The organism is Nocardia sp. TBRC8007 (genome assembly GCF_056629435.1).
The window spans coordinates 57,672-114,574 of sequence record NZ_JBWSOR010000002.1 but is presented as its reverse complement, the minus strand read 5'-3'; the positions used below and the strand labels follow the sequence as shown (position 1 = coordinate 114,574).

General features: G+C 63.5%; 55 protein-coding genes, 2 tRNA genes and 1 pseudogene (2 of these 58 cut by a window edge). 19 read left to right on the top strand and 39 right to left on the bottom strand.

The genetic code is table 11. The features are described from left to right. On the top strand, positions 1-15 hold the final stretch of the coding sequence (gene rpmB, locus ACX4ZE_RS03170) for a 50S ribosomal protein L28 (RefSeq protein WP_459547281.1). Its footprint begins 177 nt before the window's first position; only the last 15 of its 192 coding nucleotides appear in the window; its start codon lies off the left edge, out of view; its stop codon occupies positions 13-15. 117 nt (positions 16-132) lie between these two features. Continuing rightward, on the top strand, positions 133-708 hold the full coding sequence (locus tag ACX4ZE_RS03165) for an N-acetyltransferase family protein (protein WP_480271750.1): 576 nt from the start codon (positions 133-135) through the stop codon (positions 706-708). Positions 709-811: 103 nt separating this feature from the next. Here the strand turns inward: ACX4ZE_RS03165 and ACX4ZE_RS03160 are convergent, their stop codons facing one another. The 4 genes from ACX4ZE_RS03160 to ACX4ZE_RS03145 all read right to left on the bottom strand — a co-directional run bounded on the left by ACX4ZE_RS03160 (position 812) and on the right by ACX4ZE_RS03145 (position 3,738). Next, positions 812-1,684 (bottom strand): alpha/beta fold hydrolase, encoded by an 873-nt coding sequence (locus ACX4ZE_RS03160; RefSeq protein WP_480271749.1) that lies wholly within the window; start codon positions 1,682-1,684, stop codon positions 812-814. Positions 1,685-1,742: 58 nt separating this feature from the next. Further along, entirely contained in the window at positions 1,743-1,982 is a 240-nt protein-coding gene (locus tag ACX4ZE_RS03155; RefSeq protein WP_480271748.1) for a hypothetical protein, read from the bottom strand. 62 nt (positions 1,983-2,044) lie between these two features. Then, positions 2,045-2,728, bottom strand: a complete 684-nt coding sequence (locus ACX4ZE_RS03150) for a uracil-DNA glycosylase (protein ID WP_480271747.1) — start codon at positions 2,726-2,728, stop codon at positions 2,045-2,047. An 11-nt stretch (positions 2,729-2,739) separates the two neighbouring features. Continuing rightward, positions 2,740-3,738, bottom strand: a complete 999-nt coding sequence (locus ACX4ZE_RS03145; protein WP_480271942.1) for a thiamine-phosphate kinase — start codon at positions 3,736-3,738, stop codon at positions 2,740-2,742. A 169-nt stretch (positions 3,739-3,907) separates the two neighbouring features. Here ACX4ZE_RS03145 and ACX4ZE_RS03140 point away from each other — a divergent pair, with 169 nt between their 5' ends. Further along, entirely contained in the window at positions 3,908-4,651 is a 744-nt protein-coding gene (locus ACX4ZE_RS03140) for a DUF3515 domain-containing protein (RefSeq protein ID WP_480271746.1), read from the top strand. A 26-nt stretch (positions 4,652-4,677) separates the two neighbouring features. Here the strand turns inward: ACX4ZE_RS03140 and ACX4ZE_RS03135 are convergent, their stop codons facing one another. Continuing rightward, entirely contained in the window at positions 4,678-5,790 is a 1,113-nt protein-coding gene (locus tag ACX4ZE_RS03135) for a D-alanine--D-alanine ligase family protein (RefSeq protein WP_480271745.1), read from the bottom strand. Between the two features lie 86 nt (positions 5,791-5,876). Further along, positions 5,877-6,872, bottom strand: coding sequence for an NAD(P)H-dependent glycerol-3-phosphate dehydrogenase (locus ACX4ZE_RS03130; protein WP_480271744.1), 996 nt, complete (start codon positions 6,870-6,872; stop codon positions 5,877-5,879). 31 nt (positions 6,873-6,903) lie between these two features. Between ACX4ZE_RS03130 and cofC the strand changes: the two genes are divergently transcribed. From cofC to ACX4ZE_RS03115, 3 genes are all read left to right on the top strand, one after another. Beyond that, positions 6,904-7,587: a 2-phospho-L-lactate guanylyltransferase gene (gene cofC / locus ACX4ZE_RS03125; protein ID WP_480271743.1), complete on the top strand. Its 684-nt coding sequence runs from the start codon at positions 6,904-6,906 to the stop codon at positions 7,585-7,587. Positions 7,588-7,679: 92 nt separating this feature from the next. Beyond that, on the top strand, positions 7,680-9,830 hold the full coding sequence (locus ACX4ZE_RS03120; RefSeq protein WP_480271941.1) for an RNA degradosome polyphosphate kinase: 2,151 nt from the start codon (positions 7,680-7,682) through the stop codon (positions 9,828-9,830). Further along, positions 9,827-10,777 (top strand): NUDIX hydrolase, encoded by a 951-nt coding sequence (locus ACX4ZE_RS03115; protein ID WP_480271742.1) that lies wholly within the window; start codon positions 9,827-9,829, stop codon positions 10,775-10,777. The genes ACX4ZE_RS03120 and ACX4ZE_RS03115 overlap by 4 nt, the downstream gene beginning before the upstream one ends. A gap of 206 nt (positions 10,778-10,983) precedes the next feature. Here the strand turns inward: ACX4ZE_RS03115 and ACX4ZE_RS03110 are convergent, their stop codons facing one another. The 3 genes from ACX4ZE_RS03110 to leuC form a co-directional block, all read right to left on the bottom strand. Further along, a complete protein-coding gene (locus tag ACX4ZE_RS03110; RefSeq protein ID WP_480271741.1) occupies positions 10,984-11,628 on the bottom strand; it encodes an HU family DNA-binding protein in 645 nt (214 codons plus the stop codon). Positions 11,629-11,792: 164 nt separating this feature from the next. Continuing rightward, the gene (leuD, locus tag ACX4ZE_RS03105) at positions 11,793-12,392 is read right to left on the bottom strand and encodes a 3-isopropylmalate dehydratase small subunit (RefSeq protein ID WP_480271740.1); all 600 of its coding nucleotides are present in this window, start codon (positions 12,390-12,392) and stop codon (positions 11,793-11,795) included. A gap of 38 nt (positions 12,393-12,430) precedes the next feature. Then, entirely contained in the window at positions 12,431-13,852 is a 1,422-nt protein-coding gene (gene leuC / locus ACX4ZE_RS03100; RefSeq protein WP_480271739.1) for a 3-isopropylmalate dehydratase large subunit, read from the bottom strand. 183 nt (positions 13,853-14,035) lie between these two features. Here leuC and ACX4ZE_RS03095 point away from each other — a divergent pair, with 183 nt between their 5' ends. Together ACX4ZE_RS03095 and ACX4ZE_RS03090 are read left to right on the top strand one after the other, a co-directional pair. Next, complete coding sequence (locus ACX4ZE_RS03095; protein ID WP_480271738.1) at positions 14,036-14,737, top strand: IclR family transcriptional regulator; 702 nt, start codon at positions 14,036-14,038, stop codon at positions 14,735-14,737. 34 nt (positions 14,738-14,771) lie between these two features. Further along, positions 14,772-15,287 (top strand): pyridoxamine 5'-phosphate oxidase family protein, encoded by a 516-nt coding sequence (locus ACX4ZE_RS03090; RefSeq protein ID WP_480271737.1) that lies wholly within the window; start codon positions 14,772-14,774, stop codon positions 15,285-15,287. A 96-nt stretch (positions 15,288-15,383) separates the two neighbouring features. On the opposite strand, the gene ACX4ZE_RS03085 is transcribed toward ACX4ZE_RS03090, so the two are convergent. From ACX4ZE_RS03085 to ACX4ZE_RS03070, 4 genes are all read right to left on the bottom strand, one after another. Further along, positions 15,384-15,456, bottom strand: a tRNA-Glu gene (locus ACX4ZE_RS03085). A 144-nt stretch (positions 15,457-15,600) separates the two neighbouring features. Further along, a tRNA-Gln gene (locus ACX4ZE_RS03080) sits at positions 15,601-15,672 on the bottom strand. A gap of 121 nt (positions 15,673-15,793) precedes the next feature. Next, positions 15,794-17,278 (bottom strand): glutamate--tRNA ligase, encoded by a 1,485-nt coding sequence (gltX, locus tag ACX4ZE_RS03075; protein WP_480271736.1) that lies wholly within the window; start codon positions 17,276-17,278, stop codon positions 15,794-15,796. Between the two features lie 13 nt (positions 17,279-17,291). Beyond that, entirely contained in the window at positions 17,292-18,065 is a 774-nt protein-coding gene (locus tag ACX4ZE_RS03070) for a fumarylacetoacetate hydrolase family protein (protein WP_480271735.1), read from the bottom strand. A gap of 202 nt (positions 18,066-18,267) precedes the next feature. Between ACX4ZE_RS03070 and ACX4ZE_RS03065 the strand changes: the two genes are divergently transcribed. Then, positions 18,268-19,461 (top strand): MFS transporter, encoded by a 1,194-nt coding sequence (locus ACX4ZE_RS03065; protein ID WP_480271734.1) that lies wholly within the window; start codon positions 18,268-18,270, stop codon positions 19,459-19,461. Positions 19,462-19,580: 119 nt separating this feature from the next. On the opposite strand, the gene ACX4ZE_RS03060 is transcribed toward ACX4ZE_RS03065, so the two are convergent. Both ACX4ZE_RS03060 and serA read right to left on the bottom strand, forming a co-directional pair. Then, a complete protein-coding gene (locus tag ACX4ZE_RS03060) occupies positions 19,581-20,588 on the bottom strand; it encodes a 3-isopropylmalate dehydrogenase (RefSeq protein WP_480271733.1) in 1,008 nt (335 codons plus the stop codon). Positions 20,589-20,601: 13 nt separating this feature from the next. Beyond that, entirely contained in the window at positions 20,602-22,200 is a 1,599-nt protein-coding gene (serA, locus tag ACX4ZE_RS03055) for a phosphoglycerate dehydrogenase (RefSeq protein ID WP_480271732.1), read from the bottom strand. Positions 22,201-22,380: 180 nt separating this feature from the next. Between serA and ACX4ZE_RS03050 the strand changes: the two genes are divergently transcribed. Further along, complete coding sequence (locus ACX4ZE_RS03050) at positions 22,381-22,578, top strand: hypothetical protein (RefSeq protein ID WP_480271731.1); 198 nt, start codon at positions 22,381-22,383, stop codon at positions 22,576-22,578. A 334-nt stretch (positions 22,579-22,912) separates the two neighbouring features. Further along, positions 22,913-23,788, top strand: coding sequence for a nucleotidyltransferase domain-containing protein (locus ACX4ZE_RS03045; RefSeq protein ID WP_480271730.1), 876 nt, complete (start codon positions 22,913-22,915; stop codon positions 23,786-23,788). A 117-nt stretch (positions 23,789-23,905) separates the two neighbouring features. Here ACX4ZE_RS03045 and ACX4ZE_RS03040 read toward each other — a convergent pair whose 3' ends face one another. The 10 genes and pseudogenes from ACX4ZE_RS03040 to ACX4ZE_RS02995 all read right to left on the bottom strand — a co-directional run bounded on the left by ACX4ZE_RS03040 (position 23,906) and on the right by ACX4ZE_RS02995 (position 29,471). Next, on the bottom strand, positions 23,906-24,109 hold the full coding sequence (locus ACX4ZE_RS03040) for a cold-shock protein (RefSeq protein WP_412802805.1): 204 nt from the start codon (positions 24,107-24,109) through the stop codon (positions 23,906-23,908). A gap of 410 nt (positions 24,110-24,519) precedes the next feature. Further along, positions 24,520-24,849: a hypothetical protein gene (locus ACX4ZE_RS03035; protein ID WP_480271970.1), complete on the bottom strand. Its 330-nt coding sequence runs from the start codon at positions 24,847-24,849 to the stop codon at positions 24,520-24,522. A gap of 37 nt (positions 24,850-24,886) precedes the next feature. Then, positions 24,887-25,012, bottom strand: a pseudogene (locus tag ACX4ZE_RS03030) (hypothetical protein); the annotation flags it as partial. After that, positions 24,958-25,176 (bottom strand): hypothetical protein, encoded by a 219-nt coding sequence (locus tag ACX4ZE_RS03025; RefSeq protein WP_480271969.1) that lies wholly within the window; start codon positions 25,174-25,176, stop codon positions 24,958-24,960. The gene ACX4ZE_RS03025 and the pseudogene ACX4ZE_RS03030, both read right to left, overlap by 55 nt. Before the next feature lie 156 nt (positions 25,177-25,332). Continuing rightward, complete coding sequence (locus ACX4ZE_RS03020; RefSeq protein WP_480271729.1) at positions 25,333-26,151, bottom strand: thiamine pyrophosphate-binding protein; 819 nt, start codon at positions 26,149-26,151, stop codon at positions 25,333-25,335. Between the two features lie 190 nt (positions 26,152-26,341). Then, positions 26,342-27,235 carry a 5-deoxy-glucuronate isomerase gene (gene iolB, locus ACX4ZE_RS03015; protein WP_480271728.1) on the bottom strand — a complete coding sequence of 298 codons (894 nt, stop codon included), beginning with the start codon at positions 27,233-27,235 and terminating at the stop codon, positions 26,342-26,344. Continuing rightward, complete coding sequence (locus tag ACX4ZE_RS03010) at positions 27,232-27,468, bottom strand: hypothetical protein (protein ID WP_480271727.1); 237 nt, start codon at positions 27,466-27,468, stop codon at positions 27,232-27,234. The genes iolB and ACX4ZE_RS03010 overlap by 4 nt, the downstream gene beginning before the upstream one ends. A 58-nt stretch (positions 27,469-27,526) precedes the next feature. Beyond that, the gene (locus ACX4ZE_RS03005) at positions 27,527-27,937 is read right to left on the bottom strand and encodes a PfkB family carbohydrate kinase (RefSeq protein ID WP_480271726.1); all 411 of its coding nucleotides are present in this window, start codon (positions 27,935-27,937) and stop codon (positions 27,527-27,529) included. Beyond that, entirely contained in the window at positions 27,903-28,352 is a 450-nt protein-coding gene (locus ACX4ZE_RS03000) for a PfkB family carbohydrate kinase (RefSeq protein WP_480271725.1), read from the bottom strand. The genes ACX4ZE_RS03005 and ACX4ZE_RS03000 overlap by 35 nt, the downstream gene beginning before the upstream one ends. 222 nt (positions 28,353-28,574) lie before the next feature. Further along, positions 28,575-29,471 carry a TIM barrel protein gene (locus ACX4ZE_RS02995; RefSeq protein ID WP_480271724.1) on the bottom strand — a complete coding sequence of 299 codons (897 nt, stop codon included), beginning with the start codon at positions 29,469-29,471 and terminating at the stop codon, positions 28,575-28,577. Positions 29,472-29,777: 306 nt separating this feature from the next. Between ACX4ZE_RS02995 and ACX4ZE_RS02990 the strand changes: the two genes are divergently transcribed. Continuing rightward, complete coding sequence (locus ACX4ZE_RS02990) at positions 29,778-30,845, top strand: Gfo/Idh/MocA family protein (protein ID WP_480271723.1); 1,068 nt, start codon at positions 29,778-29,780, stop codon at positions 30,843-30,845. 688 nt (positions 30,846-31,533) lie between these two features. Further along, on the top strand, positions 31,534-32,430 hold the full coding sequence (locus ACX4ZE_RS02985; protein ID WP_480271722.1) for an HNH endonuclease: 897 nt from the start codon (positions 31,534-31,536) through the stop codon (positions 32,428-32,430). A gap of 64 nt (positions 32,431-32,494) precedes the next feature. On the opposite strand, the gene ACX4ZE_RS02980 is transcribed toward ACX4ZE_RS02985, so the two are convergent. The 6 genes from ACX4ZE_RS02980 to ACX4ZE_RS02955 form a co-directional block, all read right to left on the bottom strand. Continuing rightward, a complete protein-coding gene (locus tag ACX4ZE_RS02980) occupies positions 32,495-33,484 on the bottom strand; it encodes a MerR family transcriptional regulator (protein WP_480271721.1) in 990 nt (329 codons plus the stop codon). A gap of 14 nt (positions 33,485-33,498) precedes the next feature. After that, on the bottom strand, positions 33,499-34,164 hold the full coding sequence (locus tag ACX4ZE_RS02975) for a HEAT repeat domain-containing protein (protein WP_480271720.1): 666 nt from the start codon (positions 34,162-34,164) through the stop codon (positions 33,499-33,501). 222 nt (positions 34,165-34,386) lie between these two features. Continuing rightward, positions 34,387-34,509 (bottom strand): hypothetical protein, encoded by a 123-nt coding sequence (locus tag ACX4ZE_RS02970; RefSeq protein WP_480271719.1) that lies wholly within the window; start codon positions 34,507-34,509, stop codon positions 34,387-34,389. A 186-nt stretch (positions 34,510-34,695) separates the two neighbouring features. Further along, the gene (gene ilvC, locus ACX4ZE_RS02965; protein ID WP_480271940.1) at positions 34,696-35,697 is read right to left on the bottom strand and encodes a ketol-acid reductoisomerase; all 1,002 of its coding nucleotides are present in this window, start codon (positions 35,695-35,697) and stop codon (positions 34,696-34,698) included. A gap of 196 nt (positions 35,698-35,893) precedes the next feature. After that, the gene (ilvN, locus tag ACX4ZE_RS02960) at positions 35,894-36,397 is read right to left on the bottom strand and encodes an acetolactate synthase small subunit (protein ID WP_480271718.1); all 504 of its coding nucleotides are present in this window, start codon (positions 36,395-36,397) and stop codon (positions 35,894-35,896) included. Next, positions 36,394-38,346, bottom strand: a complete 1,953-nt coding sequence (locus tag ACX4ZE_RS02955; protein WP_480271717.1) for an acetolactate synthase large subunit — start codon at positions 38,344-38,346, stop codon at positions 36,394-36,396. The genes ilvN and ACX4ZE_RS02955 overlap by 4 nt, the downstream gene beginning before the upstream one ends. A gap of 436 nt (positions 38,347-38,782) precedes the next feature. Here ACX4ZE_RS02955 and ACX4ZE_RS02950 point away from each other — a divergent pair, with 436 nt between their 5' ends. Then, positions 38,783-39,310: a PH domain-containing protein gene (locus tag ACX4ZE_RS02950; RefSeq protein WP_480271716.1), complete on the top strand. Its 528-nt coding sequence runs from the start codon at positions 38,783-38,785 to the stop codon at positions 39,308-39,310. Between the two features lie 364 nt (positions 39,311-39,674). Further along, the gene (gene ilvD, locus ACX4ZE_RS02945; protein ID WP_480271715.1) at positions 39,675-41,516 is read left to right on the top strand and encodes a dihydroxy-acid dehydratase; all 1,842 of its coding nucleotides are present in this window, start codon (positions 39,675-39,677) and stop codon (positions 41,514-41,516) included. A gap of 60 nt (positions 41,517-41,576) precedes the next feature. On the opposite strand, the gene ACX4ZE_RS02940 is transcribed toward ilvD, so the two are convergent. Continuing rightward, positions 41,577-42,518, bottom strand: coding sequence for a DoxX family protein (locus ACX4ZE_RS02940; protein ID WP_480271714.1), 942 nt, complete (start codon positions 42,516-42,518; stop codon positions 41,577-41,579). A 114-nt stretch (positions 42,519-42,632) separates the two neighbouring features. Here ACX4ZE_RS02940 and ACX4ZE_RS02935 point away from each other — a divergent pair, with 114 nt between their 5' ends. Continuing rightward, the gene (locus ACX4ZE_RS02935; protein ID WP_480271713.1) at positions 42,633-43,739 is read left to right on the top strand and encodes a PQQ-dependent sugar dehydrogenase; all 1,107 of its coding nucleotides are present in this window, start codon (positions 42,633-42,635) and stop codon (positions 43,737-43,739) included. Between the two features lie 19 nt (positions 43,740-43,758). Here ACX4ZE_RS02935 and gatB read toward each other — a convergent pair whose 3' ends face one another. The 7 genes from gatB to ACX4ZE_RS02900 all read right to left on the bottom strand — a co-directional run bounded on the left by gatB (position 43,759) and on the right by ACX4ZE_RS02900 (position 52,904). After that, positions 43,759-45,270 carry an Asp-tRNA(Asn)/Glu-tRNA(Gln) amidotransferase subunit GatB gene (gene gatB, locus ACX4ZE_RS02930; RefSeq protein WP_480271712.1) on the bottom strand — a complete coding sequence of 504 codons (1,512 nt, stop codon included), beginning with the start codon at positions 45,268-45,270 and terminating at the stop codon, positions 43,759-43,761. A 122-nt stretch (positions 45,271-45,392) separates the two neighbouring features. Continuing rightward, the gene (locus ACX4ZE_RS02925) at positions 45,393-46,769 is read right to left on the bottom strand and encodes an alpha/beta hydrolase family protein (protein WP_480271711.1); all 1,377 of its coding nucleotides are present in this window, start codon (positions 46,767-46,769) and stop codon (positions 45,393-45,395) included. 50 nt (positions 46,770-46,819) lie between these two features. Further along, a complete protein-coding gene (locus ACX4ZE_RS02920; RefSeq protein WP_480271710.1) occupies positions 46,820-47,854 on the bottom strand; it encodes an ATP-dependent 6-phosphofructokinase in 1,035 nt (344 codons plus the stop codon). A gap of 82 nt (positions 47,855-47,936) precedes the next feature. Further along, positions 47,937-48,794 carry a serine hydrolase gene (locus tag ACX4ZE_RS02915; RefSeq protein WP_480271709.1) on the bottom strand — a complete coding sequence of 286 codons (858 nt, stop codon included), beginning with the start codon at positions 48,792-48,794 and terminating at the stop codon, positions 47,937-47,939. Between the two features lie 169 nt (positions 48,795-48,963). Next, positions 48,964-50,835, bottom strand: a complete 1,872-nt coding sequence (locus ACX4ZE_RS02910; protein WP_480271708.1) for a serine/threonine-protein kinase — start codon at positions 50,833-50,835, stop codon at positions 48,964-48,966. Between the two features lie 69 nt (positions 50,836-50,904). After that, a complete protein-coding gene (locus ACX4ZE_RS02905; RefSeq protein ID WP_480271707.1) occupies positions 50,905-51,600 on the bottom strand; it encodes a response regulator in 696 nt (231 codons plus the stop codon). Beyond that, complete coding sequence (locus ACX4ZE_RS02900; RefSeq protein ID WP_480271706.1) at positions 51,597-52,904, bottom strand: sensor histidine kinase; 1,308 nt, start codon at positions 52,902-52,904, stop codon at positions 51,597-51,599. The genes ACX4ZE_RS02905 and ACX4ZE_RS02900 overlap by 4 nt, the downstream gene beginning before the upstream one ends. Before the next feature lie 530 nt (positions 52,905-53,434). Here ACX4ZE_RS02900 and ACX4ZE_RS02895 point away from each other — a divergent pair. The 3 genes from ACX4ZE_RS02895 to ACX4ZE_RS02885 form a co-directional block, all read left to right on the top strand. Next, positions 53,435-54,145: an ABC transporter ATP-binding protein gene (locus ACX4ZE_RS02895; RefSeq protein WP_480271705.1), complete on the top strand. Its 711-nt coding sequence runs from the start codon at positions 53,435-53,437 to the stop codon at positions 54,143-54,145. Continuing rightward, the gene (locus ACX4ZE_RS02890; RefSeq protein ID WP_480271704.1) at positions 54,142-56,628 is read left to right on the top strand and encodes an ABC transporter permease; all 2,487 of its coding nucleotides are present in this window, start codon (positions 54,142-54,144) and stop codon (positions 56,626-56,628) included. Before ACX4ZE_RS02895 ends, ACX4ZE_RS02890 begins: the two co-directional genes overlap by 4 nt. A gap of 220 nt (positions 56,629-56,848) precedes the next feature. Further along, positions 56,849-56,903: the 5' end (the start) of a serine hydrolase gene (locus ACX4ZE_RS02885; protein ID WP_480271703.1), read on the top strand. Its footprint extends 842 nt past the window's final position; the window shows 55 of its 897 coding nt (coding positions 1-55); it begins with the start codon at positions 56,849-56,851; its stop codon lies beyond the right edge, outside the window.

The window sequence follows — 56,903 nt, the reverse complement described above, 5'->3', positions numbered from 1 at the left end:
GTCGTCCGCGGCTGATCCCGCCCCAGCCGGTCGATACCACCGGCGTGCGCCCCGGCACCCGCGGCAGGTCAGTCGGGGCACCGCTACGACTGCGCTCATTCGACCGCGCTCGCCCGACGACCACGGTCACCAATGACCGCACATCCATGGCGCCTTCTACGTCCAGACGCCGAACACATACTCGGCCTCGCCGAGTGCCATATCGCGTGCTGGCGCGAAACCTACAGCGATCTGGTACCCAGGTATGTACTCGACGCGTTCGACATCGATCGCTGCGCCGAGCGGTGGGAACGCGATCGGGCGCGGCATCCCGGTCGCACGCATGTCGCGATCATCGACGACGTGGTAATCGGATTCGCGAGCACGCGTCCTTCCCCCGCCTCGTACGCGGTACCCTCGCCCGAGCTGCACGCTCTTTATGTGCGCTCCGTCTGGCATGGCAGCGGCGTCGCCGACGCCCTCATCCGCGCCGCGCTCGACCCAGCACTGCCGTACACCCTATGGGTATTCGAGCAGAATTCACGCGCCCAGGCGTTCTACCGTAGACACGGATTCGTTCCACTCGACGGCATGCGCAGAGTCGAGCCGTTCACCTCCCTGAGCGAGATACGCATGGCCCGCATACCGATGGCCCCTACAAAAAATCCTCCGGACAGTAGCCATGCGAGTGGCCGACCACGGCAATCACCACACAAGCCGGATAGGTGAAGACGATTGTCCGACAGTATCGCGCAGATCGCTCTCGCTACCGCCGGACAGAGGGGTATTCATATGGCGCAGGCCCGCCTGAGCCGGATTCGCCCAGTCCGGATCACTCTCGGATCGAGAGCACGAATCTCTCCACTACGTCGGTGAACGAGTCGTTGTCGTCACCAGCCGCGGTATGCGCGGCACCACCGATCTCTACGAGCTGGGCGTGCGGCACCAAGCGCTGGAATTCTTCGGCCCCTTCATCGCTCACCACATCTGAACGCATACCACGCACCAGCAACACCGGAATACGCAACAGACGAGCCGCATCTTCGGTCTGCTCGACTATCCCTGCCGGATTCTCCAGCCGGTCGTGGAGGTCACCGACCAGTCCCGGATCCCAGTGCCAGTACCACCGACCTTCGCGCTCACGCAAATTGCGCAGCAGGCCCTCGGTGTTCTTCGGCCGGGGGCGGTGCGGCAGGTACTCCGCCACCGCGTCGGCCGCTTGCTCGACTGTGTCGAAGCCGTCCCGATGTTTGGCCAGAAAGTCGATTACCCGGTGAACTCCTTTCTGCTCTGGTCGGGGGACGATATCGACGAGCACCAAAGCGCCGATCTTCTTCCCCTCGGGTTCCGCGGTGGCGAGCAATCCAGTGATGCCACCCATGCTGGCACCGACGATCACCGCGGGCGCGCCGAGCTGGTCCAGCACCAGTAGCAGATCCCGCACCATGGTCTGGCGCCGATAATCGCGATCGGGCGCCCACTGGCTGTCACCGTGACCACGCGCATCCAGCGTGACCACCCGCATCCCCGCCGCGCCCAGACGGGCTCCGGTCTGCTTCCACGAGTGTCGGTTTTGACCACCACCGTGGAGGAAAACGACGAGCTGGCCGTCGTCCGGTCCGAATTGATCGGCGGCCAGCTCGATGCCATCCGAGCCGTAGAGCAGAAGTCCCGTCGGTTCGAGAAGGTTGTTCGCGTCACTCATGGTTCGTAGGATCGCACAACACTGGATATCGCCGGCATAGGCCCGACGGACGGCAAGTTCAGCAGGAGAGGTTACCCACGAAGAACAGACATGCGATCTTGGCGTTCACTGTCGCGGAGAAAGTAGAGGAGCCGGTCGAGGTGTATACCTCGGAAACCGGGGCCGTCGTGGTTTCCGTGGCCGGCTCCAGCCGCAGCGGCTCCGCTGCGGCGACGGCGACGCCACTGGTGAGCGCAGCGCAAAGGGCCACAGTCACGGTAGTGCCGCGCAGCGCGCCACGGACGGTGGTGTTGTGCATAGAAAGTTTCCTCACTCGTTGTTTTCTTCGGTCACAGGCAGTCGATCACGCAGGCGACCGGCTCAAGGCAGCAGCCAGTCAACCGGTTCAGCCCCCAGTTCGTCCAGTAATTCGTTCACCCGCGAGAAGGGACGGGAGCCGAAGAACCCGCGTGAGGCGGACAACGGCGACGGGTGCGCGGACTCGACAACGGGAATCTCGGATTCGGCCAACAGAGGCTTCAAAGTCGCCGCATCCCTCCCCCACAAGATCGCCACCAAGGGCTCGTCCCTGGCTACCAGCGCGCGAATCGCCTGGTCGGTTACCACCTCCCACCCCTTGCCCCGATGCGAGGCCGGTTTGCCTGGCGAGACGGTGAGCACCCGGTTCAGCAGCAGCACACCCTGATCCGACCACGGACTCAAATCACCACAGGACGGTGTCGGGTGCCCCAGGTCCTTACTGTATTCGGCGAAAATATTGGCCAGGCTGCGTGGCACCGGAGACACTTCGGGTGCCACAGAGAAACTCAGGCCCATCGGATGACCGGGTGTGGGATACGGATCCTGACCGACAATGAGCACGCGCACCGTCTCGAATGGACGCTGAAAAGCCCGCAGGACGTTGTCACCAGAGGGCAGATAGCCGCGGCCCGCCGCGTTCTCGGCGCGCAAGAACTCACCCATCGCGGCGATCTGGTCCGACACCGGCTCCAGTGCCTTCGCCCATCCCGGATCCATGATTTCCGAAAGCGGTTTCGCGCCCATAACCGGACAACTTAGCCTGGTGCGCCGTCGACTGCCGAGTCCACCCCGCGGAAAGACTCCCACCCACCGTCCCCGGCTTGCGCCACTCCGTCGACAGTGACCCCGTGACCGGCCACGACACGTCCTACCACACGCCAACCAGCGGGCAACAGACAGTCCGGCGCCCACGTGCCCACGAAAGCATGATCCTCGCCTCCGGTCAGTATCCAGAGCATCGCATCGGACGCCAAAACAGTCGCGACATAATCCAGCGCCGGGTCGCGCAGTGCCGCCGAATCCAGATCGATAGCGACTCCGGAAGCCGCGGCGACATGTCCCAGATCTGCCAGCAGACCATCGGACACGTCGGTCAGCGCATGCAGCTTGATATCCAGTGCGCGGTGGCGCATCGAAAACTGCTGTACCGCGTCCAACACCGTAGCGTACGGTGGCCGTGGAACACGATGAGCGGCAAGCACTTCGGCGACCTCAGCTCCGGTCGCCCCGGTGGTGAAAGCGTCGAGTCCAGCGGCCGACCAACCGAGACGGCCCGCCACCGCGACGATATCGCCCACGCGCGCACCAGCTCTCGTGATCGGCGCACCACCGCTCAGCACGCCGAAGGCGGTAACGGAGATAATCAGATCACGGCTGTGCACGAGGTCGCCACCCGCAATGGACGCACCCACTCCGATCGCCTCGGCCCAAGCGCCGTCCATAAGACCGTCGACCAACTCGAGCGGCGTGTCGGCGGAACAGCCGAGTGCCACGACAAAAGCGGTCGGCGCCGCACCCATGGCGACCACATCAGCGGCGCTCTGTGCGATCGCCTTGCGACCGATGTCCTCGGGACCGGACCAGTCCAGTCGGAAATGCCTACCCTGAACGAGCATGTCGGTGGTGACCACGAAGCGGCCGTCAGGGGCCGCGACCAGCGCCGCGTCATCACCCGGACCGAGCAACACACCCGGCGCCTGCACCCTGCCCGCGTTGATGCGGTCGATCAGCGCGAACTCCCCCAGTTCGCGCACTGTCCTCTGGCCTTTGCCTGCGCTGATAACCGATCCTCTCCGGCGCGCTGTTTGCTGGAATGTGCCCGACGGTACCCTTTCCTGGAATACCAGAGCACCACCGGGCTGGTCCATCGTGCTTGCGCCACGCCGACCGGTACCGATGCGCGACCAGGAAGGACAGCTGACCATGGCAGCGGATCCAACGGACCGCGATTCGGCAGACCGCGAAGCCGAGCAGCCGGATGCCACAGAATCAGAGTCCGGCACCGGAGGTTCGGTCACGAAGGACGACACAACCGAGAGCGGTTCCATCGAGGCGAACACTGCGGACGACGACACCGCGAACTCGACAGCCGATCTGGACGAGGCAGCCAACTCGCTTGGATCGACCTCGGCGCCTACCTACCCCCCTGCTCTCATCGCCACCGCTGTAGCGCTTCCCATCGTCCTGGTCGTCGCGGTGCTCGTGGCCGCGGCGCTGGCCCACCGCGCACCTGTCGAGCGTGAGCCGTTGGTTCTCGGTTCTTTCCCTGCCCCGGCCGCGGAAAGCCCTGCCTGTATGAGTTTGCTGCCTGCCTTGCCCGCGAGTCTGGGCGAGTTCACCAAGTCGACGCTCGTCGAGCCCGCACCACCAGCCACCCGTGCATGGCAGCGCGCGGAAGGCGGTGATGCCATTGTCCTGCGCTGCGGAGTAGATCGGCCGCTGGAATTCAACCGCGCCTCACCTCTGCAGGTAGTGAACGGTGTCCAATGGTTCGAGGTCCGCGATCAGTCTCTCGGAGCGAGTACCTGGTTCGCCGTCGACCGGGGTACCTACATCGCCTTGACCGTCCCAAAAGGTTCGGGCCCGACCCCACTGCAAGAGGTCTCCGACACTATTACCGCCACTTTGTCCGCCCAGCCGATCACTCCGGGGCCGCTGCCCAACTGAGCCGACGGCCCGCGACAGCCGGGACCCTACCGCAGGCCGGTGCCGCGAGCGAGCGCGGTGTCGATGAGGGTGGAGATCAGCTCGGTCAAGCTGACGCCTGAGGCATCCCACGCGCGCGGGAACATGGAGATCGCGGTGAACCCTGGCATGGTGTTGATCTCGTTGATCACCGGCCCCTGCTCGGTGAGGAAGAAATCCACCCGCGCCAGCCCCTGACAGTCGAGGGCACGGAAGGCACGCATCGCCAGTTCTCTTACCTGGTCCGAGACTTCGTCGTCCAGTTTGGCCGGAACATCGAATTCACAGACGTCATCAAGGTACTTGGTATCGAAATCGTAGAAATCAGGCTGATCGGCATCGTTTTCCGGTATCCGGATCTCCGCGACCACGCTCGCCGAGATCCGTCCGTCGGGGAATTCCAGTACTCCGCATTCCACTTCGCGCCCGACGATGCCTGCCTCCACGATTACCTTCGGGTCGTGCACACGCGCTGCGGCGATCGCCGCGTCCAGCTCGCTCCAGTCAGTCACTTTGGTGATGCCGATCGATGATCCACCGCGTGCGGGCTTGACGAACACCGGCAGCCCCAAACGCTGCCGGTCTTCCTCGGCGAGAGTCGTGGTGCCCGCCCGCAGCACCGCCTGGGTACCGATCGGCAACCCTTCGGTGGCGAGTAACCTCTTGGTGAACTCTTTGTCCATGGCCGTCGCGCTGGCCAGCACCCCAGACCCGACATAAGGGATTCCGGCGGTCTCCAACATCCCCTGCACCGTGCCGTCCTCGCCGAACGGTCCATGGAGAAGAGGGAATACCACGTCGACCGTGCCGAGAGCGGTGCGCATATCCTTGATCTTCCCGTTCTCCAGTGCGATCAGCTCCCCCGCCCGGCTCGGATCCATAGCCAGGGTCAGTGTCACGCCATTGGCATCCACCGACGGCAAGGTGCGCTCGCGGATACCGCGTATAGCCGCATCCGAGGCGCCGAGCATCCAACTGCCTTCGGTAGTGATGCCGATAGGCACGCATTCATATCGCCGCGGATCCAGATTGCGCAATACGCTACCGGCCGACACGCAGGACACGGCGTGCTCATTACTGCGCCCGCCGAACAGCACAGCCACTCTGATCCGGTTCGTCATGTCCTGAACGTACCTGCTCCAGCAAGTAATCCCACCGCTGACGGTCCCGTTCCGGTAAAATACCGGCCCGTACCGCGCAGAGCCTTTCACTCCGGTTTGATTCGCCGCCCGAGCAGGTTACCGACGGCGCTGCGCACGGAAAGCCCTTCATGACAGACCTGATGCACCGAAGACGTCAGTGGCATCTCGACCCCATTGCGTTCGGCCAGCGCACGAATCGATGTGCAGGACTTCACACCTTCCGCCACCTGGCCATGAGTGGCCGATTGCGCGGCCTCCATCGACCCGCCCGCACCGAGTACATGGCCGAAAGACCGGTTACGCGACAGCGATGAGGTGCAGGTGGCGACCAGATCACCGACCCCGGCCAAACCAGCCAGTGTCACCGGCTCTGCGCCGAGGACCGAACCCAGCCGGATGATCTCGGCCAGTCCTCTGGTGATCAGACTGGCGATCGAATTGTCGCCCAAACCCATTCCCGAAGCGATACCGCAGGCGAGCGCGATCACGTTCTTACACGCGCCACCGATCTCACAGCCGATCACGTCGACGTTGGTATACGGCCGGAAGTATCCGGTCGCGCTGGCGTGTTGCACCGCGACCGCACGCTCGTTGTCGGAGCAGGCGATCACGGACGCCGCGGGCTGGCCTACCGCGATTTCGCGCGCCAGATTGGGCCCTGACAGTACCGCGATCCGGCTCTGGTCGGCACCGCTGACCTCTTCGATCACCTGGCTCATCCGCAGCAACGTCCCGGTCTCGATCCCCTTCGCCAGGCTCAGCAACGTGGCATCCGGACCGATCAGGCCCTTCCATTCCGCGAGGTTGCCACGCAGAGATTGGGACGGTACTGCGAGCACCACGATATCGGCGCCGTCCAGTGCCACCGCGGGATCGTGGGTGGCCGCGACCGGCGGCAGTGGAATATCGGACAGATAATCCGGATTGCGATGTTCGGTGGCCAGTACCGTGGCCACCTCTGGCCGTCTGGCCCAGATCGTGACTTCGGTTCCCGCGTCCGCCAACACCTTCGCAAACGCGGTACCCCACGATCCCGCACCCAGTACTGCCGCCCTCGTCATCAGCCCAATATGCCATGGAAGGATTGCCCACATGCGCCCGCACACCGTGCATGCCGTGATCGCGGTCAAGAGCCTCGATCAGGCCAAGAGCCGACTGGCCGAACACTTGTGTCCGGAACACCGGGCACAACTGGTGCTGGCCATGCTCGCCGACACCCTGACCGCCACCGCGGCGGTCGGTGAGATCGTATCGGTCACCGTGGTCACCCCCGACCCCGTAGTCGCCGAGACAGCGCACGTGCTTGGGGCCGACATCTATCCGGAACCGCGCGAGCAACACTCCGGCGGGCTCAACACCGCCTTGTCCGCCACCGCCGCCGCATTACGCGGCACCAAAGGCCCGATCGACCTGCTCGCCCTACAAGCCGATCTGCCCGCGCTACGACCGCATGAGTTGTCGGACATGCTCTCATGCGCCCCCCGCGGCCTGCGGTCCATCGTGGCCGACCATTCGGGGAGCGGCACCACAGCGCTTGTGGTACGCGACCCGATCGCTGTACTCGAACCACGCTTCGGCCCCGGCTCGGCTCGAAACCACATCGCCGCCGGTGCCATCGCACTCGCCGGGAACTGGCCGGGACTGCGTTCGGATGTCGATACTGCCGACGATCTGGATCGGGCGGTGATGCTCGGAACCGGCAGCGCCACCCGCGCCGTCCTGCGCGACATCGGTTGGCCGAACCACGCTCACGAACACATTCCACCAGCGTGTTAGCCGAACACTCCGGCTGCGCGCACCACCTGCCGATCCCGCCGCTGGGCTGCGCGCAAACCCGCCGGTAAGGGATGATCGTTGATGTGAGCGAGATGGATACCGTCAAGCAACAACCCTTGCTGCCCACACCGCCCCCGGCGGCGACACCTCTGTCCCCCGACTCCTCAGCGCCGAGGTTGCCCCACGATCGCTATCTCAATCGCGAATTGAGCTGGCTCGACTTCAACGCCCGTGTGCTGGCCCTCGCCGAGGACGCCTCGCTTCCGCTGCTGGAACGAGCGAAATTCCTCGCGATCTTCGCGTCGAACCTCGACGAGTTCTACATGGTGCGGGTGGCCGGCCTGAAGCGGCGCGCCGAGACCGGTCTGTTGGTGCGCTCGGCCGATGGTCGCTCCCCCAGCGAACAACTGGAGCTGATAGCGGCGCGCGCCCAGGAGATCGCCGTACGGCATGCCCGTGTTTTCCTCGACAACGTGCTCCCCGCGTTGACCGCCGAGGGCATCGCGATCATCGATTGGACCGATCTGGACGATGGCGAACGTCGGCGCCTCTCCGGATACTTCCAGGATCAGGTGTTCCCGGTGCTCACTCCGCTCGCGGTAGACCCGGCGCATCCTTTCCCCTACATCAGCGGACTGAGTCTCAACCTCGCGGTGACGGTGAAGGATTTCTCCACGGGAGGAGAGCATTTCGCCCGTGTCAAGGTACCCGACAACGTCGATAGGTTCGTCCGTATCCGCCGAACCGAATCCGGCTCCTCTATCGCCGCTTTCCTTCCGATGGAAGCACTCATCGCCGCGCATCTGGATCTGCTGTTCCCTGGGATGGAAGTGGTCGAGCACCACTCGTTCCGGATTACCCGCAACGCCGACTTCGAGGTCGACGAGGATCGCGACGAGGATCTGCTACAAGCCCTGGAGCGTGAGCTGGCCAGACGCCGGTTCGGTTCACCGGTGCGCTTGGAAGTTTCCGACGATATGACCGAGCACATGCTCGAGCTGCTCCTGCGTGAACTGGATGTCGATCCCGCAGATGTGATCCAGGTGCCCGGTCTACTCGACCTGTCCTGCCTCTGGCAGGTGTACGGCGTAGACCGACCGAATTCGAAGGATGCGCCGTACGTCCCCGCGACGCCGTCCGCGTTCGGTGAGGGCGAGATGCCGCGCAACGTGTTCGCGGCGCTGCGCGAGGGCGATGTACTCGTACATCATCCGTATGATTCGTTCTCCACCAGCGTGCAGCGGTTCATCGAACAAGCCGCCGCGGATCCGCAGGTGCTCGCGATCAAACAGACGCTGTATCGCACCTCCGGCGACTCCCCGATCGTCAATGCGCTCATTGACGCCGCCGAGGCGGGCAAACAAGTGGTCGCGCTGGTCGAGATCAAGGCGCGTTTCGACGAGCAGGCCAACATCAAATGGGCGCGTGCGCTGGAACAGGCCGGGGTACATGTGGTGTACGGGCTCATCGGCCTCAAAACCCACTGCAAGACCTGTCTGGTGGTGCGGCGGGAGGGCGCGACCATTCGCCGCTACTGTCACATCGGAACCGGTAACTACAACCCGAAGACCGCTCGCTTATACGAGGACGTGGGATTGCTCACCGCCGCACCCGAGATCGGTGCAGACCTGACCGACCTGTTCAATTCGTTGACCGGCTATTCGCGAAAGGAGAACTACCGCAATCTGCTCGTTGCCCCGCATAGCGTGCGCTCAGGCATCATCGAACGCATCCAGCGCGAAATCGAGCTGGCGGCCCAAGGGCACGATGCCCGAATACGGCTGAAGGCCAATGCGATCGTCGACGAGCAGATCATCGACGCGCTGTATCGGGCCTCGCAAGCAGGCGTACCGGTACGCATTGTGGTGCGCAGTATCTGCGGACTGCGCCCCGGTGTACCAGGTATGAGCGAGAACATCGAGGTCCGCTCGATCCTCGGACGCTTCCTGGAGCACTCACGCGTCCTACACTTCCAGGCACAGGGCGAGTACTGGATCGGCAGCGCCGACATGATGCACCGCAACCTCGACCGCAGAGTCGAGGTGATGGCCCAGGTGAAGGACGCACGGCTGACCGAGCGGCTCAACGACGTATTCGACTCCGCACTGTCTGCGACCACACGCTGCTGGGCACTGCAACCGGATGGCACTTGGCGGGCCGCACCAGATCCGACCGGGGACGGCGGCAAGATCAGAGACCACCAGGAGTTCCTGATGCGACTACGGAGACCCGATCAGCAGTGAAGGCCACGACTACAGGAAGTTCGGTCCAGGATCCCCGAGTCACCGCGAACATCCATGCCGCGGGTGCCGTACTGTGGCGCGCCTCCGCCCAAGGAATGATCGAGATCGCCGTCATCCACCGTCCCAAGTACGGAGACTGGTCGCTACCGAAGGGCAAACTCGACCCTGGTGAGACTCCAGTACTCGCCGGGGTCCGCGAGGTCCGTGAAGAGACCGGGCTACAGTGCAGACTCGGCCGCTACCTCGGCCACGTAACCTATCCGATTCCAGGCCATCGCAAGCTGAAACGCGTAGACTACTGGGCCGCCGAAGTAATGGACGGCGAATTCGCGACCAATTCCGAGGTAGACGAGCTCAGCTGGCATCCACTGGAACGGGTGATGGACGAGTTGTCGTATCCGATGGACCGGCAGGTAGTGCGGACTTTCGCACGTCTGCCCGCGGGCACGAGCACATTGCTGCTGGTGCGGCACGCCAAAGCCGGCCGCAGGGATCGCTTTCACGGGCCGGACGAGCGACGCCCGCTCGATCCCCAGGGCAAAGCACAGGCTCGGGCGCTGGTGTCGAATCTCCTCGCCTTCGGAGCCTCCGAAGTCTACTCGGCCGATCCGCTGCGATGCGTAGAAACGGTGACACCGCTGGCCGAGCAACTCGAAGTCGATATCGTCCTCGAACCGCTGTTCTCCGAAACCGGTTATGCCGCGGCCCCGGACAGTGCTCAGGAACGCTTACGAGAACTAGTATCGGACAAGAATGTTCGAACCATCTGCAGCCAGGGCAAAGTAATTCCAGATCTGCTGGGCAGACTGGCCGAACGCGACGGCGTCACTCTGCAGCCTGCGCGCAACCGTAAGGGAAGTGTGTGGGTGCTGTCGTTCATAGAGCAGCGATTAGTGGCCGCCGACCATCTTGACCGCTCACTGTCGATCTACGACGCGAATTCCTGACATCGGACAGCCTCACTGGGTGTCGATCTCGTGGCGTCGGCTTTTTTGAGCCTGCTACCGGGCGAGCGACAACCAGGCAAGCCTCGCGCAACCGAAAACGGCCCCGAGCGACTCTCGGGGCTCGTCTCGACGTTGAGGCGAATGGGCCCAATTTTCGGGCCGCGCATCCGGCAATGATCCAGCAGTGACCCGGCAGTGACTCGAATTCAGCGGGTGCGGCGACCCGAGGCTTTCTTAGCTGTCTTCTTGGCAGTCGTCTTCTTGGCCGCAGTCTTCTTGGCGGCAGCCTTCGTGGCTGCCGTGGATTTCGTGGCTGCCTTCTTGACCGGAGCCTTCTTCACAGGCGCCTTCTTGGCAGCCGCTGTCTTCTTGACCGCCGCCGTTTTCCTCGCTGTGGACTTGGCCGGCGCCTTGGCAGCAGCCTTACGGGCTGTAGTCTTGGCCGGCGCTTTGGTCGGGGTCGCCTTCTTGGCCGCCGCCTTCTTCGCGGCCGCCTTCTTGACCGTCGATTTCTTGGCAGCTACCGGCGCATTCACCCCACGCTTGACGGCGGGGCCGGTCGCGGCCAGTTTCTGCTTACCCGCGATGACCGCCTTGAACTGGGCACCGGGGCGAAATGCGGGCACCGAAGTAGGCTTTACCTTGACAGTTTCGCCGGTGCGCGGGTTCCTGGCCACCCGAGCCGCACGCTTACGCTGTTCGAACACACCGAATCCGGTGATTGTGACGCTCTGGCCCTTGTGTACCGCGCGCACAATGGTGTCGACCACGTGCTCAACTGCCGCGGTGGCCGTGCGCCTATCTGTACCCAACTTTTCGGTCAGAACGTCGATCAGTTCCGCCTTGTTCATTGAATCCTCCGCAGACTAATGGCCCGTCGTCGGACCGACTAGGTACCACGGTAAACCCCCTTTGGGCAAGAGTCTATGTGCCACGCCAAAATTCATGTGGTGTAGCACACGTCCAGCTACCGCTACTCAGAGCGTTCAGCTAACTGCCAGGGTGATTACCTCTGCTAAATATGCGCAGGCAGGGTGGCGGGTTTCCATGCCAGCCTTGCTCTTTCGAACCGGTTGATAGCGTCCTCCTGACGGAGTGTGAGCCCGATGTCGTCCAAACCCTCTAACAGGCGCCACCGGGTGTAGTCATCAATATCGAACGGCAACACAACGGTTCCAGCCGCTACCGTGCGCGCTCGGAGATCCACAACCAATTCCAAACCAGGCTGTTCCTCGAGCAACTTCCAGAGCATTTCGACATCGTTCTGTGACATCTGAGCGGTCACCAGCCCCCCCTTGCCGGCATTGCCGCGGAAGATGTCGGCGAACCGGGACGAGATAACTACTCGAAAGCCATAGTCCATCAGCGCCCACACGGCATGCTCACGCGAGGATCCGGTACCGAAATCCGGACCCGCCACCAGTACACTACCCCTGTTGTATGGCTCAGCGTTGAGAATGAATCCGGGATCCGTTCGCCATGCGGCGAACAACCCATCCTCGAATCCCGTACGAGTGACCCGCTTCAAGTAGACAGCGGGGATGATCTGATCGGTATCCACATTAGAACGGCGCAGCGGTACTCCGACGCCCTTGTGTACATCGAAGGCTTTCATAACGAATCTCCTGAGGTTGGTTGAGTGAATCGGGCCGATCAGTTCAGATCTGCGGGCGAGGAGAGAGTTCCACGGACCGCCGTCGCAGCTGCTACGAGGGGAGAAACCAGGTGCGTACGGCTGCCTTTACCCTGCCTGCCCTCGAAGTTGCGGTTCGATGTGGAAGCACAACGCCGGCCGGGCTCGAGCTGGTCTGGATTCATGCCCAGACACATTGAGCATCCCGCCTGTCGCCATTCGGCGCCGGCCGCGGTGAAAATCTCACCCAATCCTTCTTTTTCCGCTTGTGCGCGAACCCGCATCGAGCCCGGTACAACAAGCATTCGCACACCTTCAGCGATACGACGGCCCTTCAAAATCCCGGCCACCGCGCGTAAATCCTCAATGCGCCCGTTGGTGCACGAACCGACGAAAACGGTATCGATGGGTACTTGGCGAAGCGGAGTACCCGGCTCCAAATCCATGTAACGCAGCGCCTTCTCCGCGGCCTCACGAGCCACCTCGCCGGTGATACCAGCCGGATCGGGCACCACTCCGCCCAATGGAACGCCCTGCCCCGGGTTGGTACCCCAGGTGACGAAGGGAGTCAGCTCGGTGGCATCGATGTGCACCTCCGCGTCGAAAACCGCGTCCTCATCGGTCTTCAACGCATCCCAGGCCGCCACCGCGACATCCCAGTCGGCACCCCGCGGCGCGTGCGGACGTCCCGCGAGGAATTCATAAGTCGTCTCGTCCGGCGCGATCATGCCCGCCCGCGCACCTGCCTCGATGGACATGTTGCATATCGTCATTCGGGCCTCCATCGACATGGCGCGGATGGCCTCGCCCCGATACTCCAGGACATAGCCCTGGCCACCACCGGTGCCGATCTCGGCGATGACCGCCAGGATCAGGTCCTTACTCGTCACACCGGGAGGCATGGTGCCGTCCACCGTGATCGCCATAGTCTTGAACGGGCGCAGTGAGAGCGTCTGAGTGGCAAGCACATGCTCGACCTCGGAGGTGCCGATACCCATCGCCAACGCACCGAACGCGCCGTGCGTCGAGGTATGGCTGTCGCCACACACCACGGTCATACCAGGCTGGGTCAGACCGAGCTGCGGGCCGACCACGTGCACGATCCCCTGATCCAGATCACCCATAGGGTGCAGCCGCACCCCGAATTCCGCGCAATTGCGCCGCAGCGCCTCGACCTGGGTACGCGAAGTCGGATCGGTGATCGGTTTGTCGACATCGATCGTCGGAACGTTGTGATCCTCGGTCGCGATCGTGAGATCCGGCCTTCGTACCCGCCTCCCCGCGGCGCGCAGTCCATCGAAGGCCTGCGGACTGGTCACCTCGTGCACGAGGTGCAGGTCGATATAGATCAGGTCGGGTTCGCGCGAGGCACCCTCACCGGCTCCATAAGCGACGACGTGCTGGTCCCACACCTTCTCGGCCAGCGTGCGCGGTTCGGCCATGGTCGATCACCTTTCGGACGAAGCAGCTGTTGCGCGCTGGGCTGCGCCGCGGCAACGGCTACACAAATTGGGATAGTCGCATCCGGCCCTGATACCGAGAACCGGGATCCGCTGCGACAAGTTTCGCCACTACAAATTCCCGCACAGTAGAGTTCTCAGTATCTGAGACGCTAATATCGTTCTATGAGACAGTCTAGCGGCATCGGCGTTCTGGACAAAGCGGTGGCGGTCCTACATGCCGTCGCCGAGCATCCCTCCGGCCTCAACGAGCTGTGCGCCCGCACCGGCCTGCCTCGTGCCACCGCGCACCGTCTCGCCGTCGGCCTGGAGACGCATCGCCTGCTCACCCGCGACAGCAACGGGATGTGGCGTCCGGGACCCGCTCTCGCCGAGCTCGCGATCAGTGCCGATGACCCGCTGCTCGAAGCCGCGTCGATCGTTCTACCCCGCCTGCGTGAAATCACCGGTGAAAGCGTCCAGCTCTATCGTCGCGACGGTAACAGCCGTGTCTGCGTCGCGGCATTGGAACCCCAAGCCGGCCTGCGCGACACCGTCCCGGTCGGAGCACGGCTGCCGCTCACCGCGGGCTCAGCTGCCAAAGTCCTGCTGGCGTGGGCCGACCCGGAACTCCAGCGCACCCTCGTAGCCGAAGCGGTATTCGGCGAGCGCGCATTGGCCGAAGTGCGCAAGCGCGGCTGGGCACAGAGCGCCGCCGAACGCTCGGCAGGCGTGGCCAGCATTTCCGCGCCGGTGCGCGCCTGTGATGGCGCCGTGGTAGCGGCTGTATCGGTGTCCGGCCCGATCGACCGAATAGGCCGCAGGCCGGGCGCTCGTTGGGCGGCCGATCTGGTCGCAGCGGCCGAGGCTCTGCACAAGCGCCTGTAACAAGTTGTATTCCGACTCATTACAGTTATCCCCTATGGGAGTCAACCAGCGGGCGCAGATCGTCATGTCCGACACCGAAATCACCGAATTCTTGCAGCGCAGCCGGATCGCGACGCTGGCGACCATCGGCCAGAAGGGCATGCCACATCTGACCGCTATGTGGTATGCGCTCATTGATGGCGAGATCTGGTTCGAGACCAAAGCCAAGTCACAGAAGGCACTGAACCTACGCCGCGATCCTCGGGTCACCTGCATGGTCGAAGCTGGTGATACCTACGACCAGCTGCGGGGCGTGTCTATCGAGGGGCACGCCGAGATCGTCGAAGACTCCGAGAAATTGTTCGCGGTCGGTGTGAGCGTTTGGGAACGCTACACCGGCCCGTACAGCGAGGAGGTACGTCCGATGGTAGAGGCAATGCTGAACAAGCGGGTCGCCGTCCGTGTGGTGCCAGAGCGCTTGCGGAGTTGGGATCACCGCAAGTTGGGTCTTCCTCGCATGCCGCTGGGCGGAACCACGGCCCAGGCATTGGACGCCCCGGTATCGGACTGAGCAGAGTATCTCCGCTCCGGGCACCGACAGAGATCGACTACAGCGCGGCGAAAAGGCGAAGGTCCATGCTCCACGAGCATGGACCTTCGCCTCTAGTAGCCCCGACGGGATTCGAACCCGCGCTACCGCCTTGAGAGGGCGGCGTCCTAGGCCGCTAGACGACGGGGCCAGGACTGCTTCCCGCTATTGCGAGAACTCCGTGGTTGATCTTTCGATCAGGAGGCCCGGTCAGCTTAACCGACCGAGGCCCGGCGACCAAATCGCCGGATGCTGTAATGATCTCGGTCGCGAACCGAAGTCGAACAACATTCCGCTGGGGTACCAGGACTCGAACCTAGAATGGCTGAACCAGAATCAGCTGTGTTGCCAATTACACCATACCCCAGTGACCAGGCGTTTCCGCCTCGCGTCTGGATGACGCGAGGCCGTGCTCCGAGCCGAGAAGAAGAGTACCAAACAGCTACCGGTTTTTTGCAAATCGCCTGTTCAGCTCTGCATTTCTGCTACTAGGACGGCGCGTTCCCCGCTGGGGTCCATCCCAGCGCCGAGCGCAGCCGATCCATGGTGGCGTCACGACCGAGCAGTTCCAGTGACTCGTACAACGGCGGGCTTATGTGCGATCCGGTCACTGCGACCCGGATCGGCGCGAAAGCTTTGCGCGGTTTCAGACCCAAATCATCGATCAACACTCTTTTCAGCACTTCTTCGATCGCTACGGTGGTCCATTCCGATAACGACTCGAGTCCGGTAATAGCAGCTTGCAATACTTCGGTCGCGTCGGGACCGAGATTCTTGGCACCTGAAACGGGGTCTATGGCGAACTCGTCCGCGGGTGCAAACAAGAAACGCAGCAGTTCCCAGGCATCCGCTAACACGACAATCCTGGTCTGTACGAGCTCAGCCGCCGCAATGAAAACTTTCTCATCGATTTCGGCGCCGATCCAGCCATGCACGGTGAGATACTCCCGAAGCCGGTGTGCAAAATCACAGGGATCCAGCAAACGGATATGTTCAGCGTTCAGCGCATCCGCCTTCTTCTGATCGAATCGGGCCGGATTCGAATTCACCTTCGAGATATCGAAGGCCTCGACCATCTCCGCCATAGTGAATACGTCATGGTCGTCAGCGATGCTCCAGCCAAGCAGGGCGAGATAATTCAGCAAACCCTCAGGAATGAATCCGCGGTCACGATGGGCGAACAGGTTCGACTCCGGATCGCGCTTGGACAACTTCTTGTTGCCCTGCCCCATCACGAAGGGCAGATGGCCGAACTCCGGAGTGAAGTCGGTAACCCCGATCCTGCGCAGCGCGGCATACAACGCCAGCTGCCGTGGGGTCGACGAGAGCAGGTCCTCCCCCCGCAGAACGTGTGTGATCCGCATCAGCGCGTCGTCGACTGGGTTGACCAGGGTGTACAGCGGATCGCCGGTACTGCGGGTAAGCGCGAAGTCAGGGACGGTACCCGCTTTGAAAGTGGTTTCGCCGCGCACCAGATCATGCCAGGACAAGTCCTCATCCGGCATCCGCAACCGGATCACAGCGGGCCGCCCGGCGAACCGGTACGCCTCGATCTGCTCAGAAGTCAGGTCACGGTCGTAGTTGTCGTAGCCGAGCTTCGGATCACGGCCGGCGGCCCGATGACGGGCCTCGACTTCCTCCGGCGTGGAGAACGATTCATACGCCTCTCCAGCGTCCAGCAAACGCTGGATTACATCCAGATGCAGTTCTTTTCGCTGCGACTGTCGATACGGTTCATATGGCCCGCCGACTTCGGGACCTTCGTCCCATGTGAGGCCGAGCCAGCGCAATGCGTCGATAATCGCCCGGTAGGACTCCTCGGAATCGCGTGCGGCATCGGTGTCTTCGATACGAAAGACGAATGCGCCACCGTGATGGCGGGCGTAGGCCCAATTGAACAGCGCTGTACGGATCAAGCCTACATGCGGTGTTCCGGTCGGTGACGGGCAGAATCGGACCCGTACTTCAGTCATGGCTCTCTTTCGATCAGCGTTTGGCGGCAACAGGGTTGGTGAGAGTTCCGATGCCTTCGATAGTTACCGACACCCGCTGCCCATCACGCATCGGGCCGACACCCTCAGGAGTTCCGGTGAGAATGACATCACCGGGCAACAAAGTCATTACAGCGGTAACCCATTCGATGAGCTTCGGAATATCGTGTAGCAGAAGCGAAGTGCGACTGCGCTGACGCACCTCACCGTCGAGCTCGGTGACAATCTCCAGATCCGAAGGGTCGAGGGAGGTTTCGATCCACGGACCAAGTGGGCAGAACGTATCGTAACCTTTGGCCCTGGTCCATTGTCCGTCCATGCGCTGCTGATCACGGGCGGTCACGTCGTTGGCGATGGTATAGCCGAGCACCACATCCAGAGCACGAGCGGCAGGTACGTCTTTACACGGCCGACCGATGACGACCGCAAGCTCTCCTTCGTAATCGACCTGAATGGAGCTGGGCGGCAAGATAATCGGGGCATTCGGCCCGATTATCGCAGTGTTCGGCACAAGAAAGATCACCGGTTCGGCAGGCGCGGAAGCACCTGTCTCGGCGGCATGGGCCGCATAATTCTTGCCCACACAGATCACCTTGCTGGCCAGGATCGGCGCCAGCAGCCGGATGTCGGCCAGTGGCCAGCTTCGCCCGGTGAGCGTCGGTGCTCCGAACGGGTGTTCCGCGATCTCCTTGGCCACACTGTCACTTCCGTCGCCTTCGATACTGACGAAGGCGACTCCATCGGGACTGGCAACTCGACCTAGACGCATGCTCGGCAGTCTATCGACCCGCTGTCACCTGCCCGAACATGCCCAACCGAGAGGTGTGCGATTTGCGCGCCCCGCGGCAGTCCGCACTGTGAGCAGTCCGACATCAACGATCACCCCCCGCAGGCGTCCTAGCGATGTAGAGTAGGCATCTGGTTCACTAATTGAGATAAATTTCTCATATTATGAGATACGAGTGGTGTTGATGGCAACTGCGACACAGATCGACGAGGTGCGCCGGTGGTCCATACTCGGTGTCGGCGTCTTCACCCAGGCCACCAGCGCGGTCTTTGTTCACGGCGTGCCGTTCCTGCTGCCGGCGCTGACCGATCACGGTATGTCGCTTGCCACCGCAGGGCTGCTGGTTGCTATGCCGACCATCGGACTGGTTTGCACGCTGATCGGATGGGGTTATCTGGTCGACCGTGTCGGCGAGCGCAAAGTACTGGTCAGCGGCCCGTTACTGATGCTAACGGCGGGATGCGCCGCAGCGACCACCACTAACGACCTCGCTTTGGGTGCGTTGCTGTTCCTCGGCGGCATCGGGGCGGCGAGCACCAATGGCGCCGGCGGCCGGGTGATCGTCGGCTGGTTCCCACCGCACCGACGCGGGCTGGCGATGGGAATCCGGCAGACCGCGCAGCCACTGGGCGTAGGCATCGGCGCATTGGCGGTCCCGTCGGTCGCTGATGCCTGCGGCGTGCCCGCGGCTATTCTGGTCCCCGCGCTCATGGCCGGTGCGGCGACCGTCGGCTGCTCGGCCATCATCGTCGACCCACCGCGCCGTACAGGCTCCGTCACCGATCCGGCGTTGCTCGCCAACCCATATCGCACCGATGCCACGCTGTGGCGCATCCATCTGGTCTCGGTGCTGCTCATCGTACCGCAGGGCACCGTGTGGATCTTCGCACTGCTGTGGCTACAGCGTGATGTCGGCTGGTCCTCGGCCGCCGCAGGCGCTCTGGTAGCAGGCACTCAACTCCTCGGCGCGCTGGGCCGTATCGGGGCGGGCGTGTGGTCCGATCGGGTCGGCAGCCGTGTCGGTCCGCTGCGCACAGTCGCTCTTGCCGCTGCGCTGTCAATGGCGGCCCTGGCCTCGACCGCATGGACGCATTGGTGGTGGGCTGCGATTCCACTGCTGATCGCCGCATCCGTCATCACGGTCTCCGACAATGGACTTGCCTTTACCGCGATCGCCGAGATCTCGGGCCCATACTGGAGCGGACGCGGCCTCGGCATCCAGAACACCGGACAGAACCTGGCCATGGCCGCCATCCCGTCCGTGTTCGGCGCACTCGTCAGCGCAAGCGGCTTTCCCGTCGTCTTCCTGCTCGCGGCCTGCGCTGCCGCAACAGCGGTCCCCCTCGTCCCGCGCGACACTGAGCAGCGAGACCCATAACCGATCCGGCCGCACGCTTCGTCCGACCCATGCGGGTTTTCGTCCACACTGTGGCGTTGCGCGAGGGGAGGGAAAAGGTCCCGCTCCCGGTCGGGAGCGGACCTCGGTCGGCAGACGGATCAGACAGTGGCAGCGATACGGTCGCCTATCTCCATAGTCGACACGACACCGGAACGAGACGCGAGGTCCTTGGCGACAGCCGACTCGATGCGAGCGGCTGCTACGGCTTCACCGAGATGGTCGAGCAGCAGGGCGACCGAGAGGATCGCCGCGGTCGGGTCGGCTTTGGACTGGCCTGCGATGTCGGGCGCGCTGCCGTGCACCGGCTCGAACATACTCGGATTCGTCCTAGAGGCATCGATATTGCCGCTGGCGGCCAAGCCGATCCCACCGCTTACCGCGGCCGCGAGATCGGTGATGATATCGCCGAACAGATTGTCGGTGACGATCACGTCGAACCGGCCCGGATCATTCACCAGGTGGATGGTCGTTGCGTCGATGTGCTCATAAGCTGTTGTGACATCGGGGAATTCGGTCGCGATCTCGCTGACGGTACGCTGCCAGAGCGAGCCGGCATAGGTGAGCACGTTGGTCTTGTGCACCAACGTGAGGTGTTTGCGCCTGGCCTGCGCCGCGGCGAAGGCGTAACGCACTACGCGTTCGATACCGAAGCGGGTGTTGTTGCTTACCTCGGTCGCCACCTCATGCGGGGTATCCACGCGAATCGCGCCGCCGGTACCGGTATAGGGTCCCTCCGTACCCTCGCGCACCACGACGAGATCGATAGAGGGGTTGCCCGCCAGCGGGCCGGTCACACCGGGATACAACGTAGACGGTCGCAGGTTCACGTGATGGTCCAACGCGAACCGGGTCCGCAGCAACAGACCACGTTCGAGCACGCCGCTCGGCACCGAAGGATCACCGATCGCACCCAACAGGATCGCATCGTGCTGCTTCAGCTCGGGTAGCACCGAGTCCGGCAGAACCTCACCCGTCGCGTGGTAACGACGTGCACCGAGATCGTATTCGGTCTTCTCGATACCGGGCACGACCGCGTCGAGCACCTTGAGAGCTTCGGCGATGACCTCAGGCCCGATCCCATCGCCTGGGATGACAGCAAGTTTCATGACCCCGCTCCGATCAGACCAGATCGACCAGTACGACCTTGGCCGCACCGACCGACTCGACTATCGCGTTCTGCACGTCGGCGGGCACCACACGCGCGACCCGGAACACCACGGTCGCGCCTTCCTTGTTCACATCCTGAGTCAGCTGTGCCGCCAGGATATCGACCCCTGCCGCACCGAGCTCGGTGCCGATCTTGCCCAGCGCGCCCGGCTTGTCCTCGTAGTTCAGGATGGCCAGATTCAGGCCCTCGGCCCGCATATCGTAATTGCGGCCGTTGATATTGACGATCTTCTGTACCAGCCGCGGCTCGGTCAGCGTACCCGCCACGTTCAGAGTGCTTCCGTCGCCGAATACCGCGCGCAGGTCGACCACGCTGCGGTGGCTCGGGCTCTCCGACACCGTGGTGACCTCAGCGGTGATACCGCGCTCCTCCGCCAACGCAGGCGCATTGACAAAGGTGACCTGATCCTCGACATGCGCGGAGAAGATACCGCGCAGCGCGGCAAGTTCCAGCACCGCGACCTGGTGAGCGGCCAGTTCTCCACGTACCTGGACCTCAACACTGACCGGCAGCTCATTGGACAGCGCGCCGAGCAGAGCGCCCTGTTTACGCACGATATCCAGCCACGGCGCAACTTCTTCACCGACAGCGCCACCGGTGACGTTCACCGCTCCCGGCACGAACTCACCGGCCAAGGCCAGCAGCACCGACTTCGCCACATCGGTGCCCGCACGATCTTGGGCTTCGGTAGTGGAGGCACCCAGGTGTGGGGTCACTACGACTTGCGGCAAGTCGAACAGCGGGCTGTCGGTGCACGGCTCGGTCTCGAACACATCCAGGCCCGCTGCGCGTACGTGGCCGGATTCGATCGCCTCGGCCAGCGCGGCCTCGTCGACCAGACCGCCGCGGGCGGCGTTGACGATGATTACGCCCGGCTTGGTCTTGGCGATAGCCTCTTTGCCGATGAGGCCTTTGGTTTCCGGAGTCTTCGGCAGGTGGATCGAAATCAGGTCGGCGCGCTCGAGCAGCTCGTCGAGACTCATCAGCTCGATACCGAGCTGCGCGGCGCGTGCGGGCGACACGTACGGGTCGTAGGCGATCACCTTGGTCTCGAAAGCGGCCAAGCGCGCAGCGAACAGCTGGCCGATGCGGCCGAGACCGACGACCCCTACGGTCTTGCCGAAGATCTCCACACCGTTGAACTTGCCGCGCTGCCAGGTGCGCTCACGCAGGGTCGAGTCCGCGGCGGGGACCTGGCGCGCGGCGGCCAACAGCAGGGTGACCGCATGCTCGGCGGCGGTGTGGATATTGGAGGTCGGGGCGTTCACCACCATGACGCCGCGCTCGGTGGCGGCAGGCACATCGACATTGTCCAGGCCGACGCCGGCGCGGGCGACGATCTTCAGGTTCTTCCCTGCTTCCAGAACCTCGGCATCGACCGTGGTCGCCGAGCGCACGAGTAGTGCGTCGGCCTCGGGCACCGCGGCCAGCAGGGCCGACCTGTCGGGGCCGTCGACCCAGCGAACCTCGACGCCGTCACCGAGCGCGTCGACGGTCGACTGGGCGAGCTTGTCGGCGATCAGAACTATCGGGCGGCCTACTTGGCTCACGGGGGCTACTCCTGGGGAATGGGTGCGGCAATTACCGCCGACCAGCTTAGTGCGCGCGTTTCCCCCCTCGCCTACCACCTGTCCCCTCGCCTACCACCTGATAGTCGGCCGTCGTCAGTACAGCGACGGGCCCCCGCGCCAACTCAGCGCGAGGACCCGTCCTAACCACCCTGTCTATCGGTGGCGAATCTCTATGCCGGTCAGCCACCCATGGAGCCGGTCCAAAGAGAGCTGAGGGTACTGGCCAGAACTGTGCCGAGCGTGTTGAAAAGGCTGTTCATCGCGGTGCTGCCACTACCGGTGCCAGTGCCGGTGCCAGCGATAAAGGAGATCATGAAATACCTCTTCCACGAAAAGGGATCCAGTCGAAGTGACTGACATCGCGTACATGAGCATCGTAACCGATGCCGTTATTCAATCGGAATACTTCATAGCACAGAAAACACATGCATCGTTATAGCCCCACGAACCGAAACTGAGATTTATATATATAATTAATCCATACATAAGTGCAGCTCAAGACATATTTTTCAATCTGTCCCAGCACCGAAGAGCGAACATTGCTGAGAGAAGCATGAGAGAATTACATCATTTTACACAGCATGAACTTATTTGAACTGTGATGGAACTTCGGAACAATTCCGACATATCGGGTGATATCGGTCGTGTCCGAGCTTCGGTTCGGTCGAACCGAAAGGTGTCGCCGTACCGCATGAGCACCGCACTCGGCGACGACATAAAGCACCTGCGCCGCACTCGATCGGTGCCTACTATGACAGTCATGGCGGTTCGCGCGATTCCAGCTTCGATGGACCCGACCGTGGTCGGATCCATCGACCGTGAGCTGGATCGGCTCGAGCACGAGTTTCGAGTGTCGATCCGACTGGCAATCGAAAGCGGCAGCCGTGCGTGGGGCTTCCCCTCGCCGGACTCGGATTACGACTGTCGGTTCGTGTATGTCGCGGAGCTGGAGACCTACCTGTCTCCTTGGCGCACCCGCGACGTGCTGAATCCGACGATATCGGGCCTGATCGACGTGAACGGCTGGGACCTCGCCAAAGCACTGCGACTGCTGGTACAAGGCAACGCCGTGCTCTTGGAGTGGTTGATGTCGCCGATCATCTACCGCGACGACCCGGGGTTCCGTACTCGATTGCGTGAGGTGGCCGAGGAAGTCACCGATCGCAACAGGGTGGCTCGGCACTACCTGCATCTGAGCAACAAGCAGTGGACGCTGTTCAACCACTCCCGGTCGCTGAAAAAGGTATTTTACTCGCTGCGCCCGGCGATGGCGCTGCGGTGGTTGCGCGAGCACCCCGAAGCGACAGTGCCACCCATGCATCTACCGACGCTGATGCGGCAGTGCGAACTGCCTGCTGATCTATCGGCCGCGGTGACCGAGCTGACCGAATTGAAATCGCAGACCCGCGAGATGGGCAGCGGACCCGTACCCGATCCGATCGTCACGTTCATCGTTACCGAATTAGACTATGCCACAAGTACTTTCAACGAGTCCCAAGAACGGGATTGCGTACGAGCCCAAGCGATCGCCGCGGAGTTCTTCCGAGCCGAGGCACTGATGCACTAGGTCGTCAGCCCGCTCGGGCCGACCGAACCATGATCGTGGCGGCGGCGATGTTCACCGGACAGCAGGAAGGCCCCGCACTCGAACGAGTGCGGGACCTTCCGGAAAGCTGAGTCGCGACTAGATAACGCGAACGTCCTGAGCCTGGGGACCCTTCTGTCCCTGGCCGATCTCGAATTCCACGTGCTGCCCCTCATCGAGGGAGCGGAAACCCGAGCCGCTCACAGCCGAGTAGTGCACGAAGACGTCGGGCCCTCCGCCGTCCTGCGCTATGAAGCCGAAGCCCTTCTCGCTGTTGAACCACTTCACAATGCCTTGAGCCATTTCATACTTTCTGTAGACGAGCCAGGTCATGTCATCGAGCTGCCCTGGTCTCATTGATCAACGATGCCATGATCAGGCGAATAACTCACGTTCAGTATCCCCAACTGTGAGCTAACGCTCATATACACGAGCTACACCGATCCACCTCGCACTCTCGATCAGACCCTGATCCGGGTAATCTCTCCAGAACGAGCACTCGGCGCCACGCCTCTCATCAGATACGCCGTCGCCGCCCGACCGGCACACACCAGTGTATGGCAACCGCGCCGGGCATCATGGGCCCTTCTTCGACACGAATACCATTCCGTTGCCAGTCTTCGTGCTCACCAACGCCTGACAACTGGATATATCCTGATGCCTGCGCATCCTGTGCCGATGGACCGCTGGGAACGCTGTGCACAGAATTCTGTTCACTGCCGCAAGAAACGCACCTGACGTGACTTCGACTCCACATAGCCTGCTCGGCCTGGCAAATGCTCCGGAACACCGACCTCCCACCAAGCGCCGGCATCGGTCCACACCTGAGGCCTGGTCCGCACCACGAGCACAGCAGGACAGGACCCGACACTCGCCGCCGACTGTGCCCGGGCATAGGCGATACGGAATTCATCCAGATCGGAAGCGATGAAAACCGTACAGCCCAGGGCGGCCGCATGTGCCGCGAAATCGACACGAGGCGGATGCGTACGAGTAGCGAGTAGTACGACACTGCGCGTAGAAATTGTTGAACGAAGCGCCACCTTGCCCCTCTTGCAGGCGAGCGATCGCGGCATAGCCGTCGTCATCACAGACCACAGCGACGAACGGATGACCAGCGAAAGCCGCCGAGAACAATTCCGAATTCAGCATCAGATAAAAGCCGTCCCCGAGCAATGTCGTGACCACACCAGCTGTGTGTGCCATGGCCGCCCCCAGGCACCCGCGAGCTCATAGCCCATACAGGAAAAGCCGTAATCTACATCCATGGTGGGGGCGCCGCCCACCGCCCGCCAGCCACCGACGAGTTCTCCAGGAAGACCACCGGAAGCTGTCATCACGTAGTCATTCGGCCCGCTCAGCTCGTTCATGATACCGATGACCTGGGTATAGCTCGGTATACCCGGAGCCGGGCGTCGATGTAGGCGTCCCACGTGGCGCGCAACGTCACGGCACGAGCACTCCACCGGGGAGCGACGCACCATTGCCCGAGCTGCCCGTCCAGCTCGCGCACAGTGGCATCGGCATCACCGACCACCGCGCTTCACGGCGTCGAACCGTGCCGCGTTGATCATCACCAGGCGAACGTCCGGAACGAAGACAGTCCAGGACGTCGTGGTGAAGTCCTGTAATCTGGTCCCGATCGCGAGGACCAGATCGGCCTCGGCCACCATCGCATTCGCCGATGCCGAACCGGTGATGCCGAGTGACCCGGCATACAGCGGTTGTTCGTGCAGCGCCAGTGTATGGCCCGCAGTAGTCTCTACCATCGGAATGCCGTGGTGCTCAGCGAATTCCAGCACTGCGCGACCGGCACCCGAATAGCGGACACCGCCGCCGAGAATCAACAGCGGCCGATACGCGGCACGCAGCCCGGCGACAGCTGCGGCGAGCGCACGCTGATCGGGGCGCTGCCGGGTGAGAAGGTGCACAACCGGCGCGAAAAGCGTTTCAGGAAGGTCGTAGCTCTCGGCCTGGACGTCCTGAGGTAACGCGAGGACGACCGGCCCGCTGTCGGCCGGATCGGTGAGTACTCGAATCGCCTGGGGCAAACTGGAGAGCAATTGTTCCGGCCGGGTGATGCGGTCGAAGTATCGGCTCACGGCACCGAACGCGTCGTTCACTGTGACGGTCGCGTCGCCGAAGTGCTCGACCTGTTGCAAAACCGGGTCGGGCGCTCGTCCGGTGAAAGTGTCGCCGGGAAGTAGCAGTAGTGGAAGGCGATTGGCGTGCGCGACACCCGCGGCCGTGACCATGTTCAACACGCCAGGACCGATCGAGGAGGTCGCGACACCGACTTGACGTCGGTTCGTGACCTTGGCATAGCCGATGGCTGCCAGTACCATCCCCTCTTCGGTATGTCCGCGTCAGACCGGTAGCTCAGCGCGTCGTTCATGCAACGCGGTGCCGAGACCGAGCACGTTACCATGTCCGAAAATCGCGAAAACGGCTGGGAAAAAGGTACTTCGCGGCCGTCGAGCGTCTCCGAACGCTGTGCGACCAGCCAGGCCACCAGTGCCTGCGCCGCAGTCAGCTTCATCGGACCCGTCCTTCGTGCGTGGTGACCGGACATCGCGGATCGACAGGTTCGGCTTCCCAGCGGGCACGCACCCAGCTGTGTGCCGGGTCGTCACAGAACGCCATGGATCGCTCGGGCGCCGGACCAGCGAGCACATTGAGGTAGTACATGGGATAGCCGGGCGCGGCGATGCACGGCCCGTGGTAGCCATACGGAATCAGGAAGACGTCACCGTCGCCGACCATGACATTTTCGTCTACGGTACCATCGGCGGTGTAGGTCCGGTGCATGCCGAACCCGTCGCGCGACGGCGTGCTGCCGTCCCGCCCGGCGATACGAAAGTAGTAGATCTCCTCGTTGACGACCTCACAGTCACTAACCTCGTCATGTTTGTGCGGCGGATAGGATGACCAATTGCCATCCGGAGTGATCAGCTCGTAGGCATTGAGCCTGTCCGCGTGCTCCCACACGCCGGGTATCCCGAAGTTGGTGACCTGCCGTGTCGCGTTTCCCGCACCACGGACTTCGACCGGAACCTTTTCCGCAGGGCCGTATCTCGGCTCCAGCCGGTGCGCACACCGCGCCATCGGCAATGCCACCTCCAGGTCGGTGCCCTCGGCGACCAATTCCATCTCGGCGTCTCGGGGAACGTAGGCGAAATCCGTGACCCGGGTGAAGACCGACTCCCGGCCCGCCAATGCGAAAGTCGCGCCATCCACGCGCACTGTGCACGCACCCGACAATGGCAGCGCGAACGCTTCGAACTCGCCTGTCCGCACTGTCCGTGACATACCTGCGCCGATCCGCAGCACCCACAGCCCGGCATAGCTCCATCCGGCGTCCTCCGGAGTCAGCAGAACCGGGTCGCCGTTGCGGCGCAACGTTCCCGCAGGCCGGTGCAACCTCATCATGGGCATCGCCACCCACTACCGGCCACCGTGATCAACAGCTGTTCCAGCAGCTCGCGTCGCGCCAAACCACCGCGGAGAGCGTCGTAGGCAGGATGCTCGGCATCGGCAGGCGCACCAGTCTGTCCACCTGCCGTCAGATCCGAACCGCGCCCCCGCACGGCACAGCCCTGTTCGATCGCACAGCAGTCCATTGGGGGGACACGCAGCAGTCCACACGAGTGCTCGTCGGTCATATACACAGCAGGCCCTCCACTCCACATCGGGTCGTGCGCGGCCTCAGCCACACAGCAGTTACTCGATTTCCGCATCGGTAGGCATCGCATCCGCACAGGCGAGACGCGCGGCCACCAGCGCGCCCGCCGCATTCGCATAGGCGGCGACCCGCCTCAGGTCCCAGCCGGCAAGCAGTCCGTGGATCAGCGCACCACCGAAACCATCACCCGCGCCGAGACCGCAGACCACCTCGACACGGCACGACAGCATCGTCCAGCGCTCGGATTCGGTAGCCACCAACAACCCATCGGCTCCTTGTTTGATCACCGCGAGACGCACACCGTGGGCAAGCAGCCGGTCGGCTGCCGTGGCTGGGTCCGCGATACCCACCGCCACGTGGGCCTCGGTACGGTTGCCGACCACAACATTCACATAATCGAGCATCCAGCCGATCTCAGCTCGCGCGGTGCCCACGTCGGGCCAGAACATCGGCCGGTAGTCTAGATCGAGCACGGTGTGCCCGCACCGGGCACGCCGCAACAATATCTCGCGCTGGGTGGTTCGGCTCGGCGCTCACGCCGGTACCGGTGACCCAGAGCAGTGGCACGGTATTCACTACCTCCCAAGGAACATCCTCCATGGTGAGAGTGAGATCCGGCGCGATCGGCGCGCGGTAGAACAGCAACGGTGGGTCCGCAGGCGGAGTGAGCGCGCAGAATACCACGGGGGTCAGCAGTTTCGACGCAGTCGTGACATAGCTGGAGCAGACACCGTAAGCCTCTAACGCAGTGCGAACGAAGGCACCGAAACCATCCGGGCCCACTTTGGTCAGCAGTGCCGAGCGTCTGCCGAGCCTGGACGCAGCCACCGCGACATTGGTCGCGGTGCCGCCAAGGAACTTCACGAAACCTCACACCTGCGCCAGCGTGACCTCGCTTTGTTCCGGGTAAAGATCCACCCCGACCCGGCCGACTGTGAGAACCTCCAGATCGTTCACGAAACAACCTCCTGCACAGACGAATTCACGAAAAATCGGCAATCGTGACTTATATCGGCAGCTCTGCCGCCACGAGCCCGAGCCGGCGCGGCGGACCGTGGTCGCAGCGACATCGCTGTCATCGCGCCATCAACTCCCCGCCGTGGCGAATACGATGTCCGTGAGATAACGCATACTGCGTCCGGTATCTCGGCTCGACCGCCGCGCCGAGTCGGCCGGGTGCAGCATGGTGTCCTGCTCCAGCACATACCAGCCCCGATATCCCATGGTCAGCACACTGCGCATGAGCTCTGCGATATCGACATCGCCCGAGCCCAGCGGAACATACAGTCCTCGACGCACTGCCCCGTGATACTCCATAAACCCGCTACGCACTTGATCAACCAACACACCACGGACGTCTTTGAGATGAATATGCCCGATCCGCGCGGCATGCCGCCGCGCCAGCCGGACGGGATCGGTGCCGCCGACGACCAAGTGCCCGGTGTCCAAGCAGAGGTCGAGTTCGGAGTCTGCGAGGAATCGCTCGATCTGCGCCTCGGTCTCCACATGCGTACCCATATGCGCGTGCAGCACCGTGCGCAGACCGTACGCGGCGGCCACATCGCGGACCGCAGCAGCGGTATGGACCAAAATGCGCCATTCGGTGTCGGAGAGCCACGGCCGCGCATCATATCCACCGGATCCCGTCGCAGCGGCGAGCACGAGAACTTCCGCGCCGATGGCGGCCAACAGCGCGGCGCTGTCCTCGGCCTGCGCGATGGCCTGTCGCTGGTCCCGATGCAGCACGAAAGCGCGGAATCCGCCGACCGGCGTGAGTCCGAAGGCATCGAGTAATCGACGCAGTTCACCAGGGTCGCCCGGCAGATACCCCGGCAGACCGAGCTCGGTGGCGGACAAACCCAGCGCGGCGATTTCTGCCAGGACAGTGCGCGCATCGCGCATATGCCCCCAGCCCGGAACCTCGCAGACTCCCCAGAAGATCGGCGTGGCCGCGAGACACGGCTGGTAGCGGGTCAGCGGCACTTCTCCGACCTCCGCTGTCGAGGCGGCTCCAACTCATCGGAACGATCCAGCTATGGACTATGACCATCGCGTGTCAAGAACACGGCCATGCCAGATAATACCGCCGCTACCAGTATTTATTTCGATGAATATCAGAAATACCGATCGGTTGGATTGCCGAAAAGGCCAAGTCGGAGCGCTCTATTGCCCACGGCGCAGCGCGCTTATATCGTCCGACCAGCGGGCCAGGCGCACATCGAATGGAAGTGGCCTAGCGCGACCCACGATGGTAGGCGTCGCCGCGCCCGCAGGAGTATCCCGCTCATCGTGCGCAATTCATCCAAGGTCGGCGAGCACCCCAACCGGAATCGGAGTTTCCACCGCCACGACACCAGGGGAAGCCGATGTCATCCCACCGAGCCATCACTGTCGGCCTGGCAGGCACCGGCCGGATCGGAACCTTGCACGCTGAAAACCCTGACAAAGCTGCCTGCCGTAGCCACAGTCGTGGTCGCCGACGCCGACGCCGCCCGGGCCCGCGCTGTCGCTACCGACCTCGGCGCCGAATTCGCTCCCGACCTCGACGTCCTCTTCTCCTCCGGCCTCGACGGCTTGGTCATCGGCACCGGCACCGATTCCCACCCCGGACTCATCACCCGCGCTGTCGACGCCGAGATCCCAGTCTTCTGCGAGAAGCCGGTGGCCACCGATCTGGCAGGCACCCTCACCGTTATCGAGTACATCCAGAACTCCTCGATCCCAGTGCAAATCGGGTTCCAGCGGCGCTTTGTCACCGGCTATCGCACCGTCAGAGAAGCCATCTCCTCCGGTCAACTTGGGCAGCTGCACACGGTGCGCGCCACTACTTTGGACCCGGCTCCACCAACTGCCGAATACATCATGCAGTCCGGTGGGCTGTTCTGGGACTGCGGGGTGCACGATTTCGACATCATCCGGTGGGTGACGGGCCGGGAGGTCATCGAGGTCTGCGCTCTTGGAGCGAACAGAGAAGAGTCGCTCATCGCCGAGGCGGGCGATATCGATACCGCCGCGGTAGTGCTGCGGCTGAACGACGGGACGCCGGCTACCGTGTCGTTGACCCGGTACAACGGCGCGGGGTACGACGTGCGTTTGGAGGCATTGGGGTCCGAAGGGAATTCTATGCCGGATTGGATAGCGAGGCGCCGCTCGCCTCAGTCGGAGCCAGCCAGGCCGCAGCTACTCCCCCTGTCTATGCGGGCTTCCTGGAACGGTTTCGATCCGCTTACGCAGAGGAGTTGTCGACCTTTGTCACGGTTGTCACCGGCGAACTCGACAATCCTTGTAACCTCGTCGATGGCTTGGAGTCGTTCTACATCGCGGAGGCGTGTGAGCTGTCGCGCCGCGAGGGGCTGACGGTATCTCTCAGCGAAGTCCGACGCTGACAGCTTGTCATAGTGGCGTGTTCGCGCACCCGCGCCCCACCTCGTGGTGCGAGCAGGCGCCAACGGCCCTTGGCATCGGTGGTAGGTATGACTCCTCTGATGAAATAGGCCGGTACGACCACCGAATGACATCACACGAAAAATCACTCCACACTTCACAGATATGAGCTCGAAAGGACAGGTGCACAGGGGACTTCGAGAAGACAGATATCGAAGTAGTCGTCATCCGCGACCCGGACGGACCTGTCGATGTCCACATATTCATCGACGGTGTGGAGAGGGCAGTGTCCGAATTCCAGATCGACGCGGGTGCTGGATGGTCCTGGCCGGATTGGAAGCACTCCCAAGTTCAAAACCTCTTGGCTGCTTCATCTTCGGGAAGGCGAGCTATGCTCACCGCTTACGCCGAACTTCCTGGAGACAGCTACGTCGAGAACCGTAACAACGCCCTGCGGCTCGAATCCGACTCGCCCAGTTGACTGGAACGCTAGATGGACTGCGGCACAGTCCAAGCACGAGACACATGACCCTTCATGCTCGTCATTGCGTCCAGCCACGCGAAGCTGGCCACCTGCTCCAACTCTCTGGACGAAATAGCCACTTGGACAATGCGAATCGAAAGTTCAGTGACAATCAGCTGACCATGGCACACTCCATCCATGGAGAGCGAGGCGGAGCTAGAGCTACGCCAGATGATCTTCGATCATCTGGCGCGCAAGGTTGAAGAGAAGGGGTCGTTGACTCGCGAGGAGCTGACCGACTTCGAAGTCGGTGCTGAGACCTATCGGTTGATCGATCGCAATAAGGGGATCTGGAATCCTACTAAATTCGCGGCCACCTTGTCGATCCTCTCAAAGCCCGATAGCCCATACGAAGATACAGAATTCGGTGACTCGCTCTATTCCTATGCATACCGAGAAGGTAATGTCCAAGGTGACAATAAGAAGCTCCGGCGTGCCCATGAGTTAAAGATGCCCATTATCCTACTCCGATGGATCAAGATTGGTAAGACAATTCGCTACGTACCAGTATTTCCGGTCTACGTGATTGCGGACGATAAACAACACCAAAGATTCATCCTAGCATTGGACGACAGCTTCAGAGATGTTCCAAATATGTTGAATCTGAAGCCGATTGAACGAAAATATGCTCAACGACTCACCACGCAACGCCTGCATCAGCCAGAGTTCAGGGGTAGGGTTCTTCTTGCCTACGATCATCGTTGCGCAATATGCGATGTGGGTCATACACAACTGCTCGACGCCGCTCATATAGTCCCGGATGGCAGGGAAAACGGTACAGCGGATGTGACTAATGGATTGAGTCTCTGCAAAATCCACCATGCCGCCTACGATGCAAATCTGATCGGCATCTCACCCGAGTACACAATCCATGTCGGCGCAAAGCTGATGCATGATCGTCGCGAGGGACCGATGCTGCGACACGGACTGCAAGAAACAAACGGCCAGTACCTCTCCTTGCCACAACGGCGGCAAGACTGGCCCGCAACAGAACGGCTCGCGGAAAGATTCGCCGAGTTCAAGGCAGCCAGCTGATACTCGGACCGAGACCTCCCACCAAAACGCATGCGGACTTGCATAACTCGTTCCTCTAACAACCTTACCTGTGCAGAATCGCAGCCGCGGTCGCCGCGATCATCCGGTCTGCATCATCAGCCAGCTCTTCGAGCACCTCCCGAGTCGCAGCGCCCGGAAGCTCGGCGAGTGCCTGCGTGATCCGCAACCGCGGCGGGAGGTCGTCTGTGTGGTCGAGTTCGTCCCGCAGCACCCGGATGATGTCGACGGCAACGACCGCGTCCTCCGCCAGTAGTCCCAACGCTTCGGCGGCCTCCACATCGGACCGCCCCGCGACAACCATCTCGAGCAGTGTCGACATTGCCTCGGCGACTTGACGGGAGCCGAGCGCCAGGGCAGCACGGTCTCGCACGATCATGTCGCAGTCGTCGAGTGCCCGCCGCAGCAGCACCGTCGCTTCCGCGACTGGTACTGCCGCTATCGCGACAACCGCACGGCGCCGGACCTCGACCACCGCCGAATCCAGACCGACCGCCAGATCCGTCAACCCGGCGTCGCCCGTTCTCGCCAACGACCAGCGCAGCGCTCCAGCGACATTCGGGTCTTCTTCCGCTAGCACTGCCTCGACCAGAGCTTCGACGGGCAGTGCTGTGCTCTCGTGCTGTATCAGTACGGCTTGTTGCCTGCGAGCTCCGGATTCCGATTCGAGTGCGCGCAGCAGTATGACGATGCCCATGACGTCTTCCCACTGCGTCGGCGCGGCCGTATCGACACGCTCTAGTTTCCTGAGCAGTTCCTTCTCCGCGGCGAGCCGCGTTCGCGTGCGCCGGATGAGCTCTCCCACCAATGCCATCGGCACGAAGTCGGGCTCGTCCAGCACTCGCTTGGTTCCGTGCAACGAAAGCCCCAAGGTCCTGAGACACTCGACATGGAAGAGGCGGCGGATGTCGTCGGCGGAGTATTCACGGTAGCCACTGGATGTGCGGCCCGTCGGTTCCACCAGCCCCAACGCGTCGTAGTGGCGCAGCATGCGGGTGCTGACACCGGAACGCCGCGAGACCTCACCGATCAACATCCATCGTCTCCCTGCTATGCGTTCGAGCCGGTCACCGTGACCTGCTCGGCGATCTCGAACGGGAGGGTGAATCCGCTATCGGGGTCACGGCGGAGCCGCTCGGTGGCCTCCGCATGGGCGCGAACGCGGGGATCGGGGCTCACCATGGCAGCATCCAGAACCGGTGCGGCGGCCTCTCCGAGTGCCGCCAGCGCGCGGCTCAGGCTGAGTTGCGTATGGCGATCACCTCGTCCGAGGGCTAGCGCTATATCGACAGCGAGTTCACCCTCTTCACCGGGCGGCACGAGTACCGTAGCTGCCCGCCACGCGCTGCGCGCGACCTCGTCGTGTTCGGCGTGCAGCAACGTCGATACTGCGGGCCAGGCACTCCGGTCGCCGATCTTGGACAGGGTGTGCAACGCCTGACTGCGGGCCTGTGCCGTGTCCGACCCGAGCTCGGCTAACAGCCTCGGTACCGTGATCTCGGCAGGCATCCGGCACAACGCCCAGGTCAGCATGTCCAGGACGAAGAAGTCCGGTTCGACGGCGCACCGGGCGATGAGCGGCTCCACGAAACGTGGATCGCTCAGCGAGCCTGTCGAGAGCGCCGCTCGTAGCCGAGTCGACGAATCGGCACTGGCAAGAGCGTCGGCGAGACGAGCATCTGGCTCATCGTGGTTGATGGTATTCAGGACAACCACCTCCTTCGTCGACCACTCAACTCTTTGTCACAATGTCAAGGTCAAGCCGTGTGGTCGTGGCCGAGACACGCTGATCCGAAAACGAAGATGTACGCGGGCGACGAAGCTCTGCGCTCACGCGGGAAGCAACCCGGCAATGACCTCGGCGAGTTGTTTGACGTTGCGGCACTCATACATCGTGACGTGCTCGGCGTACACATGAGCGGCGGAGTCGCCGGTCGACTATGAGCGGGCAGCCTCCGGGTTGAGCCAATAGGTGTGCTCGGCGCGAGCGCGGATCGTTTCCAGAGCGGCGAGATTCGGGTCGGTACGGTTGGTGCGAGCATCGCCGAGGATGTCGGTCATTCGAGCGGAGTGATTTGGTGGCACCTGGAACGCTGTTCAGCAACCATTCGACTACCATCGATGATGGTCGTCTGACCGCGACACCGAGCAGCGCGCCAACCTACCGCCCTGGATTACTCGCCATGGAACGCCCGAAGGCCCGTCTATCTCTCGACGAACGGGCCTTCAGACGAATTCTGCTCCAGTTCAGGCGGTCTCGGTGATCGGCCGGTCGACCCAACTCATCAGGCCGCGCAGCTTGGCGCCGGTGACTTCGATCGGGTGCTCGGCGTTCTTCTTGCGCAGCGCCTCGAGTTCCTTGCCGCCGCCCTCGACATTGGCCACCAGGCGCTTGATGAAGCTGCCGTCCTGGATGTCCTTGAGAATGGCTTGCATGCGCTTCTTGGTGTCGGCATCGATGACCCGCGGTCCGGACAGGTAGCCGCCGAACTCGGCGGTGTCGGACACCGAGTAGTTCATCCGAGCGATACCGCCCTCGTACATCAGGTCGACGATCAGCTTGAGCTCGTGCAGCACCTCGAAGTAAGCCATCTCCGGCGCGTAACCGGCCTCGATCATGACCTCGAAACCGATCTTGACCAGTTCCTCGGTGCCACCGCAGAGCACAGCCTGCTCACCGAACAAGTCGGTCTCGGTCTCTTCCCTGAAGGTGGTCTTGATGACGCCCGCGCGAGCACCGCCGATGGCCTTGGCGTAAGACAGCGCCAGTGCCTGACCCTCGCCCTTCGGGTCCTGATCCACGGCGATCAGCGCCGGGACGCCCTTGCCGTCGACGAACTGGCGACGGACCAGATGTCCTGGGCCTTTCGGCGCGACCATACCGACGGTGACCGCGGCGGGCGGCTTGATCAGCCCGAAGTGGATGTTGAGGCCGTGGCCGAAGAACAGCGCGTCGCCGTCTTTCAGGTTCGGCTCGATGTCGTTGGTGAAGATCGATGCCTGCGCGGTGTCGGGCGCCAGCACCATGATGACGTCAGCCCAGGTCGAGACCTCGGCGGGAGTGCCGACGGTCAGACCCGCTTCTTCGGCCTTGGGCCGCGACTTCGAGCCCGCCGCGAGACCGACGCGCACCTCGACACCGGAGTCGCGCAAGCTCAGCGAGTGCGCATGGCCCTGGCTGCCGTAGCCGATGACAGCGACCTTGCGGCCCTGGATGATCGACAGGTCGGCATCGTCGTCATAGAACATCTCGACTGCCACTGTGGTTTCCTTCCGGAGTCATCCGACGCGAGCGGGGTCCACTCCCGCTCGCGCCCGTGTTGTATGAAACCGTCCCTTTGGACGGGACGGGGTTTCCCGCATAAGCGGGAGGCCATGTCTACCGCCGATCACAGCCAGCCTACGCGCCACTACCTCTGGGGCGGTCACGCCGAAGTCTTTCGCGTCATCGGGCAGCGGTAATGGACTTCGGTCCACGCCCTACCGCGACGACACCGGACTGCACGATCTCCCGGATACCGTAGGGCTCGAGCATCCGCAGCAGCGCGTCGAGCTTGGACCTGGTTCCGGTCGCCTCGACAGTGAGCGCATCGGGAGACACGTCGATGACCTTGGCGCGGAACAGCCCTACCGCCTCGATCACCTGGGTGCGCACGCTGGCATCGGCACGCACCTTGACCAAGATCAGTTCGCGAGCCACTGAACTGTCGGAGTCCTGCTCTACGATCTTGATGACGTTCACCAGCTTGTTGAGTTGCTTGGTGACCTGCTCGAGTGGCAGATCCTCGACAGTGACGACGATAGTCATGCGCGAGATCTCCGGCAGCTCGGTGCCTCCGACCGCCAGTGATTCGATGTTGAAGCCGCGGCGGGAGAACAATGCCGCGACCCGCGCCAACACGCCCGGTTTGTCCTCGACGAGAACGCTGAGGGTGTGGGTGGTGCTCATCCGTTGTTCACCTTGTCCTGTTCCTGTGACACCGCTTTTTCTTGTGACACCGCGGCGTGGATCGCCGAGGGTCCTTCGGCCTGCTCGTCCTCGTCGAACAGCGGGCGGATGCCACGAGCGGCCATGATCTCGTCGTTGCTGGTGCCCGCGGCGACCATCGGCCACACCTGAGCGTCCTTGCCGACGATGAAGTCGATTACCACAGGTCGATCATTGATGGCCTGGGCCTCACGGATGGCGGCCTCCACGTCCTCCTCGCGCTCGACTCGGATTCCGTGGCAGCCGAGGGCTTCGGCGAGCTTCACGAAGTCGGGGATGCGCAAGGTGTGCGTGCTCAGATCGGTGTTGGAGTAGCGCTCCTCGTAGAACAGGGTCTGCCACTGACGAACCATGCCGAGGTTGCCATTGTTGATCAGCGCGACTTTGATCGGCACGCCCTCGACCGCGCAAGTGGCCAGCTCCTGATTGGTCATCTGAAAGCACCCGTCGCCGTCGACCGCCCACACCTCTTTGTCCGGAACGCCCATCTTTGCGCCCATGGCGGCCGGAACCGCGTAGCCCATGGTGCCGAGGCCGCCGGAGTTCAGCCAGGTGCGCGGCTTCTCGTACTTGATGAACTGGGCAGCCCACATCTGGTGCTGACCCACTCCGGCACAGTAGACCGCATCGGGTCCGGCCAGCCGACCGAGCGCCTCGATGACGAATTCCGGCGACAAAGACCCGTCCGAAGGCGGAGTCCAGCCCAGCGGATAGGCCCCGCGCACATGGTCGAGGTAGGTCCACCATTCACTCAACGAGAGCATCGGAGCCACACCTGCCGAGGGATCGGCCTTCAGCGTCTCGATGAGCTCGGTGATCACCTCACGGCAGTCACCCACGATAGGAACATCAGCATGCCGGTTCTTGCCGATCTCGGCTGGGTCGATGTCGGCGTGGATGACCTTGGCACCGGGCGCGAAGGAGTCCAACTGACCTGTGACTCGATCGTCGAAGCGGGCGCCGAGGGTGATCAACAGGTCCGACTTCTGCAGCGCGCCGACAGCACCGACAGTGCCGTGCATGCCGGGCATCCCCATGTTCAGCTGATGGCTGTCGGGGAACGCTCCTCGCGCCATCAAAGTGGTGACCACCGGGATACCGGTCAGTTCAGCCAGCCGCAACAGCTCGGCTGAGGCATTGGCCTTGATCACTCCGCCGCCGACGTACAGGACCGGCGCTTTGGCTTCCATGATCATCCGGGCCGCCTCGCGCACCTGCTTGCCATGTGGCTTGGTGACCGGGCGGTATCCTGGCAGCCGCATCTCCGGTGGCCAGCTGAAGGTGGTTTGCGCCTGCAGCACGTCCTTGGGGATGTCGACGAGCACTGCACCCGGCCTACCGGAGGCGGCGAGATAGAACGCCTCCGCGAGGATGCGCGGAATGTCATTGCCCTCGGTGATCAGGAAGTTATGCTTGGTGATCGGCATGGTGATGCCGGAGATGTCGGCTTCCTGGAACGCGTCGGTGCCGATCAAACTGCGGCCGACCTGACCGGTGATGGCCACTATCGGGACCGAATCCATCTGCGCGTCGGCGATCGGGGTGACCAGGTTGGTCGCACCGGGGCCGGAAGTAGCCATGCACACACCGACCTTGCCGGTGGCCTGTGCGTAACCAGTGGCCGCGTGGCCCGCCCCCTGCTCATGCCGGACGAGGACGTGGCGCACCTCGGCCGAATCGAACAGCGGGTCGTACGCCGGAAGAATCGCACCACCCGGAATGCCGAATACGGTGTCGACGCCGAGCTCCTCTAACGAGCGGACGACCGACTGCGCGCCGGTGACCCGCTCGGGCGGGACCGGACGGCGGGTAGCCGCCGATGTCGCATTGGCAGCGGGCGTGGCCTGCTGATTCACCGAAGGCGCCGGCTTGCGGGCCGAGGGCCCTGGCCGTGCGGTAGGTGCGCTCACCGTCTTCGTTCCTTACTGGTTGTCGTTTCTGACCCCGGTTTTGTGCCTCGAGGCGCTGGGCCGGATAAGCCGGCCCCCGCATGCGGTGTCGTGCGCTTCGCCATGTCGGACAGTAGTCCGAACATAAAAAATCCCCCGACAGCACAGGGCTGATCGAGGGTGGCGCGTCGCGACGCGAGCTGACGTATCCGACTCAGTGTGTCAGGCTCAACGCTGGACGCGCCGGCCGATTACGAGCAACTCGTTTCGATTCACGCGCACGACGTTAAGCGGAGGTGAACCGAAGAGTCAAACAGCTGACCCATTGCGTCCCATTATGTGGGACAGTGCGGTTGCTTGTGTCCGTGTACCAGGATGCGAGGATGGTGGTGTGTCATCACCGCATCAGTCCGTGCCACCTCCTGAATCGTCCCACATGTCCGCGCAGACAGCGGACATGGGTAGCGCATCGCATTCCCGCGTGATCCGTATCTCACGACTCGCGCTCCTCGGCGTACTCGTTCTGCTGCTGTGTGTGTTCTTCCCATTCGCCGGCTGGCCCGCCGGGCTGTGGTGGCTGCTACTACTCCCGGTCGTGGTGCTGGTGTGGGTGTTGCGAACGCAGACCACCGTGTCGGGCGCCGGATTGGAATTACGGACGATGTTCGGCTCCCGCCATCTGGACTGGGCACAGGTGCGAGGCGTGCGGATCCCGAAGCGCGGATACGTGCGCGCCGACCTGACCGACGGCACGGAAGTGGTACTGCCCGCGGTGAGCTACGACCGGCTACGCGAGCTGGCGGCGGCGTCCGCGGGCCGGATCCCCGACCCGTTCACGAAGCCGGAGAAATCACCCGCGAATCACAGTGACACCGAGGAACCGATGGAAACGGTCGACACGGCGAGCCCGAGCCTCGGCAGCGACCCTCGACACAATGGCACGGGCGAACTCACCACCGGCACCGATGACAAGAACGCACAGTAGTCGCCGGTGCGTGTCCGCCGCACCAGGTGATTCACCGAGCGCGACATGGGCGGGACCGCGCCGCAGAGCGTCGGACGGGCGCACGCACAGGCAGTATGCCGCTGTCATGCCATAAAATCATGGATACGATCTCGCCGCAGTAACGCCCTGCTTCTCATCATCTATCGCCCCGACATCTATCGCCCCGACGGTCCGATACCGTCGGACAACCCAGATACCTCCCACGGCGACAGACCGAAACCGAGATTCGACATAGAACGCCGCTCGCGGGGCCTGCGTCGATCTAGTATCGGCGTACCGTGGGGGCCGTCGAGCACACTCGACACTGTCGCATATCAGCCCCCGCGACCTAAGGATCATCGAGATGCCATCTCTTCGTTCACGAACTACCACGATCGGCCGCAATGCCGCAGGCGCCCGCGCGCTCTGGCGGGCCACCGGCATGACCGATACCGATTTCGGCAAGCCGATCGTCGCCATAGCGAACTCCTACACTCAGTTCGTACCCGGCCACGTACATCTGAAGAACGTCGGTGACATCGTCGCCGACGCGGTGCGCGCCGCGGGCGGCGTACCACGCGAATTCCACACCATCGCCGTCGACGACGGCATCGCCATGGGCCATGGCGGCATGCTGTACTCGCTGCCCTCGCGGGAAATCATCGCCGATTCGGTCGAATACATGGTGAACGCGCACACCGCCGACGCGCTGGTCTGTATCTCCAATTGCGACAAGATCACTCCGGGTATGCTGAATGCCTCTATGCGGCTCAATATCCCGACGGTGTTCGTCTCCGGCGGACCGATGGAGGCGGGCAAAGCCGTGGTCGTCGACGGCGTCGCACACGCACCGACCGACCTGGTAACGGCAATCTCCGCGAGCGCGAACCAGTCGGTAACGGATGAGGGCCTGTCCGAGGTCGAACGCTCCGCATGCCCGACCTGCGGCTCGTGTTCGGGCATGTTCACCGCCAACTCGATGAACTGCCTGACCGAAGCGCTAGGGCTCGCGCTGCCCGGCAATGGCTCCACTCTCGCGACACACGCCGCCCGCCGAGCGCTGTTCGAGAAGGCGGGCACCGTAGTAGTGGATATCGCCCATCGCTGGTACCGCGAGGACGACGCATCTGTACTGCCCCGGAACGTCGCCAACGCCAAGGCTTTCCGTAATGCCATGGCGCTGGACGTCGCGATGGGCGGCTCGACCAATACCGTGCTGCACACGCTGGCCGCGGCGCAGGAGGGTGAGATCGACTTCGATCTGCACACCATCGAAGAGACCAGCCGCCGAGTGCCCACTTTGTCGAAGGTCTCTCCCAACTCCGACTACCACATGGAAGACGTGCACCGCGCGGGCGGCATCCCCGCCATCCTCGGCGAGCTGCGCCGAGCGGGCCTGCTGGAGACCGATGTCACCACTGTGCATACCAAGTCTGTCGACGAGTGGCTCGATACCTGGGACATCCGTTCTGGCAAAGCATCCGAGGAAGCCATCGAACTCTTCCATGCCGCACCGGGCGGAGTGCGCACGACCGAGCCATTCTCCACCGACAATCGCTGGTCGGCGTTGGACACCGATGCCGAGAACGGCTGTATCCGCGACCTGGAGCACGCCTACACCAGCGAAGGTGGGCTGGTGGTCCTGCGGGGCAACATCGCGCCCGATGGCGCGGTGCTGAAAACCGCGGGCATCGATGCGGAGCTGTTCTCCTTCCAAGGGCCTGCGGTAGTGGTGGAGTCCCAGGAAGAGGCCGTATCGATCATTCTCGGCAAGAAGATCAAACCGGGCGATGTGATCGTGGTCCGCTACGAAGGTCCCGCGGGTGGCCCTGGCATGCAGGAGATGCTGCACCCCACCGCCTTCCTGAAAGGCTCTGGTCTCGGTAAGCATTGCGCGCTGATCACCGATGGCCGATTCTCCGGTGGCACCTCGGGTCTGTCGATCGGGCACATCTCTCCCGAGGCCGCCGCAGGCGGTGTCATCGCTCTGGTGGAGAACGGCGACCAGGTCCGTATCGATGTTGCCTCCAGGACCATCGAAGTCCTCCTCGACGACGCCGTTCTCGCCGGACGTCGGGCCGAAATGGAAGCCGCCGAACATCCCTGGCAGCCAGCCGACCGGAAGCGGCCGGTCACGACCGCTCTTCGCGCCTATGCCGCCTTGGCGACCTCGGCCGATAAGGGCGCCGTCCGCCAGGTCCCATAACGCAGGCCGGGTGGCATCCGGCGGGCCTGCTCGAACTGCCGGATGCCACCCGACAGCTACTCAGTCGAAGGGGCCGATTCCACTGAACGGATTGCCCCCGTGCAGGTACCAGTAGGCGCCGACCGCAGCGGCGATGGCAAGCAGAAGAACAACCAAGGAACCCACGAAAGGCCGGGTGGCCCAGCCGCGATTCCGGTCGAAGGACCAACGCCCAGGACCGGTCAGGATAATGGCGGCGGCGACCCCGGCGAGAACGCTCTCCAGTTCGACCGCGCTCGAGCTCGCCTTGTACTGGAGTCCGGCAATCATGCCCTGCTTCCAGGCCCAGGCGTCCAAGACCACCGCAAGCACCGCGCCTGCCGCGAACGGGGTGGCCAGACCGAAGACCAACAGGGTGCCGCCACCGAGCTCAGCGACAGTCACCAGAATGGTGGACAACGTCGGGTGATCCCAGCCGCCGTCCTTCAGCATGCCGCGCGTCCCGTCCAAGCCGGGGCCGTGGAACCATCCGGTGAGTTTCTGCAGGCCGTGGTAGATGAATGTGCCCCCGACCACCAAACGTAGCAGAAACAAACCGAAATCCACTGTGCCGCGTCGATTCTCATCCTTACGCGAGGGCAGTCGGATGCTGCCTTTCGGCAGAGCCGGGGCAGGCGGAATGCTGGCGTATTCGTACGTAGGCGCAGACTGACTCTCCTCGGCACGGCTCTCCCTGACTCCGTTCACCCCAGTCTGCTGTTCGTCCGCCTTGTCGGCGCCGGCCACCGGGACTTCCGGATCGAGCCCGAGCTCCGCCTCGGTGCGCGGAACGTCTCCGGCAGGCTCCGGTCGCTGGAATAGCCTCACACCGTGAAATTGCTCGGTCGGCGCATCGAACGGGCTACGTGCCCCTGGACCTGCGGACGACACCGCCGACTGCTCGGCCGTGGACCGAGTGGAGTCCGCAAAGTCCTCGGTATGTGAAAGTCCGGGTGCGTCATTGGGCTTGTCGGTCACGGGCATTACCCTATGCCGCGCCTTGTGACAACGGCTGAGTACGCGGTGCGGCGTGTCAATGTACGCGCAACACCCACCCGGAAGGGGCGCACATGAAGGTATTTCCGTAACGTCTGGGCTATGAGTTTGGTTGTCGTTGGCCGCATCGCAGCGAGCTTGGCGCTCGGCTCAGCCCTGCTGGTCGGCTGTGCCCGGTTCGACGATTCCGCGTCCAGCCCGTTCACTCCGGAACCGACCTGGCACGAGGCCAGCATCAAGCCGAGAAGTCCGAGCGAACCGCCCACGTCGACGACCCGGCCCAGCGGACCGTGTATCGATCCGGACCCGGCCGTGGTAGCTACTTGCCTGGAGACTACCGGCGGACTTGTCACACTCGGTAACAGCGCGCTGGTAGCCGAGCGCAGGACCGGACGTATTCTCCAGGTTGCCCCAGAGCAGCCCCCGACCGAGATCGCCCGGCTGGACGTGGACGGCTCCACCGACGGTGGCCTGAGCGATATCGCACTGTCTCCCACGTATCAGGAAGACGGCCTGCTGTACGCGTACATCACCACCGCAGGCGACAACAGAGTGGTCCGAATCGCGAAAGAAGGCCCACCGAAGGCCATCCTCACCGGAATCCCCAAAGGGCCCAGCGGAAACCGCGGCGCGATCGACTTCGTTTCACCCGACCGGATGCTGGTGCTGACCGGCGATGCGGGCAGCCCCGCTGCTGCGGCCTCTGCGGGCTCACTGGCGGGCAAACTGCTGCGGATCGACTCCCCCGCCCCCAGCCGCACATCGACCCCTGAAATCACCGTATCCGGAATCGGCACTGCCGGGGATGTGTGCCGCGCCGGCAAAGACAGCGTCTGGATCACCGACCGTACTGCCACCGAGGACCGGTTGCGGTATATCGGGAGCGATGGCAAGGTCGTCACCGCGTGGACCTGGCCCGACCGGCCCGGGGTCGCAGGCTGTACGGCGACCGCCGACGGCGTAGCCATCTCGCTGACCCACGCGAAGGCCCTCGCCCTCGTAGCCGCCGACGCGAACACCCATGCGGTCACCACGCCGCCGACATTGGTGGCACAAGACAAATACGGGCGACTCGGTGGTGCCGACGCTGGCGTCGACGGCACCGTCTGGGTGAGCACGGTGAACAAAACCAGCGGTCGACCCGGCCCGTTCGACGATCGTGTCGTACGCATCCCACCGCCGCAGGCCGGTGGAGGCGGCCTGGACTGAGCGACGACAGCGGCTGATTTCACCCGCAGGCGGCGAGTACCAGCTGCCTGACGCGCGCTGCGTCGGCTCGGCCACGAGTCGCCTTCATGACGTCACCCACGATCTTGCCCGCCGCCTGGACTTTGCCGGAGCGGATCTTGTCGGCGATATCGGGATTGGCCGCGAGCGCTTTGTCCACCTCGGCCCGCAGTGCGCCCTCGTCACTGACCATACCGAGTCCCTTGGTCTCGACGATCTGCGCCGGATCGCCCGCACCGGCCAGAACATGGTCGACAACCTGCTTGGCGGCCTTGTTGTTGATCGTCTTCGCCTCGACCAGCTTGACCACCTCGGCGACCTGCCCCGGGGTGATCGACAACTCATCCAGCGGGATCTCGCGTTCCTTGGCCTTCTCGGTGAGGTAGGCGACCCACCAGGAACGTGCTTCGTTGACCGGAGCACCCGCCTCGACGGTAGCGCTAATCAGATCCAACGCGCCTGCGTTGACCAAGTCGCGCATCACTTCGTCGGGCAGACCCCACTCGGATTGGATGCGCGCACGGCGCAACCAGGGGTATTCGGGGATGGTGCCGCGCAACTGCTCGACCCACTCCGCGCGCGGCGCGACCGGCTCCAGGTCGGGCTCGGGGAAATAGCGGTAATCCTCGGCGGTCTCCTTGCGCCGTCCCGGCGAGGTAGTTCCGTCGGCCTCGTGGAAGTGGCGCGTCTCCTGAACAACTACACCACCACCCACGAGCACCGCGGCCTGCCTGCGCATCTCGTAGCGCACTGCGATCTCGACGCTGCGCAGCGAGTTGACGTTCTTGGTCTCGGTGCGAGTGCCGAATCGGGTGGCGTCGCGAGGCATCAGCGAGACATTCGCATCACACCGCAGTGAGCCCTGCTCCATTTTCACGTCGGAGACGTCGAGGGATTCCAACAGATCCCGCAGCGCCGTCACATATGCCCGGGCCACCTCCGGCGCCCGCTCCCCCGCGCCGGTGATCGGCTTGGTGACGATCTCGATCAGCGGCACGCCCGCCCGGTTGTAGTCCAGCAAGGAATGGCTCGCGCCGTGGATCCGACCGGTTGCCCCGCCGACATGCACCGACTTGCCAGTGTCCTCCTCCATGTGCGCGCGTTCGATCTCCACCCGGAACGTGCTGCCGTCATCGAGGAGCACGTCCAAATGCCCGTTCGTGGCTATCGGCTCGTCGTACTGGCTGATCTGGTAGTTCTTCGGCTGGTCGGGATAGAAATAGTTCTTGCGCGCGAACCGCCCCCATGGAGTGATCGAGCAATTCAGCGCCAACCCGATCCGGATCGCCGACTCGACGGCCTTCTGGTTCACCACTGGAAGCGCGCCGGGCAGACCGAGGCATACCGGACAGACCTGGGTGTTCGGCTCGGCGCCGAACTCGGTTGGACAACCACAGAACATCTTGGTCGCTGTGGAGAGCTCGACGTGAACCTCCATACCGAGCACCGGCTCGAATCGGGCGATGACATCCGAGTAATCCATCAGGTCGACCGTGGGTGCGCTCATGGCCATCAGTCTAAGTAAGCGCACCCGCGGCAGCGCAGGGGCTCGCACCACGCGCACTGCGTGCGGTGCACGCTATCGCCCACTGCGTGCACCGCACGCACTATCGCCCACTGCGTGCGGTGCACGCGCTATCGAACAGGGACCCGCTGACGTAGCCAGCTGAGGACGTAGTCGAGTACCTCCGGTGCGATGGTCGTTTCGATGGCGCTGTACTCGCTGGGGCGACCAGTCGCACTGGGTTGCATCAGATGGTTGAGCCCCGGAAAAACGTGCACGGTCGCCTCCGGGGCTGCGGCGAGGAGATCACGCATCGGCTGCTCGCTCTGGGCCGGCGGCACTTGGAGGTCCTTACTGCCGAAGAACGCGAGTACCGGAATCCGCAGGGCGCGCAGCGCGGGTGCGGGGTCGTAAGCAACCAGGGCCTCCAGATACGGGGTGATCTGCGCGGTGGCCTGATCGTCAGGTACCCGCTCGGCGACCGGAAGCGACTGATTCTGCCGACGGGCCAGTTCTTCGGCACCCGCCAGGTCACCCGCTTTCAGCAGAGCGGCCAGTTCACTGGTCTGCCGCACCCGGGTGGCCACCTGCTCGGCCGACATGCCATTCGCGGTGGCGAGCAATCGGGTCTGTTCGACGAGCACGTCCGCGCCTGGTACACCGGGCCCGGCCATCAGCACGGTAAACGCGACACCGCTGTCTTGGCGCGCGGCGACCAATGGCGCGAGGTAGCCACCTTCGCTGTGACCGAACAGTCCGACACGGTCGGAGTCGATATCGGGTCGCGCTCGGAGAAAACGGATGCCTGCGACGATGTCTTCGGCGAGGTCGGTGTAGGTCGCGGCCGGCAGCGTGCCGGTGGTGCCGCCGATGCCGCGGTCGTCGGCACGCAACACGGCGTAGCCTGCTCGGGTGAAGGTATCGGCCAGTAGCAAGAAAGGCTTGTGGCCCATGAACTCCTCATTGCGATCCTGTGGACCGCTTCCGGTGATCAACAGGATGGCGGGGAACGGACCCGCGCCCTGCGGTTCGGTCAGTGTGCCCGCGATAGTGATATCGCCGTTGCGATAGGTGACGTCTTCGGACCTGTAGAGAAACGGTGGCTTCGGCTCCTGGGGCCGGGCCGGGCCCCTGACCCCTCCTCGTTGCATCGTCAGCCGGAAGACCTGGCCGGATTGGGTGAAATTCCCCGTGATCCGGTCGGTTCCGGAGTCGTACCTGCCCCGGAACGTCGGGTCGCCGAGGATATCGGGAATCATGAACGACACCTCGTCACGCTCTGCGCTGACGTCCTTCAGCCGCGCGTCTCGCACTCCCCGCAGCGGAATATCGATGGTGGCCGTCCCGTCTTCGTGGAAGCTCACCCCGATCCGGAGCGGTCGAGCGGGCGCCTCGATAGTGCCATGCCAGTCGCCGCGGATCGACTCGACCGGATCCGCTTTCGCGCATCCGGCGGCCAGCGCCTCGACCAGGAGCAAAGCCAACACGATTCGACGCCCGACACGCATGTGCTTCACCGTAGTGTTCCTGACGGTTGGACAACTCGAATTCGGCGCGCTCAGCCGAAGAACGCTTCCGCCTCGCGATAGCGTTCCGCGGGCACCCGTTTGAGCTGCTTGGTAGCCTCCGACAGCGGGACGAGGCCGATGGTAGTGCCGTGTAACGCCACCATCTGGCCGAACTGTCCAGCGTGTACTGCCTCAGCAGCGTGCAGGCCGAAACGGGTGGCCAGCACCCGGTCGTAGGACGTTGGACTGCCCCCACGCTGCACATGCCCCAGCACGGTGGTGCGGACTTCCTTGCCGATGCGCCGTTCTATCTCCACGCCGAGTTGCTGAGCGACACCAGTGAACCGTTCATGACCGAATTCGTCGATACCGCCCGCCCGCAAGGTGAATCCGCAATCCGGCGCCGGATGCGAGCCCTCGGCGACGACACAGATAAAATGCTTGTCACCACGCTGGAACCGCCGCTTGATCATGGTGCACACCTCGTCCACATCGAACGGGACCTCCGGCACCAAGGTCAAGTGCGCTCCCGAAGCCATGCCCGCGTTGATCGCGATCCAGCCCGCGTGCCGGCCCATCACCTCGACGAGCATGACGCGCTGGTGCGACTCGGCGGTGGTGTGCAACCGGTCTATCGCCTCGCCTGCGATACTCAACGCGGTGTCGTGACCGAAAGTGACATCGGTGCAATCGATGTCGTTGTCGATCGTCTTCGGGACACCGATCACCGGAACACCCTCGTCGGACAGCCAGCTCGCGGCGGTGAGCGTGCCCTCGCCGCCGATCGGGATGAGTGCCTCGATACCGTTGTCGTCCAGGGTCTGCTTGATCCGTCCGAGGCCGGCGCGCAGCGTATCTGGATTGGTACGCGCGGTACCGAGAATAGTACCGCCCTTGGTGAGCAAGCGGTCGGTGCGATCGTCATTGTGAATCCGGATCTTCCGGTCTTCCAATAGACCGCGCCAGCCGTCCTCGAAACCGAGTATCGCGTCTCCGTAGCGGCCGTTCGCTGTTCGCACTACAGCGCGGATGACCGCGTTCAAGCCTGGGCAGTCGCCGCCTCCGGTCAAGACTCCGATACGCATGGCCGCTATCTTGCCCTCCCCGGTCTGTCTCGGCAGCCCCGACCCAGTGAATGCTGGGTAACAGTGCCCCGGCTAGCTGTGTTCACGCGACCGGGCAGCGCCCGCCGGACAGCTCATCGGTGTGCTTGGCGACGGCTGTGGCCAATGCGTCCATAGTCTTCATGCCGTCGTTGAATGTCCCGGAATCGGGCCGTGCCGCCATCGCGATCGCGATCTGACCCGAGGCGATGGTGATGATCCCGAACTGCCGCACCAGGTAGTTGCCTTCGACGTCGGGTCCCCAGCCACCTTTGAACTCGGCTCCGGCGAATGCGGCGAGGCCCCAGCGCTGCCTGGAGATGATCTGTTTCATCAGCGCGGTCACTTGTCCGGATTGAGGCAGGCAGGGCAACCGCGCGGCGAACCGCACTTGATCGGTCAACGACCAGTCGGCTTGTCCGAAGGGCGAATACTTGGCGCGAGGGCCAGTAGCGGGCACCACGGTCGTGTTGTCACCGCCTTCGCGCAGCACCGCCTGCACCGCCTGCGCCGCCTGCTCGGCGTTACCGAGCGACCGCCAGAGCACATCGGCGGCGGCATTGTCAGAGGCGGTGATCGCCGAAGATACAGTGTAGTTGGAGATACCCGGAGTCCGGCGCAATGCGGCGATGGCCAACGGCACTTTCATCGTCGACCATGCCGGTCCGCTTGTCCAGTCACCGAAGGTCACCGCCTGCTCACCGCCGACCGGCATGATCGCCATACCGATCTGCCCCGGTGCGCCGGCCGCCACCTCGGCATAACTGGCGGCCAGCGTACCTGGCACGACGACGGACAAGCCTTGTTGACCAGTTCGCGTTGGCTCGGTACTGCCCACCGGGGTACTGCTGGGCACCCCGGTCGTCGGATCATCGACGTGATCGACCCCGCACCCGGCGACCAGGAATGCGACAAGCACCATGTATCCCAGAACTTTTCGAGTTCCGCGAAGTCGATCAACAGACATATTTCGGCACATCCTCATTGCGAACTTCGCCCGGCCTCGGTGTCAGTTGGGCTTGTCGACACCGTACTTCCGAACGGCTACCGCCCATCCGCCAGGCCGTCGCGAGTTCGCCACGCACCCGGTATCAATAGACGTACACCACTGCATTGTCACCGCCGGTGCATATGACGAGCGGATCTTCGGTCCGGCAGTTCATCGTGTAGGTCCGGCCGGTGACCGGGCTGGTCGCGACCACCGTGCGTGGTGCGTCGCGGGCCGCGTTCCGCGTCGCGGCAGCGTCGGCATAGGCTCTTCGCACCGCTTCGGCAAACGGACAGCTGGTCACGGTATTACCCGCCGCCGAATGGTTGAAGGCTCCGGCGGCCGATCCCCTCTGCCGACAAGGTGTGGCACTTGCGGGCAAGGTGACCGACGGTGGCCTGACCGAAGTGGGCGAGCTACTCGGAGTCGGCGTTCCTGAACTTGGACGTACGGTCGGTACCGGTCCCTCGGGTATCGTTTTCTCGGACGCCGGTTCAGCGACGGTCGGCACCGCCGGACTCGAGCCGAAAGTCTGCCAAACGATCGCACCACCTACGGTCAACGCGACGATAGCGAACACGGCGATCATGATGGGTAGTGTGATGGAGCGCCCGGTCCGGGACGGTGGGTGCGTCATCTCGTCGTAGCTGTGATCCGGGTGGTCTGTGTCGACCGGATAATCGTCGTACTGCGCGTGGTTCTGGGCCGGATAGCTGGTCCGCGGCGCCGGGTTGCGCATCGCCTGGTTGTCGGACGGACCGGGCGGGTTACTGTGATCCGAAGAATACATCGGCACTGCGGAATCGGTGTAGCTCTGCGGAGACGCCGGATATCCCCTTACTCGCGCATCCGCCGAGTCCAGATATGCCTGGGTTTCCGGATACAGATGCGCGTCTGGAAATGGGCGCATCGGCGGCAGACCCGCGTCGGGCTGTCGTGGTGGGCGCGAGCCCGCGGGCTGGAGTGGTGTGAATTGAGTTTCCGTCGGCCGGACCACAGTGGCCTCGCTCGGGCGGATCACCGCCGGGATCGACAACTCTCCCGTAGATTCCGGTGCGACAACCGCGTCATGAGCGACCGGCTCACCGGAAGGCCGACTCAGGTCGGGCGCACGTACCACAAGGGTCGGTGCAGTGGGTGGCACCGGGGCCAGCGCTGCGCGCGCGGCCCTGGCCAACGCGGTCGCGGTCGGGAAACGGTCGGCCGGATCCTTGGCCATGCCCTGGACGACGACCTCATCCAAGGCAGGCGGGATATCGCCTGCCCTTGTGCTCGGTCGTGGCGGTGGATCGGTCAGATGCGACTTGATCAGCACACTCATGCTGGCCGCGGGAAATGGGGTGGCGCCGGTCAGGCATTCGTGCAGTACGCAGGCCAGTGAGTAGACGTCGGCACGGCCGGTCACCGGCCCGACATCGAAACGTTCCGGGGCCATGTAGATATAGGAGCCGATGGCCATACCGGCCAGGGTCACAGCACTGTCGCCTTCGGTATGCGCGATTCCGAAATCGGCGAGATAGGCGAAATCCGCATCCGTGACCAGGATGTTCGCCGGCTTCACATCCCGGTGCACCAAGCTTGCCTGGTGCGCGGCATCCAATGCGGCGGCGATCTGTTCGATGATCCCGACAGCACGGACAGGGCTCAGCGGTCCCCGGCTGAGCAGCAGAGTACGCAGGTCGACGCCGCGCACCAACCGCATATCGATGAACAACGTGCCGTTGATCACGCCCCAATCGTGGATCGGGATGACGTGCGGATCGGCCAGCCGGGCGGCAGCCTGCGACTCGCGCCGGAAACGCGCCTGGTAGATCGGGTCCTTGGCAAATTCTTCTGATAGCAGTTTGACCGCGACCATCCGGTCTTTCACCGTGTCGTAGGCCTCGTATACCTCCCCCATCCCCCCCTTGCCCAGCAACGACCGCAGCTCATATGGCCCGAACCGCGTTCCAGCCCTCGACCCGGATCCTCGCACCCCGTTATCCTCCACATCCCGGGCGGAGAGCACAACGAGATCGCGCGGTACGCAACCGGAGCCTGCCCATCACAGAGTGGATTCTCCTGGTACCACTACCCCCTGGTCAAACGCGAACACAATAGCCGCAGCACGATCCCGTAATCCGAGCTTGCTGAAGATACGTCCTATATGGCTTTTCACCGTTACTTCCGAGACGCCGAGCTCACGAGCGATTTCCGAATTCACCCGGCCGCGCCCGATCAATTCGAGCACCTCGTACTCGCGAGCGGTCAGCTCGGACAGCCGGAGATCGGAGCCGGTGTGGGCCGGGCGCACCATGCGGTAGGCCGACAGCACACGACCGGTGACCGACGGGTCGAGCCAGGATCCACCACAAGCGACAGTTCGTACTGCGCGGATGAGGTCCTCGGCGGGGGCGTCCTTGAGGATGAATCCGGCAGCGCCTGCCCGCAGCGCCCCGGACAAGAGCTGGTCGTCGTCGAAGGTGGTGAGCACGAGGACCGGTGGGGCCTCATCCACCGCCTGCAGCGTCCGGGTCGCGTCGATACCGCCGACACGCTTCATACGCAGGTCCATCAGCACCACGTGGGGGCGGAATTCGGTTATCGCGGCGGGTACCTCGTCACCGTCGGCGCATTCGACCACCACGAATCCATCGCGTCGGCGCAGTATGCGCCGTAAGCCACCACGCACGAGTTCCTGATCGTCCACTACCAGCACAGTCACAACGCCGGTACCGCTGTCAGACGATAGCGCGGTCATGTTTCCTCCTGCGCAGGCGTGGATCCGACCAAGGGACGTGGCCAGTCATACCGACCTGGAGTGAGCGGAATACTAGCCCGGACCGACCACCCCCTGCTGGACGGGCCGCTGGTAATCCGGCCACCGAGTAGCTCGGCACGCTGCCGCATACCAGAAATGCCCATTCCCGTATCGCGCTGTGCGGGTAACCCGGCGGGTAGCGGGTTGTCCACGGTCAATGTCACTGTGGTCGTATCCACTACCAACCGGACCGCCGCAGACGTGCCATGCGCGTGCTTGACGACATTCGCCAACGACTCCTGGCCGATCCGGTACAGTGCCAGCCCGACCGCGGGCGACACCGCGGCGAGATCACCCTCGCATGCCCAGCGCACGTCCAACCCGGCTCGGACGAAGTCGCCGACCAAATCCCCGATGTCTTCCACACCCGGCTCCGGAACGGACCTGGATCGTCGCGCGTCGAGCAGGCCGACCGTGCGGCGGATGTCGGCCATCGCCTGTCTGCCGAGCCGCTCGGCATCGGTCAACGCCGCCACGGCTTCGTCCACGTCGCGGTCGGTCTGCAGTGCGTGCCGCGCCGCGGTCAGATGCAACAACGTGACGCTCAGCGAGTGCGCGATCACATCGTGCACCTCACGAGCAATCCGACGGCGCTCCTCGTCAGCGGCCTGCAGCGCGCGAACCTCCCGATAATCGCGCTCCCGGTAGAGGAAGCGACGCTGATATTGCAGCATCACCCCCGCCATCCAACCGAACACGATGCCGACCAGATACATCGGTAGTCCCTCAGGCACATCGCTGATCATGGCGAACACGACCAGTTGCAGCAGCATCGCCGCCGTGAGCGGAATACTCACCTGCTTCGGCGCGATCGCCCCGACCTCGCCTGCGGCGAACACCAGCAGGAACGGCGCGAAATCGACATCGACCGGTTGCACGAGGAACAGTGCCTCCGCTGTCATGGCCAGTAGCCCGAGCAGCAGCGGGCGCGGCAGGACGGCGAAGAATACGTACAGCGGACCGGAAACATACATCAGCAGCACCGCGATGAACGGAAGCGCGGTGGGAAAATAGCTATAGCGCTGCACCGCGGACGCGATCGCGATCGCGAGCACAGCCAGGTAGGCACTCATAGCGACCGACAGCGGGTAATCGAACGGCAACTGTTCGGCATTGCGCCGCAAAGCCGTCACCGAATTTCGCCAGTAACCGAGGCCGCGATGGCGGACCCGCACCAATGCGGCGCGGCCGTACCGGGGCCACCACCGACCGAGCGCCGGTTCCGAGACCCCGATCACACCCATTCTGTCAGGCTAGTCGTCGCACCGAGCGCAGCACATCACCCCACAATCGGGCTACGGCTCCTACCGTGGTAGGAGCCGTATTCCGATCCCCGGCACGAAGACGATCCGGCCGTCTCCTCAGTAACATGAACAATAGTTCTCTGCGGAAGGCAGCCATGTCCCAGGCGGATCCACACGCTCGAACCGAAAGCACCCGGACCGTACCCACCCGCGCGACGATCGGCCTGGCCGATCCCGATCTCTTCCCGAAAACCCTCGGTACCGACAAGCCTGCCGGTGACGCGGAGGGGTCGATGGTGCGGAGGGATCACTGCACTGTCGCTGGAACATCCATTTCGACACGAAACTCGGTCAGAAGCTCACCATAGCCGAGGTGTACCGGGCACTGATCACGTAACGGCCGACACTGCGCGTGATGCCCGCCGCACGGCGGCGCCGCCACCGCGCACTCGAAAGCCAGGAGCTGTAGCACGGATTCGGGTCGAGACCGAACACAGCGGTCGAACGACCGAACGAAGCGAGGGACAGTGATGACGGAGCCGGCAATGCTGGAGCTATCCAGGGTGACCAAGGAGTACCGAGTAGGCGATCAGACCGTCCGCGCGCTCGACGAAGTCGACCTGCGTATCCATGCGGGTGAATTCACATCGATCATCGGCCCATCCGGTTCCGGCAAAAGCACTCTTCTGCATTTGCTCGGCGCGCTGGACCGGCCCGATACAGGCTCGATCCTGTTCAAGGGCGAGGAGATCGGCTCGCTGAACGAGGAACAGCAGGCGGAGTTCCGCCGCCACAAGGTCGGTTTCGTCTTCCAATTCTTCAACCTGCTGCCCACACTATCGGCGTGGGAGAATGTGGCGATCCCGAAACTGCTGGACGGTATCAGCTTGCGTAAAGCCAGACCGCGCGCGCTGGAATTGCTGGATCGCGTCGGCCTCACTGAACGAATCGAACACCGACCGGCCGAGCTATCCGGTGGCCAGATGCAACGGGTCGCGGTGGCACGTGCGCTGATCATGGACCCGCCGCTGATCCTGGCCGATGAACCCACTGGAAACCTGGACTCCAAAACCGGCACCACCATCCTGGACTTGCTCGCCGAAATCTCCGAATCCGGTAACTCGGTGGTGATGGTGACCCACGATATGAGCGGTGCGGTGGCCCATTGCGACCGGGTGATCACCCTGCTGGACGGTCGGATCAGCGTCGGCGATCAGGTCGAACGGACAGTCAACGCATGATCGGCTCCGCATGGGATCGCCTGCGGCTGTTCAACATCGGCGAGCTGCTCATCCATCGCGTCCGCACCCTGCTGTCACTGACCGTGATGAGCGTCTCGGCAGCGCTGCTGGTCGCGGTGCTGAGCATCAATGGCTCGATCACCGCCTCGGTGAACGAGCTGGACAACGCCCTCGGTGGCAAAGCACAGCTGGAAGTCACCGGAATCACTGACGCGGGCTTTGATCAGCAATTGCTCGGGCCGATCGCGGCTACCCCCGGCGTCGCGGTGGCGGTGCCGATGTTGCGCACGGAAATCGGCACCGGTGCCGACCATGCGCTGCTGATCGGTTCCGGCCCGAACATCAGCGCGCTGGACAGCGAATTGACTGCGCCATTGACTGCCCTGATGGGAAAACTGCTGACGGTGCCCAACGGTGTGCTGGTCGGCACCGGGCTGGGCCGCGCCGAGGGCGAGCAGTTCACACTGGGCGATACCACGGTCACAGTCGCGGGCGTCTTCGACTCCGCGACGTCCCGGAAACTCAACGACGGGTATCTCATCGCGGCACCACTCGGGCTCGCACAGAAGATCACCAACCGGATAGGGCGGCTGGATTCGATAGAGGTCGTGCCCGCTGCCGGCACCGATATCGCGCAGTTGCAGACGGCACTCACCGCGACTGTGCAAGGCCGCGCGGTGGTCGCCTATCCGGACCTGCGCGCTGCGCAGGCGAGCGGCCCAGTGCAAGCTATCCTGTACACCACGCTTCTGGACTCGGCCACCGCACTGATCGTTTCGGCTTTCCTCATCTACAACGCGATGAGCATGGCCATCGCACAACGCAGGCCGATGCTTTCGCTGTTGCGCGCTATCGGGGGCAGACGAGGACCGATGATGCGCGATCTGCTGGCCGAAGCCGCGCTGCTTGGTGTGATCGGTGGGCTGGTCGGCGCACTGCTGGGCACATTCATGGGCAGCAGTGCGATCGGCACCCTGCCTGCCGCGATCCTACAGTCGATAGACGCCCGCATTACATACACGATGCCGTGGTATGTGATCCCTTACGCGATCGCAGCCTGCGTATTCACTACTGTGCTCGCGGCAGGTATCGCCGCACGCCAAGTATACCGGGTCCAGCCCGTCGAAGCGCTGGCCCCCGTAGGGGTCAGCCGTTCCGATACAACCAGCCCGCTGCTGCGCGGGCTCGCCCTTATGACAGGCATCGGGTTGGCGATCGCCTCTCTTCCGATCTCGCACAGCGATCTCGGCCGCTATTCGCTGGCTACCATACCGGTCATGTTTGTCGCCATGGTTTTGTTGTGTTTCGCTGCCATCGGTCCGATCGTGCGGGCTACAGCAGGCATCGCACGCTGGTTCGGCGCCCCCGGCACACTTGGCGCAACCACGCTGGAACGCGCGCCCCACCGGGTGTGGACGACGGTGATGACCGTGATGATCGGCGTCGCGGCCGTCGCCGGCGTCAATGGTGCCGCGAACAATATGGTCGCCTCGGCCAGCAAGAGCTTCGATTACCTGGGCGAGCACGACGTCTACGTCAGCCCGACCGCTATGGATCAGATACCGAGTGTACTGATGCCCGCAGGCCTGAAAGACAAAGTCGCGGCGATACCAGGCGTCACACGCATCATTCCAGAACAGATGGCCTATGCCGCACTCGGTAGCAACCGCGTCTTACTGCAGAGTGCGACCGACCCCCGAGATACGCGCTTGGGGCTGCTCACCGACGAGACCGCGGCACAGCTTTCGGCGGGCAAAGGCGTGGTGATCTCGCGCGATGTGGCGCGCGCACTGGGTGTGAGCGCAGGCGCGGAATTGACCTTGCCGACCCCGACTGGGCCACATACTGTGCGGATATTGCAGGTGATCCCCTATTTCTCAGCAGTCGCGGGAATAGTGATAATGGACTTGAACACGATGCGCACCTGGTACGAGCGCCCCGGCGAAACCATTCTCTCGGTCGATATCGCACCCGACGCCGATCATGCTGCCGTGCTCGCGGCGATACGCCAAGCGATGCCGCCGGATATGGTCGTCGCGACCGGCACCCAGTCGGTGCAGGGTGCCTCGACGAGCATTCGACAGGGAGTCGCGTTGAGCACTGCCATCCTCTGGATCGTTGTGCTGGTCGCCGCGGTCGCGTTGCTGAACACTTTGATGCTCTCGGTGCTGGAGCGCCGCAGAGAGCTCGCCGTATTGCGTGCCATAGGCACTGGACGTGAATTCCTGACGCGTTCTGTGCTGGCCGAGGCCGCTGGCATCGGAATCGTCGGTACGGCGCTGGGTCTGCTCCTCGGTACTTGGGAACAGTATCTGGCTTCGATCACCATCGGGCACGCTATGACCATAGATATCGCCTACCAGGCGAGCCCGATGCTGCTTGTCTACAGTGCGCTGGCATTGGTGCTGGCGCTGCTCGGGTCGATTCCACCAGCGATAAGCGCGGCCCGGCTGCCTGTCGTGGAGGCCCTCGCGGTCGACTGAGCTCCTGGCGCTCACCGAGTCGCCTCTTGACCGTGACGTTTCGAATTCTCGGCGCGAATCCGCAAAACTGTGTCCGGGATGTCGCCCTTGCGCCGTCGTGCGCCTTGTGACGATGTCTCCCGACCGGTCACCGGCCGGACGGGCACGATGAGCTAATTGCACCGCCGAAGAACAGCGAGCCCTCGCGACTGGTGGTGGGGAGGACTCGGTGGTGAGGTCGATGGGATTTGGCGCTGCGCTGCGCTGCGCGGCTGCGACAGTGGTACTGCTCACGC

Bases quoted from the DNA above. Each gene is read 5' to 3' on its own strand.
- ACX4ZE_RS03165 (WP_480271750.1), top strand. From the start codon at position 133: ATGACCGCACATCCATGGCGCCTTCTACGTCCAGACGCCGAACACATA.
- ACX4ZE_RS03160 (WP_480271749.1), bottom strand. From the start codon at position 1,684: ATGAGTGACGCGAACAACCTTCTCGAACCGACGGGACTTCTGCTCTAC.
- ACX4ZE_RS03155 (WP_480271748.1), bottom strand. From the start codon at position 1,982: ATGCACAACACCACCGTCCGTGGCGCGCTGCGCGGCACTACCGTGACT.
- ACX4ZE_RS03150 (WP_480271747.1), bottom strand. From the start codon at position 2,728: ATGGGCGCGAAACCGCTTTCGGAAATCATGGATCCGGGATGGGCGAAG.
- ACX4ZE_RS03140 (WP_480271746.1), top strand. From the start codon at position 3,908: ATGGCAGCGGATCCAACGGACCGCGATTCGGCAGACCGCGAAGCCGAG.
- ACX4ZE_RS03135 (WP_480271745.1), bottom strand. From the start codon at position 5,790: ATGACGAACCGGATCAGAGTGGCTGTGCTGTTCGGCGGGCGCAGTAAT.
- ACX4ZE_RS03130 (WP_480271744.1), bottom strand. From the start codon at position 6,872: ATGACGAGGGCGGCAGTACTGGGTGCGGGATCGTGGGGTACCGCGTTT.
- cofC (WP_480271743.1), top strand. From the start codon at position 6,904: ATGCGCCCGCACACCGTGCATGCCGTGATCGCGGTCAAGAGCCTCGAT.
- ACX4ZE_RS03120 (WP_480271941.1), top strand. From the start codon at position 7,680: ATGGATACCGTCAAGCAACAACCCTTGCTGCCCACACCGCCCCCGGCG.
- ACX4ZE_RS03110 (WP_480271741.1), bottom strand. From the start codon at position 11,628: ATGAACAAGGCGGAACTGATCGACGTTCTGACCGAAAAGTTGGGTACA.
- leuD (WP_480271740.1), bottom strand. From the start codon at position 12,392: ATGAAAGCCTTCGATGTACACAAGGGCGTCGGAGTACCGCTGCGCCGT.
- leuC (WP_480271739.1), bottom strand. From the start codon at position 13,852: ATGGCCGAACCGCGCACGCTGGCCGAGAAGGTGTGGGACCAGCACGTC.
- ACX4ZE_RS03095 (WP_480271738.1), top strand. From the start codon at position 14,036: ATGAGACAGTCTAGCGGCATCGGCGTTCTGGACAAAGCGGTGGCGGTC.
- ACX4ZE_RS03090 (WP_480271737.1), top strand. From the start codon at position 14,772: ATGGGAGTCAACCAGCGGGCGCAGATCGTCATGTCCGACACCGAAATC.
- gltX (WP_480271736.1), bottom strand. From the start codon at position 17,278: ATGACTGAAGTACGGGTCCGATTCTGCCCGTCACCGACCGGAACACCG.
- ACX4ZE_RS03070 (WP_480271735.1), bottom strand. From the start codon at position 18,065: ATGCGTCTAGGTCGAGTTGCCAGTCCCGATGGAGTCGCCTTCGTCAGT.
- ACX4ZE_RS03065 (WP_480271734.1), top strand. From the start codon at position 18,268: ATGGCAACTGCGACACAGATCGACGAGGTGCGCCGGTGGTCCATACTC.
- ACX4ZE_RS03060 (WP_480271733.1), bottom strand. From the start codon at position 20,588: ATGAAACTTGCTGTCATCCCAGGCGATGGGATCGGGCCTGAGGTCATC.
- ACX4ZE_RS03045 (WP_480271730.1), top strand. From the start codon at position 22,913: ATGAGCACCGCACTCGGCGACGACATAAAGCACCTGCGCCGCACTCGA.
- ACX4ZE_RS03040 (WP_412802805.1), bottom strand. From the start codon at position 24,109: ATGGCTCAAGGCATTGTGAAGTGGTTCAACAGCGAGAAGGGCTTCGGC.
- ACX4ZE_RS03025 (WP_480271969.1), bottom strand. From the start codon at position 25,176: ATGAACGAGCTGAGCGGGCCGAATGACTACGTGATGACAGCTTCCGGT.
- ACX4ZE_RS03020 (WP_480271729.1), bottom strand. From the start codon at position 26,151: ATGGTACTGGCAGCCATCGGCTATGCCAAGGTCACGAACCGACGTCAA.
- iolB (WP_480271728.1), bottom strand. From the start codon at position 27,235: ATGATGAGGTTGCACCGGCCTGCGGGAACGTTGCGCCGCAACGGCGAC.
- ACX4ZE_RS03010 (WP_480271727.1), bottom strand. From the start codon at position 27,468: ATGACCGACGAGCACTCGTGTGGACTGCTGCGTGTCCCCCCAATGGAC.
- ACX4ZE_RS03005 (WP_480271726.1), bottom strand. From the start codon at position 27,937: ATGTTCTGGCCCGACGTGGGCACCGCGCGAGCTGAGATCGGCTGGATG.
- ACX4ZE_RS02985 (WP_480271722.1), top strand. From the start codon at position 31,534: ATGGAGAGCGAGGCGGAGCTAGAGCTACGCCAGATGATCTTCGATCAT.
- ACX4ZE_RS02980 (WP_480271721.1), bottom strand. From the start codon at position 33,484: ATGTTGATCGGTGAGGTCTCGCGGCGTTCCGGTGTCAGCACCCGCATG.
- ACX4ZE_RS02970 (WP_480271719.1), bottom strand. From the start codon at position 34,509: ATGACCGACATCCTCGGCGATGCTCGCACCAACCGTACCGACCCGAAT.
- ilvC (WP_480271940.1), bottom strand. From the start codon at position 35,697: ATGTTCTATGACGACGATGCCGACCTGTCGATCATCCAGGGCCGCAAG.
- ilvN (WP_480271718.1), bottom strand. From the start codon at position 36,397: ATGAGCACCACCCACACCCTCAGCGTTCTCGTCGAGGACAAACCGGGC.
- ACX4ZE_RS02950 (WP_480271716.1), top strand. From the start codon at position 38,783: ATGGGTAGCGCATCGCATTCCCGCGTGATCCGTATCTCACGACTCGCG.
- ilvD (WP_480271715.1), top strand. From the start codon at position 39,675: ATGCCATCTCTTCGTTCACGAACTACCACGATCGGCCGCAATGCCGCA.
- ACX4ZE_RS02940 (WP_480271714.1), bottom strand. From the start codon at position 42,518: ATGCCCGTGACCGACAAGCCCAATGACGCACCCGGACTTTCACATACC.
- ACX4ZE_RS02935 (WP_480271713.1), top strand. From the start codon at position 42,633: ATGAGTTTGGTTGTCGTTGGCCGCATCGCAGCGAGCTTGGCGCTCGGC.
- gatB (WP_480271712.1), bottom strand. From the start codon at position 45,270: ATGGCCATGAGCGCACCCACGGTCGACCTGATGGATTACTCGGATGTC.
- ACX4ZE_RS02925 (WP_480271711.1), bottom strand. From the start codon at position 46,769: ATGCGTGTCGGGCGTCGAATCGTGTTGGCTTTGCTCCTGGTCGAGGCG.
- ACX4ZE_RS02920 (WP_480271710.1), bottom strand. From the start codon at position 47,854: ATGCGTATCGGAGTCTTGACCGGAGGCGGCGACTGCCCAGGCTTGAAC.
- ACX4ZE_RS02915 (WP_480271709.1), bottom strand. From the start codon at position 48,794: ATGGTGCTTGTCGCATTCCTGGTCGCCGGGTGCGGGGTCGATCACGTC.
- ACX4ZE_RS02905 (WP_480271707.1), bottom strand. From the start codon at position 51,600: ATGACCGCGCTATCGTCTGACAGCGGTACCGGCGTTGTGACTGTGCTG.
- ACX4ZE_RS02900 (WP_480271706.1), bottom strand. From the start codon at position 52,904: ATGGGTGTGATCGGGGTCTCGGAACCGGCGCTCGGTCGGTGGTGGCCC.
- ACX4ZE_RS02895 (WP_480271705.1), top strand. From the start codon at position 53,435: ATGACGGAGCCGGCAATGCTGGAGCTATCCAGGGTGACCAAGGAGTAC.
- ACX4ZE_RS02890 (WP_480271704.1), top strand. From the start codon at position 54,142: ATGATCGGCTCCGCATGGGATCGCCTGCGGCTGTTCAACATCGGCGAG.